Genomic DNA, 53,910 nt, shown 5'->3' with positions numbered 1-53,910 from the left:
GGCATGAGCATATACGACACGCATATCGTCAATGCCGGCTCGTCCCATCTCTATGGGTTCGAGATCGAGGCGACGCACAGCCCCAGCGGCGCTTTCGACTGGTACGCCTCGGTGGGCTACTCGCGCACGAGGTTCGATGAATTTGCCACGACGGTCGGCAGCGTGACGGACTATGACGGCCTTGAATTCGCTCATGCTCCGCGCTGGACGCTCGCCGGCGGCGTCAACATTCGTCCCGTCGATCGAGTGGCCATTAACTTGAACGCCAGCCATCGTTCAGCGGTTTTTACCGAGGTTCGCCTACCACAAAGCGCATCGCGGGCCAGCGGACGCACGCTGGTGAACGCGCGGGTCGCCTATGAGACAGGGCACTGGACGATGTCCGCTTTTGCCAGCAACCTTTTCGACGATCGATATTATCACTATCGCCTCGACGGGCTACCGCGTGCGGTCCTTGGAAACCCGCGCGTGCTGGGGATCGCGCTCGAGGCGCGGTGGTGATTTTGCGGCATGAGTAATGCCATAGATCGACAACCGGTCGTGGTACACGGCAGACGTACCGTTTGCTCTAGGCCGAACATCTGGATCCCCGCGCGCTGCCTCATCATCCCCTGCGCTCTGACGGCGGAATCGACGTTCAGCGCCTCGATGCTGACGGGGCCGGACATGTGCAGATAAGGCTTTACGCGAGCGGCGCGGGCAGCGTTGATCTGCTGCGCCGCCAGTTCCGGCTTCCAAACGGTCTTATTGCCAACGGAGTGGCCGAAATACGTCCCCTTGCCATCAAGGAGGTTTTCATAGCTCTGCGCGTGGCGAAGCTGTCTGACGTCGCGCGCCTCAAGCCTTGCGGTAACTTCCTCAGCGGTGAAGCGTCCATTTGATGCCTTGACCGATAATTCAATCTGGGCGGCGCGATTTTATATAGGGCATCGCGCTGGTAGCTGCACCGATCGTCGTCACTTCAAGGCCCCCGGCGAAAATAGTCTACCCGTGAACAATGCGACCGCGCGGGGCGATACTTAAGGTCCGGTCTCTCGCCGGCTCAAATCCCACGCCGTTTCACCTGAAATTAACCATGTCCTGCAATCGTCCGCGATTGGCTTGGCGGAAAGGGCGTTCTCGTGCGAATTGAAACAGCGAACAACTATCTGGCCGCGAGTCAGCGTCCATCATCGGCCGATCGCACCAGCTCGTCCTCATTCTCGGCGGCTCTCTCCACCGCGCCGGCAAGCACCGCTCAAACCGGGCCAGGCAGCGCCGCGCCGCCTGATTTCACCAGCATGACGCGCCAGGAGCTGTTCGACTGGATGAACGGCAAGATCAAAAGAGGCGAAATGTCGCTGGATGACAGCTCGGCGTTTCTCGGAATGACGGTGAAGATACCCGTTGGGACAGGGCAGGGCGCACCGATCGCGCTCGATGATTGGGAACGGGTCAACTTCGTGCAGCTCGCGCGGGACGGCATTGCAGGCGCCCAATCCCGAAACGACGCCATGACCCTGGCGATGCTACAGAGCGCCATGCAGATGATGCAAGGCGACCACGGCGCGAATATCAGCCGCCACGCCTGATCCTGCCGGCTCAAATCAACACCCGCTCCACTTCGTCCAGCGTCACGTCATCGGATCGCCGGTGGTAGAGCTGCGTCGTGCGGGTGGAGCTGTGGTTCGCCATAGTCGCGGCCGTCTCCAAGGTGCCGCCGTTCTTCAAATAGGTCGTGATGCCGGTCGCGCGGAACGAGTGGTTGCCGATCGCGGTGCCGATGCCCGCCGCGGTCGCGCGGCGGCGCACCATCAAGAAAGCATTGGCTTGGGCGAGGGGGGCATCGCTTAGGCGCTTAGTGCCGCGCGCGATCGTGCGGAACAGCGGCCCCCTGGCGCGCTCGCGCAAGCCGCAGCCGTCGATATAGGCGAGCAGATATTCCTCAAGGTTGTGGTGGCACGGCATTTCGTGCCGCTTGCCGCCCTTTTCGTGCAGGCGGACCCATAGGCGGCGGTTCTGGACGAAAGCATCGTCAACGGTCATGGCGACGGCCGCGCCGATCCGCGCGAAGCTATAGACCATGAGGCCGATAAGCGCGCGGTCGCGCAAGCCGGCATGGGTGGCAACGTCTATGGTGTCGAGTATCTGGCGCGCCTCGTCGGGGGCGAGAACGGGCGTCTTGCCGCGCCGCGCGCTGTGCGCCGGCCCGCGCACCGACGCGGCGGGGTTCACCGGCACGGCCTGGCCTGTCACCAGCCAGTCGAACAGGCGGCGCACGCCGGCGAGCTGCTGCTTGACGCTGGGCGGGGCCAGCTCGCCGCCTAGCGCCTCGATCCAGTCCGCGAAGTGGAGCGGCTGCACCTGGGCGAGCGAGGCGACACCGCGCGCCTCACACCAGGCCAGGAACTCGCCCGCCGCGCGCATATAGGCGCGGCGCGTGTGGGGATTGCGGATCGCAACGGCGAAGAACTCAAGGAATCGAAGCTGCGCGCGCTCGTCGGCCGCCGCGATCAACGCCGGCAGCGCCAGCGCAGCGACGATGCAGGCGAGGCCAGGGGGGCGAGCTGATTCATCGCGCGCGCTCCTGGCGGGCCGCGTCGATCGCCCGCTCGATCGCGCCGCGCGCCATCGGACTGTTCGACCAGCAGCTTGCGCCCAGCATCGCCGCGATGCGCCGGCACACCTCGTCCGCGCCCTGGCACGCCAGGGCTTCCATGCTGGCGATGCCAAGCGTTTCCAGGCGCTCAAGAACCGTGGGGCCGACGCCTTTCACGGCCAGCAGCACGGCGCGGTCCTCGGCGCTGAACCGGGCAGGGGAGGGCGCGGTCATTGCGCCGCCCTCTGCCACCGCGCCGGTTCGGGACGCGGCTTGGCGATCCATTGCTCTATTTTGGCGCAGACTTCTTCGTGCGGAATCCCCGGCCGCGGATCATCTATCGCGGCCTGAATACGACGCCGCAGCAACTCGTCGCGTAGATCGCCGTGCGGCTCCATTTCGATGAAGTTCTGGACGGTCAGGAACACCGCCTCGGAAGGATCGGCAAACCTGCCCCGTTCGATCTGCTCCAACAGCCAGTCGGCCTGATCTTTGGTAAGATACGCCTCGAAGCGCAAGCCCCCGGCGCGGGCCTGGTCGCGCAGCGCCGCCGCTTGGGCGCGCTCGGCCGCGTTGTCGTCCAGAAGCTCGTCGTCGGTCATATCGCCTCCCATTGATGGCGGTGGATCTCCGGCACGTTTAAACGGCCTCGGCCGGGTCGCCACGATAGCGCACCCAAAGGTCGCCCATCGCGTCGCGGTAGCCCCAGGCATCGGCGTAGGTCGTCGACTCCTGCGCCAGATAGGCCATGATCGTAAGCATATCCTCGGCAATAACGGCATCGACGTTGCACAAGTGGATGATCGGGAAATGCCCGCACTCGTCGCCGTTCCACCAGGCCAGGAGAAAATCCGCGACCTTCCATGATGCGCCGGTCTCGGCCGCGCGCGTCGGCGGCATGGCGATGGCGAGCAAGCGGCCGATCGCCGCGCCGGCCTCATCGAAGCTGACGTGCAGAATGACTGGGCGGCGCTGCGGGGGTGTCGTGGCCGAAGTGCCGGGGATCATTTCGGTAACCCGTTTTCGTCGTAGAGCAATTCGGCATGGTCAACATAGGGACGCTTCACATGCGCCGCGGCGCGGTCGGCGATAGTCAGCAGCTCGGCGCTGCGCCCACGCCGGGATGGCCTCATGCCAGCCATGAACGCTTCGTCCATCGGCGGATTGTCGGGTAGTTCATCGGTCATAGGGCCTCCATATCGGCGGCAAGCCATCTGCCTACAGATCGAGCTGCGAATGGGAGCCGAGACGGGCGAGGATCAGCCGGTCATCGTCAATGAGCCGGTAGATCAACACCAGGTCGGGCTTTACATGGCAGTCCCGATAGTCCTTCCAGTTGCCGGTCAAGGCATGATCCCGGTGCCGCGCTTCCAGCGGCGCATCCGTAGCCAGCGCCTCGATAATCCGCCGCAAATCGGTATCCAGCACATTGCGGCGCGGCCCTTTCGCCTCGCGCTTGAAGTCCCGGCGAAACGCCGTGGTGCGCTCAATCGTCCGCATGAAGATCGGCGAACAGCGCATCCACGGACGCAAACCGCTCGAGGCCGCCGCGCTCGACCTCGGCGAAGGCGGCCAGCGTTTCCGCGTTGGGCTGGAACAGCGCCGCCGGAATCTCCTTGTCCTGCGCGATCCGGGTCATCAACACGCGCACCACGTCGCTGACCGTCAGGCCCGAAGCCCGAATAACCTGACTGGCCGCATCCTGAATGTCGCCAGGAACGCGAGCCTGCACCATACGGCTTGCCGCCATGATAAACTCCTGCATCTGAAATCTGTATTTCAGTGTAATACACTTTGGGTGAAATTGCTAGAGGTGAATCCGGTTGCTGCATCGCACCCTGACATTGAGAGGCGTCCTCGCCGGCTTCGAGCTTCGCCAACCAGGCATCGGCTTCCTCAAGCGTCAGATGCAGGCCCGTCTGCTGATATTCGTCCCACACCCGTATGGCGTCCTGGCGGAATGCCTCGCGCTTTTCCTCACGTTCGACATACTGTGCGATGGCTTCGCGCATGATCCAATGCGAGCTGCGTCGACGCACTTCGGCCAGGTGCTGGACGCGCCCCTTAAGGGCGTCATCGAGTATGATTGATGTTGGCGCCACCATAGCGCGACCTCCGTAGCACCAGGCATACCTTGCGCTAAGCTACCTTATCTGGGCTGCGCCGACCAATTCTAGCGTCGACCGCGACGGCGAGTTCGATGTGTCCGCGTCAGTCTGGCTATGTCCGCTGTCAGGCTTCGTCAGGATGTTAGGGCCGGGGATTTCGGATGCTTTTCGGACCACATTCCCAGAAGGCGAGCACGTTTGCGGAATTCGTGCCCACCGAGGGTGATAGCTTTGCGCCACTCTCCGCGCCCCTTCCCTAAGCTGCCGACGCCCGCCAACCCTCAAGGTGCAGCTCGCAAGGGCAGAGGCGTTCTGCGCCAGATCACATAGCCGAATATTTCGCGCCGGTGGGCGCGCAGCTTGGGCCAAGGCCATCTCGTCTCGTGCCACCAGGCAATTCCGTGGCGATGGTCGTGCGCCTCGAGCCAGTCGCGGATCGCGGCGGGCGGCTCCGGCAGCTCCTGACCAGATTTCTCTTCGATGCGGTAGGACAGGAAAAAGGCGAGCCAGATGGCTATGGCCGCAACAGGAGCCGCGGTCCAAAGCGGAACCTCTAGGATGAAGCCCAAATAGGGCGCGAGCGCGGTCGGCTCGAGCCATAGCATCCCATGAAACACGGCGATCGTTTCAGCGATCAGCATGAGCAGCATGCCGAGGTGCCGCACGAGCTGTCCGTGGTTGCCGGGCCGGCATCGGGCACGCTGATAGGCGATGATGGTGGCATCGATCTGGCGGGCGCCGTCGCCAGGATCGTCGGGATTGAGGTGAGCGGCGAGCGCCGCATAATCGGCGGACCGGTCCTGCACAGCGTTATCCTCCAGACAGAATGCCATGAACGGGCGATGAGAAAGCGGCAGGCGCCATCGGTCCGAGGCCGCTCTCTCGAAACGGAACGAGAGGGGCCGGTCACAAGCCGAACGCCTTCCGCACGAGCGGCGCGATCCGCGCCTCTTCCACGTCGTCCGGAGAGACGCACAGAACCGGGGCGATCTGCTGCATGCGGGGGTGGGTCACGGCTTTCGCGGCGAGATAGGTTTCATCGGTGGATCCCATTGCCTCGACGATGATCTCCCGCGTTTCGCCGGTGCTGCGCGAGCGCGCTTCCAACAGAAAATCCGGGCGGCATGATCCGATTGGCGTGAGCGTGTCGAACACGGGCTTTTCGAGGAGAAGGTCGAGCCCTGCGCGATCGAAGGACCAGCGCAGCCGCAGCAGGTCACGCAGCACCGCGCGCTCGAACTCGGAATCGACAGGGATGAAGCGCTTTCCCGAGTAGATCGGCTGGGCATAGCCGCGAAGCGGCGCATAGCCATGCGCTTCGGGATATTGGCCCGCCACGACGATCGTCAGATAGGGGCCCTTGATCGTGTTCCCGCGGATCGAGGGGGACTGGACGCGGTTCGCCAGCACGACAGGATCGCTCCCGGCGACATGGATCGTCGAACCTTCGAACTTCTGCGTGAAGAGCGCGAGGAAGCCCTGGGGCGCATGCCCGGGCGGCCAGACTCGGGAGAGCTCGCGCAAGCGGGCATAGATGCGCTTGCTGTGGAGCGCCTGTGCATGCGTCCAGAGGGCACGGCCGAGCTCGATGCCCGGTGCGATTTCGACGCGCTGCGCCGCGATGGCCAGCGTCTTGAACTCGTCGCTGATCGAATGTTCCGGGTTCTCGTCGGAGAGGCAGAGCGTACGATTGAGACCGGAGAGGTTGATAAGACGCCAGAGCAATCGGGCGAGCCTTGGCACCGAGGCCTGGCGCGTTCTGTCGTCGCTGCTTTCCTCTTCGGGACGCTGCGCCAGCTTCTCGGGCGCCGGGCGCAGCACCTCGAAATAGCCGGTCGGCGGATCGGCCGGGCTCTCCTGCGTTCGCACTTCGCTCAGCCGGTTGGTGGCCTGATCGCGGAAGAACGGGCAGTCCGCCCTGTGTTCGGGACGGTTAACGCTGGTGAGACGGCGCAGATAGTAGGTTTCTGCTTCCGACAGGAACGCCGGCGTCAGGATCGGGGGCGGAGCGTCGGCCGACAAACAGTCGCAGGCGATCCACCTCTCGCCGATGCGCGCCTGCTGGACAAGCATGATCCCCGCTTCCTCGTCGGCGCGCGAACCCTGTCCGACATACCAGCGGACGAGAGCCTCTCGGACGGGCGCGGGAAGCGCAATTCTCCCTGCGCGGGTCCCGTCCGTATTGCGCGGGATCAGCCACATCGGCGCCTCCTGATCTTGATTTTTGAGGCTGACACTGCTCGGGCACGCGGATTGACAACCCGGCGGCCGCTGATCTTCCCTTGGCCTGTTTCGGTAGCAGGGAGGGTGCAATGAGGGCGTTGGGGATCGGTTTCGGCATTGTGGCGCTGGTCGTGTCGGGGGGCGCGGCAGCCCAGGGGAAAGAGGCCAAGCCCGCGCGCAGAGTGCAGCTCATCACGATGACCGCGCCCGGGCCGGAGAGCCGGCCGGATGCAGCCGCCGAACCCCCGAGCGTGCCCAACCCGGTGTCGACCGGTGCCCGTCCGCCGGACTTTCGGGTGCATGACCTCAGCCGCCGGTGGGTGGAATTCCAGATGGCGAACAGCTTCACGAACAGCGGCGTTGCGCTCGAGCAGGCAGCAAGCGGAAGCGCCGGGAGTGAAGGCTCGGCCGCCTCCGCCGAATGGTTGCCGCCGGCGCCTGCCATCCCCGTTCCTGCGTGGATGCGCGGCGGCGCGAGCTTCGATTTCGCGGCCAATCGCTTCGAGCCAGGCTGCGGCGTCCTTCCCTATCGGCCGACAGGATTCTTGAGGGCGGACGCTGAGAGCAGGCGCGCCAGCTATTATCAGCTGATGAGCGGGATCGCGTGCGAATACGGCATTCCGGTCGGGTTGTTCGATGCGATGATCATTCGCGAAAGCCGCTATCGCACCGATGCGCTGTCGCCCAAGAACGCCTTCGGCCTGACCCAGCTGATGCCCGGGACGGCTGCCTCGCTGGGAGTGAACCGCTATAGCGTCGAGGATAATCTGCGCGGCGGAGCGAGATATCTTCGCCAGCAACTCGACAGGTTCGGCCATTATCATCTGGCGCTTGCCGCATACAATGCCGGGCCTGGCCGCGTCCGTGGCGGGCTCGTGCCGCGCATCGCCGAGACGCAGGCCTATGTCGACAATGTCCTCATGAACTGGGCGCGCTTGAGCGGCGTCTACCGGCAAGCAACCGTGCTGCCGCGCCAGACCGCAAGCGTCTTCCCGCCTCGGTCGGTGCCGCCCGCGCGCGTCGCGAGCGTCTCGCTCTTCTAGGAGCGCGGCGGGGAAGGGCCCGGCGCCGAATCCGGTCGGGCTAGATCCGGAAGTCATCGCTCTCGGCCAGGCGTGCACGGCGGGCCAGCTTGGCGCTCACCTCGTCCAGCAGTTTCCGGACGACGGCTCGCCTGACCGGCACCGCCCATTCCGGGCGGACTTCCGAGCCATCGATGCCTTCGAGTTCTTCGAGCAGAACGATCAGGCCTTCCGGCATGTCGACGAATGCGTCGCAGATCATTGTGAAGAGCACGTCATGGCGCTCGATCAGGGGCTGCGGGATCGTCCCGCTTGCCTTGATGCGCACATAGGCCGCGACGATGTCGGTTCCGAGCGCGTGCAGGATGATCTGAAGCTCGTCCACAGTCATGGGCGACCGCTTCGTGGGGTCGCTGTGCAGCAGCAGTCCCAGGCGCGTCTTGCTGATGCCGGTGAGGGCGGCGAGCTTGCGTTGCGGGATGTCCTTTCGGTCCATCATGCACCGAATGAGCGGTACGAAATCGCGCAGGATCGTTTCGTCATCCGGCTCGAGCACGAACTATGATCCAGCTGTGGCGCGAGACGACATTAGCCCCCGAACCTCCCCGTTAGGGGACAAGGCAAACACGGTGAATCCCGCTTTGCAAGCGTCGTTGGAGCCAGAGTGAGCGCAATATTCCAGCGCAGATACCGCGATATAGCTCGCGAAGATCGGGCGATTTCCTAGTTTAGCCGCGTGCTCGTGCGCCCCGGTTCGCCCCCGTCAAGGCGCTGCTCAAGCGACAACCGGTCCAGTATCTGCGAGGTCTTGAGCTCGACGACATAGTCGAACAGCAGCGCCGAAAGCGCGTCGCCGATCGTCAGTGTGGTGTCGAGGCGGCGGCCGAGAGCCTGCCGCATTTCCTCAAGCGCCTGGGCATTCGCATCAGAGAGCGGAAGCCGGATTTTCACGTCGCCATGGGTCGGAATCGCCGCGAAATGCTCGCGCATCGTGCGCACTTCATGCCTGCCCGCGGCACCCGGTTCGGCGAGCCGCGCCGCGACCAGCGATACGAGCGTCTGATGCTCGTTCGTCTCATTGGAGAATAGGCGCAGGCACTCGGTGGTCAGCCGAAAGAGATATCCGGAGACATCGAGCACAAAGCCTTCGTGTTCGGCGGCCGTCGTCCCCACGTCGAGATGAATCCTTCTTCCTGAAAGGCAGCATGGCGCTGACTACTGCGACGGAGCCTGGAGTCTCGATGGTTAATATCTGCTGAGTCGTAGCCCCGAGTCTACCGGGACGCCACCAGCGCCGCAATTTCCGGGGCAAGTTGTCCCGCATTCCGGGCCAGTCTGCCCCGTAATCCGGGGCGCCATGCCCCGAATGAGCGGGCAGGCCGCCCGGCGTTCGGGGGCAGGGCCTCGATCGGCGAAAGATTCTTCCCCCGTCACCCCGGCTGCCCGTGACGACCCGGCCGCGGGTTGGTCAGCTTTCCCTGGGCGCGGTTCTCGTCGCGTCTCCAATTGAAGGGAACCCAACATGCAGTCAGTCCTGAAAGAGACCGGGCGCGCAGAGTTGGCGATCGTCGTGATCGCCGCCCTCCTGTTCGCCTCCTTCTGGTTCGCCGGTCCGGCATTCGCCGGCGCCGACACGACCTTCGACACGGCGCTCAACAAGTTCACCGATTTCCTCGAGGGCTCGGGCGGCAAGATCATCACGGTGCTTTCGCTCGCGGGCGGCATCGTCGCGCTCGCCTCCGGTCGCTTCTCCATGGGCCAGATCGCCATCCCGGTCGGTGTCGGCGTCGGCGCCGGCACGGGCATTCCCATCGTCACGTCGACGGTCACCGCGACGATCTGATCATTCCTGCGGTCGGGCGAAGTAGCAGCTTTGACCGACCCAAGGAGAGGGTGGTGCAATGGCGGCGGATAAGTACGTCATCCCGACTCATCTGGATGATCCCGAGCTGATCGGGCTGTGGACCCTGGATGAGTTCCTGGCGATGGTCATCCCCTTCGTCTGGGGGATTCTGTCTCAGCACATCCTCATCGGCATGTTGCTTTCGGGTGCGGGCTGGTGGGGTCTCAGAAAAGCGAAGGCAGGCCGGGCGACGTCATGGCTTCTCCATCTGGCCTACTGGTTTCTTCCGGCCGGCTTCACCGGTCTGAGAGCCACGCCACCCTCGTACCTTCGATTGATGGCGGGGTGATATGGAACTTTCCTACAGCCATTCGCACAGCCAGCGGGTCTTGCGGCAGCGGAATCTGCTCGCGATCGTCGCCGTCGGCCTCTGCGCACTGACGATCCTGCTGCTTATCTTCACGGTGTCGCGGGACCGCGAAATCGTGCTGCAGCCGATCCTGCGATCGCCGGTCACGGTAAGCTCCGCCGGGGTCAGCCGCGAATATCTCGAGATGATCACGCGCGACACGGTGGTGCTCACCCTCAATCGCAGCCCGCAGAACCTCGAATACTGGATGAACGCGGTGCTCGATATCACGGCGCCGGCCTCCCAGGGCAAGGTCAAGGCGGACCTGCTCAAGATCGTGAACGAACAGCGTGGATCTTCGATTTCGCAGTTCTTCACGATCGAAAAGATGGAGCTCGACACGAAGGGGCTGCGCTCGGAGGTGACGGGCAGTCTGCATACGATCGTCGGCAATCGGGTCATCTCGAACGAGCGGCGGACCTTTCGGTACGACTGGGAATATTCCGGCCTGTCCCTGAAGCTGATCGGCTTCGGCATGGTGACGGCCGAGCAGGGGAAGGATCAATGATGTCCGTCTATGTCGTCGGCAGTGCCGCTGCGGGCACCGCCTTCCTCTCGCGCGTCAACTGTCATCTGAGCCGTTGCACGGGCGCTGCGCTGATAGGCATTGCCGTTCTGCTGAGCGCGCAGCCCGCCTGGGCCGATCAGACCATCATGGCGGCGGACAGCAGCCAGGTCGACTGCCAGGCGTCCGCCAAGGACCTGACGCGTATCAGCCTGGTCGAAGACGAGTTCGCGTCGGTCTCCAAGATCTCCACCGGCAATCCGACCGATGACTTCTCGGTCGTCAACGAGCCGGTCCGCGGCGACATCTACCTGTCCGTTCCCGACGGATTTGCCCGCCCGGCGCTCTCCTTCTTCGCCACGAGCAAGCGCGGCTATGTCTACAAGTTCGTCTGCCGGATCGGCGGCGACCAGGCCGCCCAGGTCTTCGTCTCCAATCCGGCGATCGCAAACGAACGCGCAGCGGAGAACGGTCCGGCCGAGAGGCTCGGGACCCACGATGCCGCGGTCGAGCTGGTGCAGGCGATGTATTCGAATGCGGTCGCCGACGGCTACGAGATGCGCCAGCGCGCCTTGCGGCCGGTCTATGTTGGCACCCTCAAGGTGCAGATGATCGCGGAATATCGCGGTTCGGAGCTCAGCGGCAAGGTCCTGCGCATCGAGAACAAGGGTCCGTCAGAGGTCGAGCTGACCGAAGCGATGGTCGCTCCAGCGAGCGCCCTGGCCGTGTCGATCGCCGAGAGCAAGCTCGCTCCGGGCAAGGTCACCACCGCCTACCTCGTGTCCCAGAACGGAAGGTGAGGACATGGCATTATTCGATTTCCTGAATCGCAAGCGTCCCGCTCTTGATGGGGCTTCGGACGAGGGCGTATCTCCTGTCGCCAGCGATCTCACCGCGAACGAAGCCGTTCGCCGCAAGCAGCGCCTGCTGCTGGCCGGGGTGGCGGGCGCCGGCCTGATCCTCTCCTCGTTCTGGATCTTCAGCGGCGATGAGAAGGGCGACAAGCTCGCCGACGACGGCACGAGCGAGGTCACCGTTTCGACCAAGGACCTGGTGAACCGCAATCTCTCGCAGCAGGAGTGGATGGCGCTCTCGGAGAACCGCTTCCAGTCCACCGAAAATCAGTTGAAGTCGATCGACGGCCAGAACCGCCGGCTGGAGATGCTGACCGCCCAGGTGGAGGCGCTCAAGGGCCAGAACCAGGCAATGCAGGCCGACGGCCAGCGCGTGCTGTCGGCCTATCAAGCCGAGAACGAGCAGCTGCGGCGGCAGATCAATGCGCGCCCGGCCGCCACGCCGCCCGCGCCCGGCCCGGCGGCGCTCTACGGCCCGAACGGACCGCAGGCTTACCAGCGTCCCGACGGTGCCCCAGGCGCCGCGGCGCGCGGACCGGTGGGCACCGCAAGCGAGGTGAAGCTTGTCAGCTTCAACACGGCGGAGACGGGGAACGCCACGCGGGTCGCCAAAGGCAACACCACCTACACGGACAGCGTCAATTATTTGCCGCCGAACAGCTTCGCGAGGGCGAAGGTGATCGTCGGCGTCGACGCGAGCGCCGGCGTGAACAGCCAGACCGACCCGCTTCCGGTGGTGCTCCGCGTTACGGGGCCCGCGCGTTCGGTCTATCAGAACGGCCGGCTGCTTACGACCAAGATCGAAGGCTGTCTCATCAACGGCGCGGCGCGCGGCGATCTTTCGAGCGAGAAAGTCTACGTCAAGCTGCAAAAGATGACCTGCCCGCAGCCGGGCGGCCGCTACGCCGTGTCGGAGGTGAAGGGATTCATTGCCTTCGGCGGCAAGACCGGCGTGCGGGGAAGGGTGGTGTCCCGCGAGGGCTCGCTCGTCACCCAGGCGTTCCTGGCCGGGCTCGCCGGCGGCTTCGGCCGCGGCTTCTCCGCGAATGCCAACAGCGTGTTCCAGGGAACGAACATCACCACGAACGGGCAGCGCGACAAGCTTTCGACGGGCGAAATCCTCGAAGGCGGCTTTGGCGAAGGCGTCGCGCAGTCGGGCGACATGGTGTCGAAATATCTGATCGAGCGCGCCGAGCAATATCAGCCGGTGATCGAAATGCCGACCGGGATCGATGTCGAAATTGTTTTCTTGGAGGGTGTCTATGTCCGCAATTGATCGTGTCCGCTCGCTCACTCGGCGATCGCGCCTTCTGGTTGCGACCGGCGCGGCCCTGAGCGTCGCGGGCATCGCGCTGGCCGCAGATGTGGGCAGCGCCGAAAGCCAGGTGCAGGCGCTCCTGAAGGCGCGGTTACCCAAGACTGCCGTGAGTGCGATCGACTGCGGCAAAATTGCGGGCCTGTGCGAGATCACCGCGGGCGAGAACCTATTCTATGTCGACACCAGCGCCCGCTATCTGGTGATCGGGCGCGTCTATGACATGCAGACCCGTCAGGACATAACGGCGGCGCGCCTGCTCGAGATGAACCCCGACATGCTGGTCGGCTCCTCCGCGCGGGCAAACGCGCTTGCCGCCGGCGGCGAGGAGGAGGCGGGCCAGCAGCTGGCGGCAGCACCTGCACGGCTCGAGCGGCCGGCAAGTCCCGCCAAGGCGCGAACGCTTTCGCTCTCGAGCCTGCCGAAGGATGGCGCGATCGTCTGGGGGAATCCGGCGGGCCCGACCGTCACGGTCTTTTCGGATTTTCGCTGCGGCTATTGCCGGGCGCTGACTGGCGTTCTCAAGGACATGAACGTGCGCGTGGTCGAGCGGCCGATCTCGGTGCTGGGAAGCCGGGATCTCGCCGACCGGGTTTACTGCGCCAAGAACCGCGAGGCTGCGCTCCATGCCGCCTATGCCGGGCAGCCGATAAAGGGCGAGGCTTCGTGCAACACGGCCGGCCTCGATGCGAACGAGGCCTTCGCGCAGCGGAACGGCCTCAATGGCACTCCCGTCATCGTGCGTAGCGATGGCGCGATGATCGAAGGATATCGCCCCCGGGCTTTCCTTGAAGCATGGCTTCGGGAGGCGCGGTCATGAGAAACGCTGCGTTGCATAGCCCCTGGCGCCGTCTCGGCGCGCCGCTGCTGCTTTCGACCGCTCTTGCGCTTGGAGGTTGCGCAGCGCTCGGCGGAAATGTGCGCGGCGACTTTTCCTGCGCTGCTCCTGATGGCGTCTGCGCGCCGAGCGCAACGATCGATGACCGCGCGCTTGCCATGATTACGGCAGATGCAGCTGAAGGGGTCGCGCTTCCGGCTGACGCTGCCCCGCGTTCCACCAGGGATCGGAGCCGTCTTGGCTCATCGAGGCGGACCGCCGCCACTGTCCCCGCCGATCCAGCCCGGACGCGCGAGAAGGTGCTCAGGATCGTCTTCCAGCCCTACATCGACGAGCGCGGCCGCCTGCATGAGAAAAGCGCCATACATGCGGTCGTCGCGAGCGGTGAATGGCAGCAGAGCCTTGCGCAGACCGTCCCATCCAATGCGCGTCTGGACTACGCGCTAGGGGTCCCGGAGAGTCTGGCCGATGCCGTCGACCGCGTCGACCCGCCGGGTGGGTCGCCTGGTGTTGGGGATCCTGCTGCGCCGGATCCCGATGCCGTCGCTGCCGCGCGTGCGAGGAGAGGCGACCCGCTCGAGACAATCAAGGCGGATGTCGCCGCGCGGCTCGCGCAAAAGCAAAAAAGCCCAGCAGCCGCAGCCCCCGCGGATGGTGTTGCCCACGCACCATCCGTAACCGCCTCGCCGGCGCCCTTGTCCCCCTCTGGGGCGCCGGCGGGCGGCCATGCGAGGGAGCCGGCGGCTTCTGCGGCGCCGCCGACGACGATCTCTGCGGCGGGCGAAAAGGCCGTCGAACGGGTGAAAAGCGATCCCGCCTATCGGCAGATTGCCGGGTCCGCTGCGAAGGATGCGCGTGATGCCGCCGCTGATGGCACTCCCGTCGCCTCGAAGCCGAACCTATCTGCGCCGACCGTTCGCGCCGCGGACTTCCCCGCCTCAGTGCCGGAGGATCATTGAGATGGCGGGGAAGGGCGGCTTCTTCGAGAGCCTTCTTTCAGGGATCCTCGGCGACAGCCAGCGTCCCGATGCGGATCGGCCGGAGCTTGGCGTGCCCATGCTGGCCGACTGGCTCCCTTATCGCAGCTTCGACGCAAAGACGGGCGTGTTCTACAACAGCGCGTCGCGGGGCTTTGTGATCGAGGCAGCTCCCTTGATCGGTGCAGACGAACGGACAGGGGAGATCCTCACCCAGTTCCTTTCCGAAGCGATCCCCGCGCCGGGATGCCTGCAATTCCACCAGTGGATGAGTCCGCGCGTGTCCGAGCGTCTCTCGCGCTGGTATCTTCCGCGCTACTCGGCTCGCGGCGTCTACGAGCGCATGGCGAAGCACCGCATCGACTTCCTGACCGACGGGGTGTGGCGCTCGCTCTCCGCGGATGCGCCATTCTCGCTGCGGAACCACCGTGTGGCGATCTCCTACTCGACCCCGGAATCCTCGAGCGTGTCTGTCGAGGAAATCGTGGCGGTGATGGACGGTCTGATCTCGGCCCTCGCATCGATCAATGTGCCGGCCCGCAAGATGGATCCGACCGACCTCATCGGGTGGATCGACGACATAACCTCGCCGACCACTGCGGCGGGGGAGGACGTCGTCAACTACAATCCGCTCGATCCGATTGCGGACCAGGCGGTGCGCCGGGATGTGGAGCTTCACATCGAGCCCGATCGCATGCTGCTCAGAACCGAGCGATTTCGGCCAACCGGGGCGACGGTGGACGAGGCGCCCGAGATCGGTGAGATTCTGCCGGACGTCTTCGACGTTCGCTCATTCTCGGTCCGGAACCTGCCGAGCCGCTGGGCGCCGTGGGATGTCGCCCGGCTCATTGGCGACATGTTCACCGACAAGCTCAGGATGCCATGTCCGGTCGCGACAAATCTGTGCGTCGAGTTCCCCGATCCGCTGGCATCGTCGAACAAGGCGAGCTTCAAGTTCATGCGCACCACGAGCCTTGCGGACTCCAAGTCGGCGCGCTTCCTGCCGCAGCTGCGCGAGCAAAGCCAGGAATGGCGTTACGTCAACGACGAGCTGCGCCAGGGGCGCAAGCTGGTGCGTGTCTTCTTCAGCGTGACCTCCTTCTCGCCGAAGGGCAGGGGGGACGCCAACGAACGCGTGCTCAAATCGGTTTATCGCGCAGCGGGCTGGGACCTGCTCGACGATCGGTACCTGCAGGTGATGGGCCTTTTGTGCGCCATGCCCATGACAATGGCGAACGGGCTTGCACGCGACCTCGAGCGCATGAAGCGGATGCGCACATTGCTCACGACAACGGCGGCGAACCTGGCCCCGATCCAGGGCGAGTATCTCGGCGGCCAGGTGCCGCATCTCATGCTCATCGGTCGGCGTGGACAACCCTTCTTCTGGAGTCCGTTCGAGAATGCGGCGGGCAACCACAATGTCGCCGTCTTCGGCAAATCGGGGTCGGGCAAATCCGTGACGCTGCAGGAGCTCTGTGCCTCCCTTTGCGGTGCCGGCGCGCGCGTCGTCGTGATCGACGACGGTCGCTCCTTCGAGCACTCCGCCAAGCTCCAGGGCGGCGCGTTCGTCGAATTTACGATGTCGTCCGGCTTCTGCCTCAACCCCTTCAGCATGATCGATGAGGAGCTGGCCCGCAGCGACGAGGATTACCTGCTCGACTGCATGGCGATGCTCAAAGCCATCGTGAACCAGATGTCGCGCCACATCGACCGGCTGAACGATACCGAGCGTGGCCTCATCGACGGGGCCGTTAACAGCGTCTGGAGCGAAAAGGGACGCCAGGGCTCGATCGACGACGTGATCGCTGCGCTCGAAGCCACCGGAAATGGCCTTGCCATGGATCTTGGCATCGCCATGCGCCCCTTTTCGTCGGCAGGGACGTACGGGCGATTTTTCCAGGGCGAGGTATCGTTCGAACTGTCGGCGCAGCTCACGGTGTTCGAGCTCTCCGACCTTTCATCCCGCGAGGAACTGCGCAGCGTCGTGCTGACCGCGATCATGTTCATGTCGCAGCAGATGATGCGCAAAGTCGATCGTTCGGTCCCGAAGGCGCTGCTTCTGGATGAAGCGTGGCAGATGCTGCGCGGCGGTGCGATGGCCGATTTCATCGAGACCTATGCTCGCACCTGCCGGAAATATGGCGCGGCGCTGGTGACGGCGACGCAGTCCCTGAACGATTACTATAAGTCGGCCGGGTCCGTCGCGGCGCTGGAGAACTCCGACTGGTTCGTCATTCTCCAGCAGAAGCCCGAGACAATCGCGGACTTCAAGAAGCACGACCGCTTTGAGATGGACGACTATACCGACGCGCTGCTGCGGTCCTTGAAGATCAACGGCCGCGAATATTCCGACATCCTTATCAAGGGCCCCGAGACCCTGGCCGTCGGCAGGCTGGTGCTCGATCCGTTCTCGGCCACCGTCTATTCGTCGAGCCCGGCTATCTACGCGGCGATCGAGGCGCTGGTCGCGCGAGGGCTAAGCATGGATGAGGCGATCGAACGGGTCGCCTTCCCCGGCAATCCGGAAAAGTGGGCGTCGCACGAGCAAGTCGACGTTGCCGAGGCGGCGGAGTAGGCCATGGATGCCGCAGCGCACAGGAGGAATGGCGCGGACATCGCGGTCGGGCGACAGCCCGCCCTGCGGAGCTTGCTCCATTTCTATCTGCACTTGATCGGCTTCACGGCATCGACGCTCTTGCTGACCTGGGGGCTGTTCGCGCTCTTCTTCGTGGCGCTCGGGGGTTTCTCGCTCGATGGGCTCATGCACCAGCTCAACAATTTGACGGCCCGCTACGTCGCCGCGTCTCCTGACCGCATCGCGTCATTCAAGAACATCTTCATCGCCGCACATCTCCTGATTGCCGCCGGACTGATCGTTCTGCGCCGCGAGAAGATCGTGCCTGCGGCCCTGCCCGAAGGAAAAGCTGATCATGGCTGAACAGACCGAGCTCGACCTGCCGTCCCCTGCGCCCCAACCGGCGGCCGCAGCGAAGCGCGCAATTTTCGCGGGCTTCTCGTCCGTTCAGATCGTCGCGGGCCTTCTGGTCATTGGTGTCCTGATATGGGGGATGTGGGTCACAAAGGCGCTGATCACGCCCAAGCAGGAGCGGATCGTTTCCGCGCGGCTGTCCTCGATCGTCGGCGAGTATGTCCAGGCACAAGCGCGCTCCACCTCTCCGCCGGCGCAAGTCGAGGCGGAGATGCGCAAGTTCATGGCATCGCTGGACAAGGAGCTCGAGCGGCGAAGCTCGGGCGGTGAGATCGTGCTCGTCGGGGAAGCCGTTCTCACGAAGAATGTCCCCGACATCACCGACAAGCTGAAGGAGGCGGTCTATGCATCCGGCGTTGCTCGGCCGAAGCAAGCATCGGCTCTGGAGCTTCAGCAGCTCGAGCAGCAGGCCATGCTCGCGGCACAGCCGCAGCAGCCCATGACGGCGCAGCCCGCGGCGCCGGTCGGATACCCGGATCCCATGGCACCGGCGCCTATGATGCCCGGGGCGCCGGCCGCGTCAGCGCCCCAGTACGAGCCGCCGGCTGCCACCGTTTCAACCTTTGGAGGTCCCGATGGCAGCGGCGGTCAATGACGCGGCGAAGCGGGGCTGGCGACCGAACCCGAAGCTTTGGCTTCTGCTTGGCGCCTTCGTCGGCGGAAGCGTTGCCCTGACAGGGCTGGCAGATTGGAGCGACGACCACCTTTTCCTCGTCAATACGACGGACTCCCTGCCGAACTGGGCCTTCCTCATCGAGCGGGGCCGCCTGCCTGCCAAGGGAGAGTTCATATTTTTCGATCCGCCGGCGAGCGCGCTGTTGCGCCGCCATTTTGGCGCCAGGCCAAGGATGTTTGGAAAGAAGGTCTATGCTGTCGCGGGAGACGTGATCGCGCATGACGGCATGACGGTAACGATCAACGGCGTTCCGACTGTTCGCATGAAGCCCTTCACCAAGGCGGGCGAACGCCTTGTGCCCGGTGCGACGGGGGTCGTGCCCCCAGGCTGCTATTTCGCGGCGACGCCGCACAAGGACGGCTTCGACAGTCGCTATGCCGAGATCGGCTTTGTTTGCGGCCGGCAAGTCATCGGAACCGGGGAGCCGATCCTGTGAAAGCTGTTCTGACAAGCGGTGCCGGCATCGCTTCATTCGCGGCGGCCATGCTCCTCATCGGCCCTATCCCTGGCGAAGCCAGGGATTATGGCCATGTCGGCCAGGTCTTTCCCATCATCGAGCCGGATCTGCTGGCGACGATCGAGGCGCGGCTGCGGCGGGCGGAGGGCAGCGGCGAGCTTGCCCGCATGAACGAGCAGTTTGCCAGAAGGGTCGAACAGAGAGTTCGCCGGCCCAAGCCTGTCGACGGGATCACTCCGGCGCGCATGGCGCGAAGCTGGGATTATGATCCGACCATCGCGATCGAGCGCGACATTCGGGACCAGAAGGGTAATCTGATTGCGGGTGCCGGTCATCGCATCAATCCGCTCGATTTCGTCGAGATAAAGCAGGACCTCGTCTTCGTCGACGGCGACGATGCGACGCAACTCGCGTGGGCGACCTCGCGCTATACGGATCTCAAGGCCAAGATCATCTTCGTCAACGGTTCGCCGATCGATGCGATGACGGCGAAGAAGCGGCGCTTCTATTTCGACCAGGAAGGCAAGCTCACTGCAACGTTCGGGATCGAGCATACGCCTGCGGTGGTCAGCCAAAACGGCAGGACGATGCGCGTTTCCGAGATCGTGCTGAAGCCAGGGAAGTCCGGCTGATGGCGCTGTGGCTCGACATGCTCCGAACGCCGATGGCGGCGCCCGAGACGGCGAGGCTAAGGACCATGCGCCTGTCCTGGCTCGCTCTCTGCGTCACCCTGGCCGGCGCAGTGACTCTTCTCGACCAGCTGCGCGGTCGCATCGGCCGAGCCGCGCCCTGTTTGATCGCCGTGCTGCTCGCCACAGCGCTCGTGGTCACGGTCCTTTACCTTCGGGCGAAGCGGCGCGCCGACGCGGCGTATCTCGATCAACTGGCGGAGAGAGAATGATGCGCGGACTTCGACCGATTTTCGGCACGTTTCTCGTCGTCCTGTTCGCCATCATGCTGGCGCCACGCGCCGAGGCTGCCGGTCCCACCTGCAATGGGAAGTTCGTCAACCCGATTACCGACGTCTGCTGGTCATGCCTGTTTCCGCTGTCGGTGGGCGGATTGAAGATCTGGCCGAGCGGCCGACCCGACACGAAGAACCCGGCGTCTCCCATATGCGCCTGTGCAGATCCTCTACCGCGCATCGGCATTTCCGTGGGCTTCTGGGAGCCTGCCCGCCTGGCGGACGTCACCATGAAGCCCTGGTGTTTTCCCAATCTTGGCGGAGTGCGCATCGCTCCGGGCTTCGATATCGGTCAGGGCTATCTGGCCGGCCCTTCGATGGTCGGCGGCAGGTCGCAGAGCACGGCCAAATGGCATGTGCATTGGTATGTCTATCCGCTGCTCTACTGGATGGAGATCCTTACGGATTTCGTCTGCTTCGAGCAGGCGAGCTTCGACATCGCCTATATGACCGAGGTCGATCCGCTCTGGCAGGATGACTCGCTTGCGGCGCTCATCAACCCCGAAGCGATCATTTTCGCAAATCCGCTCGCCAAGGCAGCCTGTGCGGGCGACTGCGTCGCCGGCACGGTGAACCTGCCGCTCGACCAGCTATTCTGGTGCGCAGGTTGTCAGGGGTCCATGTATCCCCTGAACGGGAACATCCCGGCGTCGATCGGCCATGTCCAGTCCTCGCGGCTCGCATTGTCGCGCTTTGCCTACAAGATGCACCGGCAGGCGCTCGCCTGGGGCACGATGGGCTCGGAAGGGCTGTGCAAGAAGTACCTCATGCCAGTCATGCGCAAACAGCAGTACCGGTTTCAGATGACCAATCCGATTCCGACGGTGAGCGGGCGCTTCGCCTGCTCGGCGATCGGAGCTTCGACAATGCCGCCGGATGCCGGTCGTGCCTATCCCGCGGGGGGCGAGGACATGGGCTATCTGGTCTGGCGCAAGCGCAACTGCTGCGTGCTGTGAAGGAGGGAGCGATGCGACTTCTCATCTTGGGCGCCGTTGGCCTCGTCGCAGCCGCCAGCATGACCGCTCTCCTGGCCCAGACCGTCGATGGCATCGATGTTCAGGCCATCAAGAAGCGATCGGCGGACCTTCAGGCGGATGCCGAGGCGTTCGTCGATCAGATCAAGGACCGCGGTGACGCGTTTCGGGAAGAGGCGGTTACCGTTCGTGACAGCGGCATGGAAAACATGCGGCGCGTCGCGGCGACGGATCTGCCGAAAGGACCTGCAGGGGCTGTCGACTTCGATGAAATCGTGCAGGGTGCTGCGACGAACGCCAAAGTCGGCGGCGGGGAGGCGCCGCAGCTCATCGCGTTCGCCAGCCTCTCGATGCCCCCCAAGGCGCTTCGCCAGCTTATCGAGGACACGGCGAGGGCAGGGGGCGTCGTCGTTTTCCGCGGCTTTCCGAACAATTCGATGAAGGAGTTCTCGCAGGCTCTGGGCAAGATCGTCGACCGGGAGGACGATTTCGCCAACATCGGCATCGACCCGAGACTGTTCCGCGCCTTCGACGTACAGGCGGTGCCGACCTACGTCGCGGTCTCATCGGATTTCGACCTTTGCGCCGGCTTTTCATGCCGAACCAAGGTCCCGCCTCACGACCGGATGATCGGCAATGTGACCGTCGAATATGCGCTGTCGTCGTTCGCCGAGGGCAACGGTCCGGGCGCGCGCGTGGCGGCGGTGGGTCTCTCCAATCTAAGGAGAGCGTTGCCGTGAGCGTCCGCTTCTCGCTGATGCTGCTTATCGCGGGTCTTGCCGCCGCCTCCCCCGCTTCTGCCCAGATGTCGGTCGAGGAGGCCCGCCAGGAAGGGCGCTCGCTCGCCAATGAGAAACGGCAGGATACGACGCTGGTGCCGACCGACAATGCCCGCGCGGAAGCGGTGCCGGGCTATGGCGGCACGGCGCTGCCGCAAGGCGCCTATTTCGACGATCCGGAAAGAATGGAAGCGGAAGCCGCGGCGACAAAGGCGTCGAACGAGCAGTATCGCATCACCACGGACGCGGACCGGACACGGCCGACGTTCAGCAATTCCGAGATCCTCGAGACAACCGCTCGCGCCACGACCGTCGAGAATGATCCATCGGCCTACCTCGCCGGGGAGAGCATGGGGGGCAGCTCCGGCTCGTGCGTCCCGCTCCCGCCGGGCTCAGGATCTGAGGGCTATTACGAGGCGACCTGCAACAGCGGCACCAAGGTCGAGGACAGGCCCGAGACCTGCACCATCCGCATGGTGCCCGAGGTGCAAACCGTCGATAGCTACAAATACTATGTGGTGCCCGACAGCGCATATGGAACCCCGTTCGCGCGCTATGCCGCCATTGCCCCTCATATTTCCTCAGGAGTCTGCAAGCCGACAGGCGTTCGGAAACAGGCCTGCGCTGCCCATCGCGACTATGGCTGGCCCTGGCCTGACAACAAATATTGCGATGATTATTATGCGACGGAATATGAATGCACGGCGGATTTGCCGGTCGCGCTCAGCGTCAGCCCGCTCACCGGGGCGTCGTGGCATGCAAAGGGCAGCACGAGCACTGTCGTAACAAGAAGGGTCGACAGCTGCGGCAGTCTTGCCGGCGATGAGATGTGTTCGTTGCAGCCTGGCGGGGATGTTTGCACGGAAGGACCTGAAACGCGGATCATCGACGGCGTTCCGGTGACGCAAGCCTGCTGGGCGTGGAAACGCGACTATGTGTGTCATCGCTTCACGCCGGCAAACGATTGCGGCGATCTAGAAGCGAACGGAAGCTGCTCCTTTCTGCGCACCGAATGCCTCGACGAGGAGCGGGATGGCGCCTGCAAGGTTGAGGAGCGGGTCTACCGCTGCCCGACACCCGGCAGCGCGGTGACCGATGCACCGCAATATATCTGCGGAGACGACGTCTATTGCATCAATGGCGACTGCGAGCCGATCGTGCGCGAGGCGTCGACCGAGTTCAAGGATGCGCTGGTCGCTCTTCACTCCATCGACCAGGCCGGCAAGGAGTTCGACGAGAACAACTTCACGGTTTTCCAGGGCACGCGAGAGACCTGCCACAAGCCGGTATTCGGGCTGATCAACTGCTGTGCCGGCAAGGTGTCCGGCTTGTTGAGCGTGGGCGCGGGCGCAGCCGCGCTTGCCGGCGGCCCAGGCGCGATCGCGGCCCTCGCCACGCCGTTCCTCGCGCTCTTCGCATGCTCTCAGGACGAGATGAAGCTCGACATCAAGGATCGTATGGGCTTCTGCCACAAGGTCGGCACTTACTGTTCGTCGAGCTTTCTCGGAATCTGCAAGACCCGGCGAACGGCCTATTGCTGCTTTGAAAGCAAGCTCAGCCGCATCCTGCAGGAGCAGGGACGAATTCAGCTCAGCAAGCCCTGGGGCGCTCCCAAGAAGGAGCAGTGCCTTGGCTTTACGATCGAGGAATTCGCCAGGCTCGACCTTTCCCTCATGGATTTCACCGAGGTCTATGCCGAGTTCGTCGATGCCGCGCGGCTTCCGGACGAAGTCGAGACGATGACCCAGATCCAGCTGAAAATTCAGGGGTACTATGACCTGCACGGCAAATAGCATGGTCAAGGACGCGATGCGCAGCGTTTCGGTGGAATCGACCGGCGCGGCGCCTACGGACGTCTCCGCCGCGGCCGACCTTTCCCGTTCCCTCCCGCGCATGAGGCTCGTGGGTGAGAGCATCTATCAGAAAGGAAGTTTGTCCATGCATCCAATCATGGCGGCGCCGCTTCTGGCGCTTTCGCTCGCTGGCCTGGCTGTTCCCGCGGCGGCCCAGCCGCGCGATGGAGCGTCGGATGGCGTCGAGCGGGCCGATGCCGGCGATGACTTTTACTGTGCAGAACGCAGGCTCGGTCAATGGTTCTATTGCAGCAAGCCGCGAGCGACGGAGCCGGAGAAGCAAGCCGTCCCGGTCCCGTCGAGCGCGGTCGAGCGCATGTCCGCCATCACCCGCCAGCTCGACGAGCTCAAGGCACGGGCGATCCTCGATCCGACCGAGGAAAATGTCATCGCTTACGTCCGATTTCAGCGCGAGCAGCTCGACCGTGCTTCGACCTTCTCAGACACCTGGCAGCGCGCGCTGTGGCAGAACCCCGATCTCGACTACACGCTGCAGCGGCCTGTTTCGACGGTGGGCAAGCGAGCCTGGCTCGATAACCGGCGCGCCGATCGCGATGCGGTTATGGCGAACCTTAGCCAACGCTACGGGCTCTTCTACTTTTATGCGCAGAGCTGCGGCGCATGCGACCTGTTTTCACCGATCCTGCGATCGGTGGCCGACAGTCACGGCATGGCGGTGATGGCGGTTTCGATGGACGGCGGGCCGAGCCGCGATTTTCCAAATTATGTCGTCGATGCGGGCCAGCGCGCGCGCATGGGCGTCCCGGGTAACGAGACGCCGGCGCTCGTACTGTTCGACACCGTCACCAAACGCACGATTCCGGTGGGATATGGGATTCTCAGCGCCGACGAGATCATGGATCGCATTTTCGCGCTGACGAACACCAAGGTGGGGAGCGACTTCTGATGGAACAGGTTCGCCGTCGCGGCTTGATCGGCCGTGTGCTTCGCTCGTCCGCTGCCTGGGCGGGAATATTGGCTATGGCCAATCTCGCGTGCACCGGGACCGCCCGGGCCGACGTCGCCTCCGAGATGAACAGCTTCTTTTCGGACGTGGGCGGCGCGGCGAACGTCACCGGCCCATCGGCGTTTCAGGGTCAATCGGCGGGCTATTACTCGCTGGGTAATGTCTGGACCCGCTTCCCGCAGAAAAGCGTCCAGCCGTTCAATCTTCAGCTTCCGAGCGCGCGTGCGGGATGTGGAGGTATCGACCTCTTCAGTGGGAGCTTCTCCTTCATCAATGCCAGCGAGATCATCGCGATGCTGAAGGCGACCGCCAACAATGCGCTCGGCTTTGCCTTCAAGCTCGCCATCGATTCTGTTTCGCCGGAGATCGGCAAGGTGATGGACGAGTTCAGCCAGAAGGCGCAGCTCCTCAATCAGATGAACATCTCGAGCTGCGAGACGGCGCAGGCGCTGGTCGGCGGAATCTGGCCGCAGATGGAGACCACGCGCGCGACGATCTGCGAAGCCGTCGGCAACAGCCAGGGCGTATTCTCGGACTGGGCGGCAGCCCGCCAGGGTTGCAACAACGGCAACAGGCGGGATTCGACCATCGCGGGAAACACAGACGCGTCGATGAAAGACCAGCTGGTCGGAGAACCGCATAACTACACATGGGAGGCCCTTAAGAAATCGGCGAAGTTCGGCGCATTCGACAAGACATTCTCCGAATATATCATGACGCTGGTGGGAACGGTCGTGACCACGCCGTCGACCGATCCGAGCGTGGGCGGGAAGGTCGTGATGTTCGGACCTGCCGAAGAAGCGGTCGTCACTGCGTTGCTCGATGGCACGGCCGACGCGCCGCCCGTCAAGATACTGAAGTGCAACGACGAGAATTGCTACGATGTGGGGGAGCAGACGCTCTCCGTCCCCGCTTCGTCCGCGCTGCGGCCGCGGATCGCCACGATGATCAGGTCGATGAGCGACAAGATCCGCTCCGATACTCCGCTGGACGCCGCCGAGAAGCAGCTCCTCAACCTCGCCACGGTTCCGATCTATAAGATCCTGGGAGTTCAGGCCTATGCGCATTATGCGTTGACGGAAGGCGAGATCGAGACGCTGTCCGAGATCGTCGCCGTCGACCTGCTTTCGGCGATGCTCGACAATATGCTCGACCGGGTCGAGCAGGCGAAGGTTCATTATCAGACCTTCGATCAAGAGACCGCGACGCAGTGGAAACAGCAAATCGCGTCTACCCGGGCGAAATTCAGCCAACGGGACGTCCGGCTGAACAACAAGCTCCAGGTGACGATGCAGATCATCAACCGAAGCATTATGCTGGAATCGACGCTCCAGAATTCCATGACGCCCGGTATGGCGGCCGCGCTGAACTTTTCGCGCGGCCTCAACGCACAGGGTCTGAACTAGGCGCGGGGGCAGACCGATGCTTGAGGTCTTCACGGTTGGTGGCGGCGAGTATCTCGTAAACATCTTCAACGCAGTCGCGGCGTGGTCGGGAGGCGGTGGCTATCGCTCGCTCATCCGCGTCGTCATGGTCATGGGCCTCATCTATTCGCTGCTCGTGGTGGCCTTCACGCTCAACTATAAGGCGTGGCTGAACTGGTTCCTGCAAGCGACGGCCATTTATCTTTGCCTGATGGTCCCGACGGTGGACATCAAGGTAACGGATCGCATCAACCCGGGCCTGACGCCATCGACGGTCGACAATGTACCGATGGGATTGGGGGTGCTTGCGAGCTTCACGACACAGGTGGGCGATTGGCTGACGCGGACGGCCGAGACCGTCTTCGTCATGCCGAGCGAGCTCAACTACTCGACGAACGGCATGGTGTATGGCGCGCGACTGTTCGATGCGACGCGCAACTTCATCATTCGCGATGCGGAGTTCTCGACCAACCTCGAAAACCATTTCAAGAACTGCCTGTTCGGCGATGTGATGCTTTATCAGAAGTCGCTGACCAATCTTGCGAAGGCGCCCGATCTCTGGGCTGCGGTCGGGCCGGGCTCGGAAGCCCGATCGCAGCAATGGCTTGAGCGACAAGGTGACGGAACGGTTAACAGCTTCATCATCACTTGCCGGCAGGCGTACCAGGCGCTCGACGCGCAATGGGGTCCAATGATCGAGGCCAACGCGCCTCTTTGGGGCAAGGAGGTCTATCCCAAGCTCAGCAACGCTCTGGCGGCGGACAAGCTCAAACACGACGTTCCCATCGTCAGTGCGGCCTTCACGGGCACGAGCAACAACTTTGCTGAGGTGATGCGCCAGAACACAGCAATCAATGCTTTCATGCAGGCCCGAAATTCGATGTCCGGCGGGACGGGCGCCGCAGAGATCGACACCTTCGCGCAGACCCGTGCCGACATTCAGGCGCGCAACACCTATAATTCGATCGCTCAGCAGGCGATGGCATGGGTTCCGATTTTGAACATCGTGCTGACGGTGGTCTTCTTCGCCATGTTCCCGGTCGTTTTCCCGCTCTTCCTGATGCCTCAGACGGGCGTCTCGACGCTGAAGGGCTATGTGACAGGGTTCTTCTATCTCGCCGCATGGGGGCCGCTTTACGTCATCCTTCACATGATCTGCATGACGCGGGCGACGTCGGCAGCGACAGGCGTCGCGGAAGGCGGCGTTACGCTCGCAAGCTATGCGGGGATCGGGGCGGTGAATGGCGAGACCGCCACGATCGCTGGCTTCATGCTTATGAGCGTGCCCTTTCTCGCGGCAGGCCTCGCGCGCGGCGCGATGTCGATTGCCGGGCATTCCATGTCCATGCTCGCGCCGGCGCAGAACGCTGCGGAAGCGGCGGCGCTGGAACAGACGACCGGCAACTATTCGTATGGCAACGTGAGCTGGGCGAATGCCACGTCGAACATGCGGCAGGCCGATCAATGGTCGACGGCGCCCACCTATATGGGCGGCGGCGCCAGCTTCGGGTGGCGTCAGGACAATGGCGCCATGGTGACGGGGTTCGGCAACGGCCAGGAGGTATATGATACATCCGCGGCCATCTCGCGCCTTGGGTTCACGCCGACGATGACATCGGGATCGGTCGCTGAATGGCGCGAAATGGCCAGCGAGGCGCATCGCCAGGCGCGTGCCTATGAGAATGCCGCCAACGAGATTCTGACCGCGACCCATGCGAACCGCAGCACGTTCGGAAGCTCAACCGAGCATACGCGGGGTTGGGAATCGAGCAGCGGCAATCAGGCGAATGCCTCTGTAGAGCAGTTCGATCGGCGCACGGGCAGCAGTACCCAGGGCCTGGAAGAGCGATCGACGATTTCGCAAAGCGAGCGCGTTTCGGGGCGGCACGATCGCCAAGCGCAGATATCCGATCAGATCGGTGGAGCACTTTCGGCCGGCCTTGGCGGCCGCCGCGGTGGCGGCAACGGAGGCTCGGGTGGGCGCGGGCTGCCGGGGCTCGGAATCAATGTGTCCAAGTCGGGTAGCCAGATGGACACCATGAATTGGACGACGGACGATTCTCGGAGCAGTGAGAGCGGCAACACCTCGTCAAGCGGGGTTCGTGACGAGCATGCGAACGGTAGCGGCGCTTCGACGTCGGAAGGCACCTATGCTCGGAGCGGTGTCTTCGCCCGTGGCTCAAGGACGGATTCGTCGTCGGTCAGCACCGAAGATTCCCTGGCTCTGGCGAAATCCTATTCGGAAACCGCGCGACGGCTCGATGAGCTGTCGCAGCAGCTCTCGCGCGACGCGAGCTATGCGGAGACGCATGGAATGCAATTGAGCGAGAACCTGAGTCAGGATCTCGCCCAATGGTATCGCCACCAGCAGGTCGCAAATCCGGGGCTCGACGCGCCGGAGCTCTGGGCGACCGACTTGACCGATCAGCAGCGAGCGGTTCGGCAGGAGATGATCACGCGCTGGATGGACGAAAAGCAGGCGTCGATCCGGTCCGAGATCGAGGGCAGGCTCCATGCGCCCGATCTCGTCGATGTGCACCATCCCTCCGTCGATAGCGCTGCCGACGTTCGGGCGGCCTACCAGCCTCGCGGGCTAGCCGGAGTGCCGGCCGGTCCCGGAGGCGGCCAGTCATCGACGGCAGCGGACATAATCGAAGAGGGCAGGGCGGATATCGACCTGACGCGTGAGGCTGCCCAATCCATGCGCGGTCAACGCATCCAAGGCGCGGTCGATGTTCAAAGCGAGGTAAACCGGGGCAGGGACCATGGCTTCTTCCATGATCCCAAGCTGCGAGAATGAGGAGCTTTAGACGAACAGGACGAAATAGCCGACGCAGCCAGCCATGAGCAGATAGGCCAATGCATAGCCGATGCGACCGCCGAGCGTAGGATTGCCATCGTGATCGACAGCCGTCCCTATTTCGCAATATTCCTCGTCAACATGCGTGCAGACCGGCGTGCCCGAAGCCTTGGTCCTATTATAGGTTTCGATGTCGAATTTCACGGTTCGCATGGTGAACTCCCAGGAAGTTCACTAGCATGTTCAATCTTTGTTCACAAGGGGCGGCACTGTCCGAACGGCCATACGGCGCGCCGCTTTGCCCGATTAGGAATGGTCAAACGCAAGGTTGCGCGGAGGGGGTTCGAGATGAAATGGATGGCAGTTGTCATTGCCGGTAGCGCCCTCCTGGCCCAAGGTGGCCTTGCGACGGCAAAGGAGAGTGCGCTGCCACCACGGGAGTGCGCCGCCAAGGCACAGGCGGCGGCGATGAAACTCCGGGATATGGCCTCTGCGATCGAAGCGGAGGCTGCTTATGCCGAGCGGCACGGCGGGGCGTTTTCGCCCGAGCTCACCCAGGAATTCGTTCAATGGTATCGCGCGCAGAGCGCGAAAGCCGGAAGCGAATTGCCGGATCTGGGAAAGACGGATCTCACAGTTGATGAGGCTCGGGCGCGGCAAGCGGCGGTTGACCGCTTTCAGCGGGAGAGAAGCGACCGCCAAAATGCCATGGTTGCCGCGATCCATCGCGAGGCTGCGAGGGGATGTCCGGTGCTTGATCGCCCCGCGTCAAGATAGCAGGGATCGTGGACCAAGCGGCCGATCTCAGTGCTGCAGCTCGTGTTCAGGCCCCGCTTTGCGTCTTCGCAGGGTCAACCCAGGCGAGTGCCTCGGCGCGCTGATCGGGCTCGAACACGCGGTAGCTGATGAACGGGAGAATTGCGCTTTCAAGGCGGCTGGCCAAGCGAATCCAGGCCTGATCTGCAACGATGGCAACGCGTCCGAAGCGGTTGAGCTTCCCGAAGAGGGGCATTGCCCGGGCGGTGTAAGCGGGCAAGCCCGACAATTCGATGCCGTCGATCGTCCGCGTCTCAACGAACATATGCACCTTTTCGTGTCGCGCCATCGCGCTGTCCAATCGGGTCATGATCGCGTCAAGATCCGAGCCGGTGATCTTGCCTGAGACTGCGAGGGCGAGCACGTCGTCCGAACTGTCGATAAACTCGTGCATTCTGATCTCCTGCCAGCACCATCCTACGAAATTTCTCGACCGAAGCTACCCTGATTCCGGTCCGGTCAGAAATGGGAGATAGTCGATGTAGCAGGCCCGCTTGCATTCGAGAGATGTGCGAGCAAGGGCGGGAAGGCCATGCCCTCCCGCCCAGGAGGTCAGTAATCCATCGCCGGCATCGGCGCGGCCTTATCTTCCTTTGGAAGCTCGGCCACGAGCGCCTCGGTAGTGATGAGCAGCGAGGCGACCGAGGCGGCGTCCTGGAGGGCGGTACGCACGACCTTGGCCGGATCGATGACGCCCGACTTCACCAGGTCTTCATATTCGCCGGTGGCGGCGTTGAAGCCCCAGTTGTAGTCGCTGCTTTCCAGAAGCTTGCCCACGATGAAGGCGCCGTCCTCGCCCGCATTGTCGGCGATCTGCCGCGCCGGCGAGCGCAGAGCCCGCCTGACGATGTCGATGCCGGACTGCTGGTCGTCGTTGGCCGCCTTGAGACCGTCGAGTGCCTTCAGCGCGCGGAGCAGAGCGATGCCGCCGCCCGGCAGGATGCCTTCCTCGACCGCGGCGCGAGTGGCGTGGAGCGCGTCATCGACACGATCCTTCTTTTCCTTGACCTCGACTTCGGTCGCACCGCCGACGCGAATGACCGCGACGCCGCCTGCTAGCTTGGCTACGCGCTCCTGCAGCTTTTCGCGGTCATAGTCGCTGGTCGTGGTCTCGATCTGAGCACGGATCTGCGCGACCCGGGCATCGATGTCCGAGCGTGCGCCTGCGCCATCGACGACGGTGGTGTTGTCCTTGTCGATGATGATCTTCTTGGCGCGGCCGAGCATCCCCAGCGTTACGTTTTCCAGCTTCGTGCCGAGTTCCTCGCTGACCACATTGCCGGCGGTGAGGATTGCGATATCCTCGAGCATCGCTTTGCGGCGATCGCCGAAGCCAGGCGCCTTGACGGCCGCGACCTTGAGCCCACCGCGGAGCTTGTTGACGACGAGCGTGGCCAGCGCCTCGCCTTCGACGTCCTCGGCGATAATGAGAAGCGGCCGGCCCGACTGAACCACCTGCTCCAGCAGCGGAATGAGGGCCTGCAGGTTGGACAGCTTCTTCTCGTGGATGAGAATATAGGGGTCCTCGAGCTCGACCTTGAGCTTCTCGGCGTTGGTCACGAAATAGGGCGAGAGATAGCCGCGATCGAACTGCATGCCCTCGACCGTTTCGAGCTCGGTCGCGAGGCTCTTCGCCTCCTCGACTGTGATGACGCCCTCATTGCCGACCTTCTCCATGGCTTCAGCGAGAATGCGGCCGACTTCAGCATCGCCATTGGCCGATATGGTGGCGACCTGGGCGATCTCGCTGTTGGCGCTGACCTTCTTGGCATGCGCAGCGAGATCCTGGACCACGGCGCCGACCGCCAGATCGATGCCGCGCTTCAGGTCCATCGGGTTCATGCCGGCGGCCACCGCCTTCGAGCCCTCGCGCACGATCGACTGGGCGAGCACAGTGGCCGTGGTGGTTCCGTCACCCGCCTTGTCGTTCTGCTTCGAGGCCACTTCGCGCAGCATCTGCGCGCCCATGTTCTCGAACTTGTCCTTGAGCTCGATCTCCTTGGCGACGGTGACGCCGTCCTTGGTAATGCGCGGAGCGCCGAAGCTCTTCTCGATCACGACATTGCGGCCCTTGGGACCGAGCGTGACCTTTACTGCATTCGCAAGCGTATCCACGCCGCGCAGCATGCGATCACGCGCGTCCGACGCAAATTTCACTTCCTTGGCAGCCATCTTGGCTTAACTCCTTTCCTTGTTCCTTCCTGAATGCTTGAGGAATGGCGGTCCTGCTAGGCCGCCTGCTTGAGCGGGACGACATTGTCGATCACGCCGAGGATGTCGCTTTCCTTCATGATGAGCAGGTCCTCGCCGTCGATCTTGACCTCGGTCCCCGACCATTTGCCGAAAAGGACCCGGTCGCCGGCTTTCACGGCGAGTTCGATGAGATTGCCGTTGTCATCGCGCGCGCCGAGACCGACGGCGACGACTTCGCCTTCCTGCGGCTTTTCCTTGGCGGTGTCGGGGATGATGATGCCGCCCGAGGTTTTTTCCTCGGCTTCAATGCGGCGGACGACCACACGGTCGTGCAAGGGGCGGAAATGCATGCATAACCTCCGGATGCAAAACAATATGTGATGGCCCTCTCGTTCATCTGAACGACAGGCTTTCCGAAGCTAGGAAAGGAGATTTTTCCGTTCAAGGGGTGCAACGAAAAATATTGGCACTCTGCGCGAGTGAGTGCCAATTGCCCTGATTTCAGTGCCTTGGTCATCGCGAATGCCCTCTTGACGCGACTCACGCGCGCACCAAGATTTGCAGCGGTGGACGTGGCGCCACGAACAACAATGGAGCGACGAGAAGGAAAGGAGGCACAGCAATGTCGCAACCATTTTCCCGTTTTCTTCATCCCTTTGAAGTTGCCCGGCATCCGAGCCTGGAACCGGAAGTGAAGCGCGCAATTCTGGCGTCCTGGGCGTCCGACAGGTCCGCGGTCAGAAACCAGCCTGGCTTGCGCAAGCCCCCTGGAGCAAGGCGTCCCATCCCAGTCGACGAAATTCTTGCGGCGATGCACACGCTTGATCAGGGCCATGAGCGGCCGCAGCCGTCGCCGTGATCGACCGGGGATTTATTGCGCAGCTGCGCGGCTATGGCCTGACGACTGCGGAAATCCACTATTATCGTCCGGACGCGCCTTCGCTTCTCCAGCTATTCGTCTGGCAGGAATATGATCTCGCTCCAGACTTTCCCGTGCTGTTCGATTTTCTCGACCACTGGCGTCGCGAGATCGAGGCGGCGCTCCATTCTGTGCGCATAGCCCATGAAGGGCTGATACGCCCTACGGAATGGAACGCCGTCGACGGCGTGATTTCGATTCAGTGAATCAAGGGGTGTTCAAGCGGATGCGACGCGGCCGCAAGGATGGTGCGCGCGTGCGCCTGCCGTTCGACGATATCATGGAGTTCGCGATCGCGTTGCTATCCATCAGTCCGCAGGAGCTCGAGGCGCTGCGCTGGACTTTTGCCGATCGTAAGCGGCTGCTCGATCATCTGCTTGCATCGGGCCGAGCCGCACAGGGTGTCGATCCCGAACGGTTGGGCATGCTACCGATCGAGATTAGCATTCCCAGAGACGATCTGACGAAGATGCAGCAATTCGCCGTTCGCGAACTTCCAAAGGCCGCGAGCAAAGCAGCAGTGATCGACCGTGTTCTCACCGCCCTCGACCTGGCAGCGCACCGCCAGGACCGTGAAGCCAGGTGACGGTCTGGTAACCAGACCCGTTTCCGCCCGCTAATCGAGAAATTGGCTCATGGTGCTTCCTGAAATTCCGGGGCAGGAGCTTCGGAGCGCCGGTGGCCGGGAGCAGAGCGCCCCCGGCCTATCTCATGACGCCGCACCGCCATTGATCGGAATTCGGCGCACACTCTCGTCGGGCTTATCGGAGCGTGGCACTGTCACAGTCAGGACGCCGTTCTTGAACGTTGCGCTCGCCCTGTCGTGTTCGACACCGTTCGGAAGGCTGATCCGACGTTCGAAGCGGCCATAGCTTCGTTCAGAATAGCCGCGGTCCTTGTCCTCGACCTCGGCCTTCTTCTCGCCGCGAAGAGTGAGCGCGCCGTCCTCGACCAGCACCTCCACATTCTTCTCATCCAGGCCGGGAAGTTCGGCCGTTACACGGATTTCCTTGTCCGTCTCGCCGAGCTCTAGGTGAGGCCAGCCGGCGCGCCGATCAAACCCGGCAAAGGCGGGCATGTTGAAGCCACGCAAGACGTCGTCGAAGAGACGGTTCACCTCGCGGTGAAGCGATTGCAGCGGATGAGTGTCCCGGTCCTGTTCGGCGCTGACCGAGACAGGCAGCCGGTTTTCCTGCCGGCTCCAGGGAATGAGATCACGAAAAGCCATGATAAGCATCTCCTTTCTGGCTGGATCCTGTCGATACCTGCCGGCACCTGCCGGCCGCCGCTGGCGGGAGGGACGAAAGCGGCGCCGGCAGGCCGGCGGCGGGATCAGGCAACTTCGCTCGCCTTCTCCTTCGCCTCGCCGATTTGGCGACCGTCCGGGGCTCCGCCGCCGATTTCGATTCGGCGCGGCTTCATTGCTTCAGGAACGACACGCCGGAGTTCGATCGAGAGCAGTCCATGTTCGAAGCTCGCCGCTCCGACCTCGATGAAGTCGGCAAGCTGGAAGCGTCGCTCGAACGATCGAGACGCGATGCCTCGGTGGAGATACTCTCCCTTGTCCGCATCATCGGCGCGCTTGCCGGTCACGGTGAGCTGGTTCTGCTGCGCCACGATCTCGATGTCGTCGGGTCTGAACCCTGCGATCGCCAAGGTGATGCGGAAGCTGTCATCGCCAAGCTTCACAATATCGAAGAGCGGATAGCCGTCGTCCTCGCGTGCTCCCGCCTCAAGCAGGTTGAAAAGACGGTCAAAGCCGACCGTTGATCGCCTGTACGGCGTAAAGTCGAAGTTGGTTCTCATTTCCAAATCCTCCAACGAAGCAATTTGGGCATGAGAAGCGTCGGTATGCGAGAGCCGACGCCCTCTATGTCCATCCGGACCCGGATGGCGTCCGGTATTGCAGAGCTAGTGAGGCCAAAGTTCGATTCAAGAGCCTGATCGCACGTTGGCGGTACCTCTGATCGAACCGCGCTGGCTTCCACGAAAAAGCGGATATTGAACCCGCTGCAGGCGGAGACGGAACCGCATCGCGATGGGGTAGCGAGGATAGTGACGCGAGCCTGCCTCTCGCGATGGGCCTGGTTATGCAATTGCGGGGATTGTTCGACCGTCAGCTATTACCGTTTGCGCGAGCCAAGCGATGAAGCTGCCGTCCCTCCAGTTCCGGTGCGTTACCACGAACCCGGGAGATGTACGCTCGGCCTGGCACCGCGTGGCCTCACGCGTCGCATCGATCGCCAGCCGCATGCGCCGGCCACCTACCGCGTTCGAGATGACCAATTCAATCAGGGTTCGTTCGTCGTCTGCACCCGGTCGGACGCGGTGGATCGCACATTCGACGCCGTGGGCATCCAGCGCCGCTTGAAGATGCTCGAGAGCGCGGAGCACATCCCGATCGAGTTCCGAACGAACGAGGATGAACCGTCGAGCATGGAAGATCGGGGCTGCGTACGCTTCGATCGCTGCGGCGCGACCGTCCGGCTCGCCTTCGAAGGCAACGAGCGCGAGGTAAGGACCCTCGATGTCGCTTTCGGTGCCGATCGTTCCTGTCACACGCAGCGGCGACATATTGGGGCCATAGAGCAATGGCGGCCGGACATCGGTGGCATAGAGGACGGCGAAACCGTGTATGGAATGCCCGTTGCGTGCGGTGCGCAGAAGGGAGGCGGCGGCCTCGCCATTATGTAGAGCGACCGGGTGCGTCCAGAAGTGTTCGGCAAGGCCCACGCCGGGAGCCACTTCGAAGCCGGCAGCGGCCGTCTTCAACGCTCCGAACAGGTCAACGATAGAGGGCTGATCGGGTGCGCGGGCGGGGGCTGGAATTTCATTGCAGCCCGCAGCGTCGATGAGTTCCTCCAGCAGGTTCGCCATGGAGTGGCGCGAGGATGCGGCCGCATGCCCGGGCAGCGGCGGCAGGTCGAGATCCGTTGTGAGCCGGAACAATGGGCGAGCGACCGGCGCGGCTATGGAGGCAGCGGAGGAGCGAAACTGGTCCAGATCCATCGCCACGCTCTAGCACAGCTTCATCCGCGCGTGAGAGAGGGAAGCGCCGAACAATGACAACTACGTCACTTTACCTTGCCCAGCGGTAAAGTGACACTGGTGGCAAAATCGCCAAATGACCGTCTTTGTGAGTAATTGGGGGATTCACATGAGTCTAACTTTGTGCTTGATTCGTTCCATGTTTCAGCAGGACCTTTTCGCACCTCCGCCCGCCCGCCGGACAATCGGAATACCCGATATCGTCCGCACGATCGCCGAACATTCAGCGCGTCCGCGCTACACCTTCATGGTGCTCGACCTTATTTCGCGGGTCGCCCGGGCGAATGGGCAGGCCGGGCCGCTCGTGCGCGATGGCGAGGCTCTGGTACCGATCCGTGAATGGCTGGCGACCGCGATCGCGCCGAGCGGGGCGCGGTACCATCAGCGTCGCGCGACCGCCGGCAAGGTGCGGGCGGCGCTCGCCGCGAAGGGCGAGCTGCCGGCCGACACGGCTGAAGCTGAACGGATCGTGGAAGCGCAAGTCAGCGAGCGCATTCGGGATACGGGCATGACGGCGATCAGCCGGGCCGTGTCCGAGCTGGTGCGGGCGGGTCTTATCGAACGCCACTATCAGGGTTTCCTGGTGGATCATGAGAACCGCGGGGCGCAGCGACATGCGGTCTATACGATAACGCCCGCCGTCCGGGCCGCGCTGCATCCCAACGTCGCCACGAGTGAGCATCAGCGAGACTTCTACATTCGCGGAATGCACGGCCAGCCTCGCGCGGCGGTGTCATGATAGCGCTGGAGGTTTGCCGCTCAAGCGTGACCAGAAGTCGACGTCAGTTTTTCCAGTTTGGCGAGGAAAAAGCGCTCACTCCACAGATCAAGCGACCTGAGTTCGGCCGGCCGCAGGAAACGCCGCACGTCGTCAGCGGCGGCCTTCCAGTCGATCTTCGCAATCGTGCTGCCCAGCGCTTCGTTCAGCCAGGGCATGTCGACGGCGATGTGATTATCTCCCGCCCAGGGACCGGCCTGGATGAGGGCATTGCGCAGGAGGGCCAGATTGAGCGTTACTCCCTTGGCGACATACCAGGAGAAATCGAACCAGTCCCGACCCTTGAGGAAACCCCGGCATAGCAAGGCATGAATCTTGAGAGCGAAATTGGACGGCAGATCCTGGTGCCGAACTTCGTGGTCCGCTGGAAAATCGAGATAGCTGGACGCCTCGCCCGAACCCGCAGGTGGGTTGACGTCGATCTCTAGCTTGATCCGGATCGTCTTTGGCTTACCAGCGCCCGCAAAAGACAGGTCGAGTTGGCTCGCGATGGAATCGTTCTTGATCAGCGCCTGGCGGATAGCCGTGTCCATCTTCGCCCTGGGCAGAGCATCGAGCTTCAGCCCGAACTGGCCGAACACCTCGATCAGGGTCTTGAGATAAGGCGTCCAGTCGAAGTCTGGGTCGGCCTGGCGCAGCAGGAAGTCGAGATCTTCCGAGAAGCGCGGTAGGCTGTTCAGGATGCGCAGGGACGTGCCGCCCTGGAATAGCGCGACGTCGAAGAAGTCGCCGCGCCAAAGGGCATAGAGCGCGATTTCCTGGAGGATTTCCTTGACCGCATTCTCTTCCTCTAGCGCATTGGCGGGATCGTAGCGGCGCAGTTTCTCCTGGATGATGTCAATCATGTGCTGAGCGGACCTTCCTGGCCATGACAGTGCTTTCGAGCGCGGCGAGGAAGCTGTTCACGGCCTTGTGCTTGTAGACCGGTTTCAGCTTGGCGAAATCCTTCCGTCGGAGCCCGAGGAGCATGTCCTCGTCGATCCGCATGCCATGGGTCAGCCACTCGATGCCCGCCCACTGCTGCTTGCGCAGGGCAACGAGGTCCAACAAGGCCCGCAGCGGCTGTGCGACGAAGGCGATGAGCTTGCCCATCTGCACGCGATCGACGCCGGCCAGGAACTGATAATCCGCGATAGCGAGCGGATGAAAGCTGAACGTGCCGAAGTCTGTCGTTTCAAAGCGGAGCGTTTTGCGGCCAGGCGTCACTCCCGCGGTCACAAAGACCGCTTCGGGGATCCAGCCATGATGGGCGAGCGCGCTTTCGAAAGAGACATAGCTACCCGGCATCAGACCTTGCGCAATGGCGAAGGGATGGATGGTTTCGGCCCGATAGCGCTTAGCCAGCAGGTAGGTGCCGCGCTTCACGCGGAGCAGGGAACCATCCTTGAGCGCCCGATTGACCAGGCCGTAGCGCCGGGCGTCTCCGCCGCCCAGCAGATTGCCGAGCTGGCGTTCGCTGAGGATATGATCGGCCAGACCCGCTGCCGTGATCTGTTGCGCCAGGGAGGACATGAAATTCCCGATACTTCCAATGTATGAAAGTTTCCAGAATTTTCTGACGAAGGGCGGGAAGCAGCGGAGGCACCCAGCATTGCTTAGTCTGCCCTTGATCCTGTCCAGAATATCAAACAGGAGGTTATCGCCATGAGCAAGCCTGTTACGCTCAATGTTCGGATCAGGGGCGCACTAGGCGATTTCGTCATGGCACATGTCGGCGCCGAAGGCTCCTACGAAAATGTCAGCGAATATGTCCGCGACCTCATCCGCCGGGACAAGGAACGGCTCAAGCCGAGCAGTTTGGTCGCCTCAAGGCAGAGCTTACGCAGGCATTCAATGCGCCGGAGGGCGGCTGGGCGAAATTTATGCCTGTACGCGACCGCTGGGGCGAGGCCCAAGGCGGATGCCTACATTCGCGGCCTCTTCGACTGCTTCGATCGGATCGCTAGGCGCGAAACGCGATGGCGCGCCATTCCGGCAGAATTCGGGGTCGAGGGCTTTTTCGGCCGCCATGAGCATCACTATGTCTTTTGGCGTTTCTGTCGGATGGATCCGTCGGGCATCGTGACCGTCCTGCACGCGCGTCGATATCGCGCTCTGATCAGCATTATCGGAAAAGCTTGTAAAACAGCCCCAAAAACCGCCCTCCCCGCGCGATCTGTCACTTACCATAATTGATCGTTATGGTAAGAACAAGTGCGCGGAAACAGCAGGGAAGGGCCAAAATGACGATCGCGAAAATGGCAGCGAAATCACGCGGCACAAATGTGCCGCGCCTTGTGCCGCATGAGCACAATGCCCGGCGCAAGGGCGCGTAGCAACGATGGCCGAAAAACCCGCCAGCCGTTCCGACGCCGAAATCGTGGTGGTCCGGACCAACGATGCCGCGCTGCCGACGCGATCGCCAAACGCGGATCCCGAGACCGTCGACATGCGGCTGCTGCGCACGATCGCCAGCATCGTTCCAGCGGATCTGCCGCCGATCAGCCAACTCGGACTCGAGACGACGCTGGCGGCCATGGCCGACGCGACAAAGGCGGCGATCGCCGCCGATCTCGACTGCTGGAGCGGCTGGTGCGGTGAGGAAGGCCGCTCACCGCTGCCCGCCGATCCCGAAGATCTGGTTCGCTATGTGAATGCGCTCGATGGCAGGGGCAAGAAGCCCGCGACGCTCGCGCGCCGGATCGCTAGCCTCGGCACGGTCCACCGCATGATGGGATTGGCGGGCGAAGCCGCGCCTACCGACGCACCGATGGTGCGCGCGGCGCTCAAGGCCGTCCGCAGGCGCAGAGGAGCCTTGCAGCGCCAGGCAGCGCCATTGCGGCTCGGCAAGGCACTGGACAGCCATGTCACCAAGGGATTCACCCTCGCTGCGCTTCTCGATGCCTGCGGCGGCGACCTGCAGGGGCTGCGCGACGCTGCCCTGCTATCGCTCGGATATGACGCGGGGCTGCGCGTAAGCGAACTCACGGTGGTCGAAGCTGTGCATATCGATCCCCAGCAGGATGGTTCGGCGACGCTGTTCATCCCCTTCTCCAAGACCGACCAGGAAGGCGAAGGCGCCTGGGCATGGCTGTCGGCCGAGACCATGCGGCGGGTCGGCGCCTGGCTGGAAGCGAGCGGTATCGAGGAAGGCCCCCTGTTCCGCAGGGTCGGAGTCGATCGGCGGCGCGTACGCGCCAGCGATTCTGAAACGGCGCTCGCCCGAACGACCTATTCCATCGGAACGGCGCCGCTGACACGCCAGGGCGTCAACGGCATCTACCGACGCGTCGCGCTTGCAGCATTCGAACTGGGATTGGTGAGTCTCCCCGCCAGCGAGTTGACCGCCGCGGTGCAGGCATTGTCCACTCACTCCCTTCGCGTCGGCCTGACCCAGGACCTTTTTGCTGCCGGAGAGGACGGCGCGGGAATAGCCCAGGCGCTGCGCTGGAGCTCGCCCGCTACGGCATTACGCTATGGCCGCAAGCTCGCGGTTCGCAGCAATGTCGCCGCCCGGGTCCTATCGCGCGTGCGCCGCTGACCACACTTACGCGTCCGGAATCACAGAGCTTCGGGGCGCGACAACATCATACGCGTTTTGAGATTGCCATCGGGCCTCCGATGAAGGTCAATGATGTGGCCGGCCCGAGGTGCAAAGATCATGAGTTCAGCGGCTGTCTCGTAGGATGTATTCGACCCGAAATAGCGCACCGGTCCGTGCCACTTCTGACCTTCGATGAGCCGGAGCCGGAATGTGCCCTGCGGCACCGGCACGCGAATCCGGTCATTTTTCGAGACATAGATCGAAATGGCGTGTCGGCCGGTGGTCGGGTCGATGAGCTGCACGACGGCATTGCTGTCCGCCGTCTCGACGGTGAGGAAGCTGCTAACGGGTTCGTGCATCGCCCAACTCGCCACAGTTACCGACCCTGATTCCGGAAATGGCATCGCCGCCTCGCGATCCGGCAGCCAGCCCGCCCGTTGAGCTTCGCCGTAGAGGGGGATCAGAATGAGGAGGAGGCTCAGGGCAAAGGGAATATATCGAACAGGGCTGGAACGCCTGGAGCCCCGCCAGCGTCCGCGTTGATAGTCGAAGCTTCGAATGGCCGGGTCGAACCAGGCGCCCTCCACGCGCCCGGCTCGGTCATTCCAGCGCGTGCTTCCGCTCCGCGCGCGCTGCCGCTCGCGCATATAGTCTCGATCGTCGATGCCCATGCGCGGTTATCCTCCGATTGCCCGAGGGGGCGCGTCGCCGCGGCGCTGAGTGAATTCCATGACCGCCTCCTTCAGCCCCACCCATCCCGCCGGCCTTCGCCATTGTCGCGCAGGTTGCGCCCGTCGAGCGCCGATCGGCGGATGCTGAGCTCCACTTCCCCGCCTTTGCGGGTGATCTGCACATCGCGCGGATCGAGATTGTTGCGCCTGGCATAATCGTCAGCCGCCTTCTCGCTGCCGAACTTGCCGGCCTGCTCAAATTCCCATGCCATCGTTTCGTCTCCTTCCTTTCGCCCCCGGCGCCGCGCCGGCGGCTTCATGCTACAAATCGAGGCCGAGGCTGCGCTCGGGCAGCGGCGGCAATTGTTCCGCCCGGTCGGGCTTCGGTTCGGGCTTCGCTGCCTGGTCCTTTCCGACCGGCGCTGCGGCGCCGGCGTCAGGGAGCGGGGGCAGGTCGTCAGGCAGCGGCGGGAGATCGGACAGGTCGACGCCGTCGATCGGGCCGGGATTGAAATCCTCGCGCGCCTTCGCGCCCTTGGCCATGTTCCCATCTATGTCGAGGCGGCCGACGGTTTCGAGCGAAGAGGTCTTGTTGCCCGGGTTCATGTCGAGCTGCCGTGCCAGCTTCTCCTTGTCGTCAACGATCATCGTCAGGCCGTCGCGCACGCGCGTCACGAGGACATTGAACAGGCGCTGGTTGGACAGGAAACGCTCGAATGAGGACATGACGCCGATCGCCCTGTCGGTTGTGATGCCTTGCGCCATATGCATGTTCAGCGAGTAGGCGAGGTCGAGGCGCGAGAGCATCGGATCGCCCATCGGCAGGGTCAGTTGCTCCTTGCCCGCCGTCTCTACCGTGACGCCGGAGCCGTCGACGCTCACCACCCGGGCGAGGGTGGCGTTGTGAAGCCCGCGGCCCTTGTCGTTCGCGGTCCAGCGGATGCGGTCGCCCTCGTGGATATCGAGCGGCTTTTTCTCGGAGAGCTGGAGCCGGTCCCGCTGCTCTGCCGGCGACAGCTTCTGCGGATCGAAGCGGATCCTGCGCCGTCCGTCTGCGAGGTCGACCTTGCCACTGGCATGGACCTTGAGGACATCGTATCGCCCGGCCTGGATGCCGACATCCTGCGCCCCGCCCCGACCCACCTCGAGGGTCTGGCCGGGGCGATAGGTCGACGCATAGCGCAATTCCTCGCGCGTCGTATTCACTCGATCATAGACTGTGAGCTGGAGCGCCTCGCCCTTGACGCTTCCTTCGGCGATCAATCCGGCTTGAATGCGCTTGTTGATAGTCTCGCGCGCGTCTCTGCCTGATGCGAATACGGCGGTCGCCTCACGCTCTTCCGGTGAAAGGCCGAGCCAACTATCGGCCGCGGCGGCGGCCGGATCCTTCTCTTCCACGATATGCTCGCCGAGCACCTTCATGGCGGCGCCCGCCTTTCCCACGTTCGCGAGTTCGGCGACAACCTTCAGCTTCTGCTGCTCTTCGGTTAGCGGCTGGCCCGGCTTCCCGATGCGGATATTCTGGGTCATCCGCACCATCGTCGCGCCGGCAGCCTGGATCATGGCGAAGGCCTTGCCCCAGTCGATCGAGGAGAGCTGCTGCCTGTCGCCGACGAGGACGAGCTTGTCGACGCCCATCGCCGCGCTGATCTGGTGAAGCTTCAGCATATCGCTTGCCGAGACCATCGAGGTCTCGTCCACGAGGAGCATGGTGCCGGCGAGCCTTTCCCGCGCCGCTTCATAGCGCGGCGTGTTCCGTTCGGCGATGAAGCGCTCGTGGGCGAGGACAAAGGAGGCGATCGTCTGGGCCTGGATGCCGGCGCCCTCGGCGAGATCGCCGACCATTTTGTTCTGGAACGCGAGACCCCGGATCGTACGGCCTTCGGCCTCCGCGACGCGCGAGACCGCCTGCAGCATCGTGGACTTGCCCGTGCCCGCCTTTCCCTGGATCGTGATCGTGCGATCGTCAGAGGAGAGGATCAGGGTCGCGGCGGCAAGCTGCCCGGGATTGAGTGGATGCTCCGCGACTGCCTGAAGGCGCGCGGGCGCGTCGGCAGCAGACAGGACGGGATTTGCGGCGCCATTGCCTTCCTTCACCAGGTCGAGGATCTTCTCCTCGATGCGCAGCGCCTCCTGGGTCGTCACCATCTTGCCGTCGCGGTCCGTGGCATGGGCAGTTCCCATCACGATCTGCCGATTCTGGACGAGCTGATCGATCCGGCGCTCGACGCTTTCGACGGTGACGCCTTTGAGACCGAGATCGAGCGCAGTCTTCGACACCATATGAAGCGGCCAGGCCGCCTCGCGTTCGGACAGGATGCGGACGGCCGATGCGACCGCGAGTTGCGTGCGGGCCTCTTCGGGTGACTTGACCGCGCGCGCGAGCGCATGGTCGACTAACGGGTCGTGTGGGCGAAGGAAATCGCCGAGCCGGCTGCGCGCGAGATCGATGGCATCGACGATCGCGCGATAGCCGCGCTCGAGCGGCCCGACCGCGGTCATCATGCCAGCACGCGCTTCCGCGGCCGCGCGCAGGTCCTTTCCGTCGAAACCGAGCGCAGCGGCCCGCTCGATCCAGCTTTGCCTGAGCGCGCCGCGATCCTCGACGTCGAGCTTGGGATCGCGGGTATTGATCGTGATCTGGTCGCGGCCCTTGTGGGATGTTATGCCGGTTTCGGCCGCCTTGTTGAGAATGTCCTCGCGCCGTTGGCTGAACTCCTCACGCGCGGCCTTTGGCACGCCGACGATCTCGAAGGTTCCGTGCTTGCCGCGAAGCTCTACAGTGTAGCCGATCTTCTCGAGCGCCGTCCGCAGGTAGCTGTGGTAAATCGCGCCGATGATGCTGTTGTGGCTCCAGATCTTGTCGGCGTGAAGGGCTTGCCACTTGCCATCGGGCATCTGCGTCATGTTGCCGATCACAGCGTGAATATGGCCCTGCGGATCGAGCGCCCGGCTGGTATCGTGCTGGAAGAGCGCATAGACGAGATTGCCGGTCTGGACCGGAACCTTGCGGCCGTCGACGTCGCGCCGGCCTTCGGCAAGGTTCTTTTCGACCCAGGCCATCGTCTGCTTGACGGCCGCCATGTTGGCGGAGAGCACGCGCTTGTCGCCGGCGACATAGGCCATCACCGACGCGGACTTCGGCATCGAAAAGGTAAGGTCGAGGCCGTGCCGGCGGTTCTCGACCTGGGCGACCCCTTCCCCGCTCGGCAGGAACCCGTTTAGAATCCCTTCGAAGGCGTCCTTCGACACCTCGCCAGAGAGACCAGCGATGTCGGCCCCTTCCCCTGCCCAGGCGCTGACCTCGGACGAATCCTCGACGGTGTAATAGTCGTCCTTCGCGAAATAATTCGCGGACCCGGCGGCCGAGCGGATCGGGGCGACGGAGAGCATCAGATGCCCATATCGAGATCGTTGTCGTCACGGCCGGCCGAGAAGTCCTGACGCAGTTCGGCGAGCGTCTGATCCTCGACCTGGGGCGTCCCCTGACCCTGCCGATGGCCATCGCTCCGATCGTCGCGATCCCGCGCCGCAACAGCCTGCTCGTCTGATCGGGCCGGTGCCGCGGGCGCCTTTTCGGCGCTTTCACCCTTTACCGATCCCTGATCACCGCGGTCGTCCGTGCCCTGCGCCGCCCGTGCCGCCGCGTTCCCCTCTTCTTCTGCTTCCGCCGACAATATCCCGGCGGCCAAATCCCGCGCGAGATTGGGAGATTCCAGAATCTCGTCGATCACCAGCAACGAGCCGTCCCGCCCGCCGGCTTCCCCTGCCCCATCCTCCTCGAACGCCCCTTCTCCGCGCCTTGATCGAACGGGTTGAACATTGGCGCGAGGCATGAAGCCCTCGGCGACAACGGGGTATCGTTTCCATTCGAGCTTGATCCGTCCTGCGGGGAATCCGTCCGGATATTTGACATATCCGTGAAGCGCCGGAAGGTTGGTGATGTCGTCGGGAAGGACAAGCGGTTCGACCTGCTTTCGCGGAGTCAGCGTCGAAGCGTCGCGCGTGTTGTTATAGCCGTAAGAATAGGCCTCATCCATCTGGCGAACCTCACGGTTTCCGATGTAGAGGGAGCATTCTTCGGCGGTCTTATATTCGCCGGTGGCGAGGATCAGCTTGGTGCGTGCTAGCGAAGCAAGATTTCGAGCGCCTTCTTCGCCGTAGACCTCGACGAGCTTCGGAAAGCTGTGGAGGCCGAGGAGCATTGCTCCGCCAAAATTGCGTGCGGTCTGAAGTCCCTTCTCGATGGCCGGCAGACGGTGGAGCGCGGCGAGTTCGTCGAACACGAACCAGGTGCGCAGACTGTTCGTCCGCGGCATCGACATGAGGCTCGTGATGGACAGGTTCGTCCAGAGCGTCAGGAGCGGACGGTTCAGCTCCAGGTCCTCATAATCGGAGGTGATGAAGAGGATGGCGCCGGGCCTTTTGTCGGCCGTCATCCACCTGCGAATGGAGTAAGGCTCGCCCTCGTCGGGGAGGAACCGCAGGACCTGCGCATTGGTATTGAAGACAGCCCGGATCGATTCCGCCATCCGTGCAGCTTCCGGGGCGGTCAGCGGGTCCGCGATTGTGTTGGCCAGATAGCGGTGCACGCGCTTCAGGTCGGCCGTCATCAGATTGTCGGAGAGAGCGAGATTGGTCGTTTGGCCGCGCTCGCGGAGCTTGATGCACATTTCGATGAAGAGAGTGCGCGCGGCGAGCGCCCAGAAGGGCTCGGACGATCCGCCGTCGGACGGAACGAGAGAGGCAGCCGCTGCCGTGAAATGACTGTAGCTCGTGCAGTCGTTGAAGATGGTCCAGGCGGGACAGCGCTGGTCCATCGGGTTGAGGATCGTGTCGCGTTCCGGGTCGTAGAACGCTTCGACGTAGGCGCCCGTGAGGTCGAAAACGACGGCGTTGTCCTGGCGCTGGCGCATCTGCACAATCAGATCGCGAAGCTGTGTCGTTTTCCCGGCGCCGGTCGTTCCGAATAGCATCGCATGCGACTGCTCGAGCCGATGGGGGAAAGGGATGTCGGCGAGCTTGTAGGGATGGTGGATTCCGGCTGCCTTGCGCACGGCGAAGGGAAGCGCGAGGACGTCCCGCGGCGACTTCCCGGGAAAGAGTTCGACCGCCTCGGTTTCGAACTTCTCGCGATTATATTCATTGATCTCGTTGAGAAGGATATCGTGGTCGACAAGCATGGCGCCGCGTTCATGCCGTTCCTGAAGGATCGCGCGGCCGCGTCGATGCGAGATGTCGATGAACCAAATGGTCAACGGAATGGTGATGAAGGCCGAGATGAGGAACGCGCCCAACAGTCCTCTCATGGCGACGGTCCATGCCCTGATCACCTCGGGGATGTAGGGGACTGCCGGCATCACGGTGCGAAGGACGTCTCCGCTGGGAAGCGTGACGTTGACGCGCTTGTTCGGATCGAGGTCGATCCAGTTCCACAAGGCCGAATAGAGCTTCATTCCGATGAGCTGGACGCCGTGCTCGTCGAGCTTCACGGCGAGGATGAGGCAGAAGGCTATGAGGAAGACAAAAAACCATAGCAGGAAGGGCAGCTTCGCGCCCGAGAACCACATCAGCATCTCGTGCGTGAGGAGCTGGCTTCCGCGCGTGAAATTGCCTGAGTTGCGCTGCACATTTCCGCGCGCGCTGTGATGAATGAGGGGGATGTTGCGCCCGTTCGATCGAATGTCCTTACGCGCCATGGTAGGTCTCCAGACGCTTGTCGGTTTCAGCGAGGATGCGATCGCGATATTCGGGGAATTGCTCGCGGATGATGATGTCGAGAGCGAGGTGCTGAAACTCGTTGATCCGCGCGAGCCGCCGCTGGCTTCCAGCGAGAATCTGGCCGGCTCCAAGGAAGGCGTCGACCGCGTGCCGGATGAGGTCTGAGGCGGTGCATTCGCGCTCGGCCGCGATCGCGACTAGACGGTCATATTTGCTGCGGTCGAGCCTGACCGTGCAATGCTTGTTGGGGGTCATCAAAACCAGGCCTCCTAGCAGGGAGGCTGGTGGGGTCTCAGAAACCTGCCCGTCTTATAGTTCAGCCATGCCCGCATGGCAAGAATTCTCGATCTGGCGAGCGGCCCGTGTTCTCGCGTAACACACTGAAATGCCCGCAAAATAGCGGTTTGCGTGTGGGCGCCACATGCGTCCCACAGGCGAACACGCGCGGTTTTCGCCTCATCTTCTTGAAAACGCGAAGAAAGCTCCTGCACCCTGGTGCGTAGGGTGTGCTGCTCTGTACCAGGGCAGATCTCCACCCTCGGGTCGTCATGTGACACAGATGGTCTGGGATGAAAAATGCCTTCGGCGGGGCGCCTCGCCGTCCTTTGGACGGAACGGCGTGCAAGGCGTGATTACGCGAAGCGAGACTGCCAGTCTGCGCGTCTTAGCGTTGTGAACGACGCTGATGGGATTTGTTTGCACGAGGAAAAGTGCACCGAAAAACATCGGCGACGTTCCGCTTTCGAGGCCGGTCGCGAGAGGCTATAGTGTCGCGGTTCATAGCCCGATCAGCGTGAACCAAGAGGCCCTTCATGGCACGCACATTGGAACAGGAAAGAGCCGCGATCGAAAAGGATGTCCGCAAGCTCGAAGAGCGGCGGCAAAGACTGGAAGAGAAGGAACGCGAGGCAGCCATTCAGGCCATCGAGAAGACCGGTCTTCTCAAACTCGAGACAAAGCGGCTGGGGAACCTTCTCGGCCGGATTCGGAGCCTCGGGATAGACGAAGTGGAAAAGCGCCTGACGGCGTGAACAGCCCCCGCCGCGAGCATGCTCGCGGCACGGACATGGAGGGCTCGATGCCCTCCATGTCCGTTCTGACCCCACAGCAAAAAAAGGGAGAGGCGCAGACGCGCCCCTCCCCATCTGTCTCAGAATTCGTCAAGCCGTCCGCCCGGCACGCTGTGGACGATCCGGTCTATGATCGTCATCGGCAGCGCGCCGTAATCGCCCTCGTCGATGGTGATGTAGCCGGCCTCCTCGTCCGCCACGACATGCTGGTCGAAGTAGCTGTGAAGCGCGCGGCGTTCGGCATTCGCGATGGCGGCGAAGAAGGCGGCGTTGTCGGCGGCGGCGCTGGTCGAGATGATCTGCATGATAGGCTCCTGTCGGTCTTGAATGACAGGAGCGGCGCGTCGGGCGGCCGAGGCCGGGTCAAGGATCGCGAAGCGACCGCGTGAGCGGCGGTGGGGGTCACGATTTTCTTCGGCGGCCGCCAACGCCGAAGGAGAAGCGCCGCGCTCGATCCGCCGAAGAAAATGGTGGGGCCCCACCGTCCTTGAGGCGGTCTCGGCCGTCCGACATAATGGGAAGTCTGTGAGAGATGTTTCCCCTCGTCGGGACGCTGCGGCAAGGCGTAGCGGCGTGCGGACCGACGGGTCCGCGCGGCACGCGAGCGAGCCGGAACGAGTTCGGCGATGGATGAGAAGAAGGGGCCGAGCGGATACCCGGCCCCGATGTCGTCAGGGATGCCGGCCGCAATGGCAAAAATGCTCATCGATGCCGCTGATCGAGCATAGGCCTGGACCGAAGCCGGCCGCCATGACCTCGGTATCGGCGATATAGCCAAGCTCGCTGGCGATCGTGATTGCCTGGGGCCGGAGCACCGGATCGAGCTTGTCGATGGCAGGCCCGAGCGCTTCTGTGAACCAGCGTTCGTACATTTGGTAGCTTCCTCCGGCGGTCTGGCGCATCATGGCTTTCGAAACGCGGCCCGCCTCGTCCCGAAACTGGGCCAGACTATCTGATTGGGCGGCTGCCGACAGCGGGTCATCTTGCGGAATGTGCGGCTGTGGTGGGCGGTGTTCGGCCGCGACCTGGTATGCCCTGCAGCAGTTCGAACAGCGGGCGCATTCATCGACCTCGTCATATTGCTCAGGATCGTAGAGCGTCGCGCAGTACGGGCAGATCGGAGCGTTGAACAGCGCCCGGAGATCGTCGGAAAGGTTGTCCATAAGAGCCTCCATCAGAATGATGCCGTGCTCCCCATCTCTCATCGATGAGGATGGGCTCAGCGGGACGCGGTGTTGAGGCGGTCAGGGACGGCATGGCCGCCGCGAAGCGGGCAGCGGGGGAACCGATTTTGTTGCCGGGTAGCGCAGCGGAGCGGCGGCAAAATCGGGGGGACCGCTGATCCTTGACGGCCGAGGAACACCCAGCGTCATGCTATGGCGATGAAGCCCCGTCTGATGCCGAGATGTGCGAACGCGTGCTTGCCTCCTGCCCGGCAAGTCGAGCGGGTAACCCGGCAGTAAATCCCCGGCGCTACTCCGGCGAACGGGGTGCCGCTTGGTTGGTCCTCGTCGCTGTGCTAGGCGCTTCGGCGTGCTGCAAAAACGGCAGCGCCGGGGCTTAAGAACCCTGTCGAGAACGGCACACGGTGTGATTTCACGCCGGGGTGCCTGCGCATATGTCCAGGAGCCTCGGCTCTAAAAGCGTAGGCGCATGTCTCGACGTGTTCTTAAGCCCCGGCTCCCGCGCCTTCGCGCGGGAGCGTTGGGCGGGAATGGCTCTCTCGTTTCCGCCTCGGCGGAGGCGAGGGGAAGTCGGATGATCAAGCCGGAAGATTTGGAGGCATCGGATCGACATTTCGTGGAGCAGGTCATGCTATCGATCCGAATGCTGCGCGGCGAAATTGGGCAAGGCGATGGTGGCGATGCGAGGATGCAGCGCGCTTATGCGCTGGTCTTGATGCGCGAGGCTCTGGGCGTGCTCGATTCGATCCGGGACACCAATTGCACCCCGCATTTGCAGATGGCGATCGACCGATTGCTGGGCGGCCCTCGCAATGATCTGTCGCGGGAAATTCATTGAAATCAGGCCCAGGCGAGGCGGGCGTCGTCCGTTCCATCGGCGCTATCCGCCAGACGCTTCAGCCGGGGCAGATACTGTTCGACGCCAAAGCGCATCGCGCGCCGTGACGTAGCCGGGTCGGCAATGCGCTCCCTGAGCTGGGAAAGGGCGATCTCTCCTACGCTCTCGGCGTCCACGCCCAAGGCTTCGAGAAGCGCATAGGCGTTGCCATAGGCAAGATCGAGTTCAAGCCCGCTATCGGATGTAAGCGCGACCCTCATGGTTATTTCGGCCGAGTTGGCGCAGTGGTGAACGCAGACCCGGCGGGCACGAAACTGCGCTTCCTCGACCACGCTGATCACCGCCGGATCATGGTCGAAGATGGCCGTCACCGTGGCCAGCGCGAGCGGGCAGACCCGGACCTCGAAACTGTCGCCGATGATGTCGTCGGGTTCGATGAGCGCGGTGCCGATTCGGTCGCCTTCGGCGCGAAGGATGCGGCGCAGCGCGGCGAGTTGGCGGGCAGTGATGACGGCAACCGGCGCGAGGGTGTCGTCGGCAGGAACGGCGATGCGAAAGAGGATGGACATGACTTTGTCTCCTTGGGCAAACCGCCACCCTTTCATCCCCCTTTTCTCTGGACGCGGCTTGATGCCGCATGGCGTTCGCCCCGGCGGAGCGCGGGGGTTCGATGCCCCCGCGCTCCGCATGTCGCGCGCAAAAGGAAGAGAGAGGCCCCGGCGGATGCCGGAGCCTCTCTCGGGCGCGGGCTCAGGCCCAGCGCTGCTGACGCTGCGGTGCCGGGCGCGGGGCCTGCTGGTCCAGCTTCACGACATGGAGCGGAACGCCGGCCTGCCGCAGCTTCTGCGCGAGGTTCATCTGGATGCCCGACCCCTCGCAGATGACCGCTTCGACCGGCTTGAGCGCCAGCAGGCGATCGTTGCGGACGAAGGCGGCCTTGGCGCCGAGACGGCGATCCAGCCGGAACAGGATGACCTTCACGCCGCGCGCTGCCGCCCAGGCCTGGGCGATCGCGTCGCAGCCTTTGGTCTGCGCGGTGGTCGCGAGGATCATTTCCGGCACGCGGGCCTTGATGGAGTCGAGACCGCGCCAGAGCATCTCGTGATCGTCCCAGACCTGACCGCCGGAGAAGGCGACGACGGGACCTTCGGGCGCGAACTGTTCGCGGCGCTCGCGGGCGCGCTCGGCGAGATAGTTGCGGGCATCGATCATCGAGGCGGTGACCCCGCTCGACACCCGGCTGCCGCGGGTCGGCGAGTAGGGACGGCCAGTCTCGACGCGATAGACTTCGGCGGCATGGTCGCGCATGCATTCCATCGCATCGCGGCACCCCTGCAGTGTCTGGCACAGCAGCTGCGCCTCCTCGAGCTGCGAGGCGTAGATCTCGCTCGGATCGAAGCTGCGGGCGAGATCTCCGAGCTCCTTGGCCGCGTCGTCCTCGCGGTCGCTGAGACGCTTGGCGACGACATGGAAGCTGTTGACGAAGCCCCAGGCGAGGTCGCTCGCGAAAGGCTCGAGCCGCGTGTCGCGAAACACGTCGAACAGCGTCGCCATCACCATTTCCACCGCTGCGCGGGCTTGCTCGGGATCGGGCATCTCGCGTTGCTCGGTCTCGTCGACGGGCGACAGCTTGGCGCGTTCGTCGTGCTCGATGAAAGCACCCTCGTAGATCGAACTCTGGCCGTGATGGCCGGTTTCGCCGGCGATGAAGCTGGCGAGGTCGGCGAAGTTCGTGAAAGACTTGGTCATGTGAGCCTCCATGGCGTTTTTGCTGTCTCATCCCCTCGGATGAGACCTGACTCAGGGCATGCGGTGGTCAGGGAGGTCAGGCACGTTAACCGGGAAGCCGGCCACAGGCCGGACCCCGGTTAACGCCGCGCCAGCGGGGAGTGGGGGAACCGATTTTGTCGGGGTTGCCGGGACGCGTCAGCGGCGCGGCGGCGCCGTCAAAATTGGGGGGGACCGCTCATGCTCGACGGACCGCCAACCCCGCATGCCACACTAGGCAGACACAAGAGAGGAATAGGGGTGTAAAACCTCACCGGCGAGAACAACCGCAAGCGGGATCGTAACCCGGACGGGCGGAGACGAGGCTCAGGCCTCGGCTCCGTGAGGTTAGCCGGGGACCGCGCGCATGCGCGGGCGGCGGCTTAGCGAATAGAGCCCCGGTCCCGTCCTTCTGCCCTGGCGAAGGACGGGATGCGCCAACCATCCATGCAACCGCCCCATCCCCATGTTGCGCCATGCCGCAATCGGGAGCGCAGCGCCCCGAGATCAGGCATATGGGCAATATCCTGCGAGCCAATGCGCTCATGCCGGCAGGAACTTCGGCATCGCGGCTTCCGCCGTGCGAGGGGTGGTCACGCCGGCGCCCGGGACATGGCTGGCACCCGTCCCGGACATTCGACGTCGGCAGCGATCAGACGGGGCCGATCCAGTCCGCGGCCTCACGCCACCCAAGGATGTCGCTGCCACTGTCGGAGACGGCGTCGTTCGAAATGTCGCGCCACGGCGAGCGCGGCCGATAGGTCGGCATGTATCGAGCGGTCATCAGCTCAAAGGTGGCGCAGCTATAGCCGCTGAGGCGAATGGCAAGCACCGGCTGATTCTCCGAAGGAAGATCGAAGAAGACCGAGGTGAAGCCGGACGGAAGCGGCCGGATCGTCGCATCGATCATCGTGCGCGCCAACCGAAGCTCGAGTTCGCCGGCATCGCTGCCCCAGGGATGCGCGTCGATGTCATACAGATCGACGCTCCCGGCGGCGCGCACACAGGAGAATTCGCCCGACCAGCAACGGCTGTCCGGGTGCAGGGCCGTGACCTCGGCGGGAAGACCGGCATCGCCGGTCTCCGAGCGAAGCCAGTCGGCGAGGGCCGGCGTGAGCCGGCCCGAGAGCTTGCGCGCGCGAACCGGCGCCGCGTCGAGTTCGGGAAACTCGACGAGCCACCAGGCGAGGCGGTGATGGAGAAGGACGCCGTAGCAATGCTGTACGGCGGGTCTGGGGGCGGGCTGTGTGGCCATGAGCGGAATCCTTGCTTGAGCGGAAGGACGGGTCAGTGAACTGACCCGTCATGCGCGAAGATGGCATCGGGGCTGATCAGCTGGTGCTCGCCGGCGACCAGCGACCAGGCCGCGGCGAGGTCGTCGTAATATTCGCTGTCGACGATCGCATCGGCACTCGCTTCGCCGAACTGGGCTTGTTCGAACGCGCGGACGTGGGCCGCGTCGGCGGCTTCGGCAATCGCCTGGGCGAGGCGTGCGGCGATCTCGTAGCGGTTGAGGCGGTCTGCCGCACGCCGGATGCGGTCGACCATGGCGGGGTTCGTGGTCTCGATGCCGTGGGCAATGCCGGCGATCTCATCGAAGGTGGCGAGATGGAACATTGTGCTCTCCGTGGAAATGAGGAGGGCGGCCGCTGACGGCCGCCCGTCAGGGATCAGAGGAACTCGATTTCCTCGGCGACGATGTCGGTGTTGTAGTAGGTGCGCCCATCGCGCTCGTTGCGGCTGTAGCGGATCTCGCCGACGACCATCAGCTTGTCGCCTTTCTTCTTGTGGTTGGCGACCGACTTGCCGAGGCCGTTGAAGGCCTTCACCGTGTGGAACTCGTCGTAGGTCTCGGTGTAGCCGTTGTCGTCCTTCTGGACCTGGCCGTCCTTGATCACCGGCTTGGAGGTGACGAGGCTGAAGCTGACGCCGCCCTTGCTGTCGGTGCCGAAGCGGCTGATGTCAGAGGTGATGCGGCCTGAGAGAAAAACCTTGTTCATGGTCGTGTACCTTTCGCGTGTCCGTCAGCGGGCCGACCCCGCTGGGATGAACAGTCGCGAAAGCCCGTGAACGAGGGAGCGCCGCACCGGAGCGCCAGCGACGGGGAACCTGCGATTTTTCGGGTGGTGCGGGCAGAGGCCGCCAGGCCTCAACACGGCCGCAAAATCGGGGGTTGCGACGGTCCCGCACGGGCGTAGCGTTCATCCCGACAAGCGGGTGGCCGGATGGCGGACAGGAGACGGGGACGCACCGACTGTGGAAGGCTCGATCCCGGCCGCTTGCCCTCAACCAGCGCGGCCGATGGCCGGGCGATGGGCCTCCTGCTTTGCCCGGTCGCGGGCTCCGGTCAAGGCGGCCGCCAGTGGGCGCGGTGTGCGCCGACCGCCTCGATGATCCCGCGGGCCGCCTGCAGCCGGAGGCCGGGCCACATTCCAGAGACGATGAGATTGGCCGGCGGGTCCGTCCCGGGCGAGCGCGCCGGATCCCGCGCTTCGGCAGGAAGGGCGCCGCTGATCGCAGCCGTCACGGCGGCAGGTGATCACCGGTGCTGCGGTGGGGACTGTCACGGCCGCCGGATGGGAACCGGGAAGGTTCGGCTGTAACGGGGCGGATATCGAAGCCGAGCCAGGTGAAATGATTATACTGGTCGATGACCACTGACGTGCCGTGCGCGAGCCGGCGGGATCGCCAACGGCGTCGGGAATGGCCAGCTCCTGGCCCGCCTTGTCGCTCTTCGTGGCGATCGCGGCCGTGAAAGCGCGCTGACTCTGCACAGGGCTCTGTTGCAAAAATCGTGAAGCTTGAGCATGCTTGGCGGAGATTGGAC

At 63.6% G+C, this 53,910-nt stretch carries 63 protein-coding genes and 2 pseudogenes (1 of these 65 only partly in view); 32 read left to right on the top strand and 33 right to left on the bottom strand.

From position 1 onward, the window contains the following. The 3 genes from L286_RS28055 to L286_RS0124215 form a co-directional block, all read left to right on the top strand. Nucleotides 1–501, top strand: partial view of a TonB-dependent receptor gene (locus L286_RS28055; protein WP_235181798.1) — the end only. Its footprint begins 1,791 nt before the window's first position; the window shows 501 of its 2,292 coding nt (coding positions 1,792–2,292); its start codon lies off the left edge, out of view; the stop codon is at nt 499–501. Nucleotides 502–668: 167 nt separating this feature from the next. Further along, nucleotides 669–881: a hypothetical protein gene (locus tag L286_RS28050; protein ID WP_020818524.1), complete on the top strand. Its 213-nt coding sequence runs from the start codon at nt 669–671 to the stop codon at nt 879–881. Between the two features lie 240 nt (nt 882–1,121). Further along, complete coding sequence (locus tag L286_RS0124215; protein ID WP_021224259.1) at nt 1,122–1,571, top strand: hypothetical protein; 450 nt, start codon at nt 1,122–1,124, stop codon at nt 1,569–1,571. A gap of 10 nt (nt 1,572–1,581) precedes the next feature. On the opposite strand, the pseudogene L286_RS28045 reads toward L286_RS0124215, so the two are convergent. The 10 genes and pseudogenes from L286_RS28045 to L286_RS28000 form a co-directional block, all read right to left on the bottom strand. Then, nucleotides 1,582–2,555 (bottom strand): annotated as a pseudogene (locus tag L286_RS28045) (tyrosine-type recombinase/integrase). Then, nucleotides 2,552–2,812 (bottom strand): hypothetical protein, encoded by a 261-nt coding sequence (locus tag L286_RS28040; RefSeq protein WP_020818521.1) that lies wholly within the window; start codon nt 2,810–2,812, stop codon nt 2,552–2,554. Before L286_RS28040 ends, L286_RS28045 begins: the two are co-directional and overlap by 4 nt. Further along, entirely contained in the window at nt 2,809–3,180 is a 372-nt protein-coding gene (locus L286_RS28035; RefSeq protein ID WP_020818520.1) for an antitoxin PaaA2 family protein, read from the bottom strand. Before L286_RS28035 ends, L286_RS28040 begins: the two co-directional genes overlap by 4 nt. 37 nt (nt 3,181–3,217) lie before the next feature. Then, nucleotides 3,218–3,586, bottom strand: coding sequence for a DUF7673 family protein (locus tag L286_RS28030; RefSeq protein ID WP_020818519.1), 369 nt, complete (start codon nt 3,584–3,586; stop codon nt 3,218–3,220). Next, on the bottom strand, nt 3,583–3,765 hold the full coding sequence (locus L286_RS49190; RefSeq protein ID WP_020818518.1) for a hypothetical protein: 183 nt from the start codon (nt 3,763–3,765) through the stop codon (nt 3,583–3,585). The genes L286_RS28030 and L286_RS49190 overlap by 4 nt, the downstream gene beginning before the upstream one ends. 31 nt (nt 3,766–3,796) lie before the next feature. Beyond that, nucleotides 3,797–4,078, bottom strand: coding sequence for a type II toxin-antitoxin system YafQ family toxin (locus L286_RS28020; protein WP_020818517.1), 282 nt, complete (start codon nt 4,076–4,078; stop codon nt 3,797–3,799). Next, entirely contained in the window at nt 4,065–4,328 is a 264-nt protein-coding gene (locus L286_RS28015; RefSeq protein ID WP_021224639.1) for a type II toxin-antitoxin system RelB/DinJ family antitoxin, read from the bottom strand. Before L286_RS28015 ends, L286_RS28020 begins: the two co-directional genes overlap by 14 nt. Nucleotides 4,329–4,611: 283 nt before the next feature. Beyond that, a pseudogene (locus L286_RS49185) lies at nt 4,612–4,683 on the bottom strand (hypothetical protein); the annotation flags it as partial. Between the two features lie 284 nt (nt 4,684–4,967). Then, a complete protein-coding gene (locus L286_RS28005; protein WP_037485683.1) occupies nt 4,968–5,492 on the bottom strand; it encodes a hypothetical protein in 525 nt (174 codons plus the stop codon). Nucleotides 5,493–5,592: 100 nt separating this feature from the next. Beyond that, the gene (locus L286_RS28000) at nt 5,593–6,888 is read right to left on the bottom strand and encodes a hypothetical protein (RefSeq protein ID WP_020818513.1); all 1,296 of its coding nucleotides are present in this window, start codon (nt 6,886–6,888) and stop codon (nt 5,593–5,595) included. A gap of 110 nt (nt 6,889–6,998) precedes the next feature. Between L286_RS28000 and L286_RS27995 the strand changes: the two genes are divergently transcribed. Further along, nucleotides 6,999–7,952, top strand: coding sequence for a lytic transglycosylase domain-containing protein (locus L286_RS27995; protein WP_021223069.1), 954 nt, complete (start codon nt 6,999–7,001; stop codon nt 7,950–7,952). Between the two features lie 40 nt (nt 7,953–7,992). On the opposite strand, the gene L286_RS27990 is transcribed toward L286_RS27995, so the two are convergent. Both L286_RS27990 and L286_RS27985 read right to left on the bottom strand, forming a co-directional pair. Then, nucleotides 7,993–8,487 (bottom strand): helix-turn-helix domain-containing protein, encoded by a 495-nt coding sequence (locus tag L286_RS27990; protein ID WP_020818511.1) that lies wholly within the window; start codon nt 8,485–8,487, stop codon nt 7,993–7,995. Between the two features lie 167 nt (nt 8,488–8,654). Further along, on the bottom strand, nt 8,655–9,104 hold the full coding sequence (locus L286_RS27985) for a hypothetical protein (protein WP_020818510.1): 450 nt from the start codon (nt 9,102–9,104) through the stop codon (nt 8,655–8,657). 349 nt (nt 9,105–9,453) lie between these two features. On the opposite strand from L286_RS27985, the gene L286_RS27980 reads away from it, so the two are divergent. From L286_RS27980 to L286_RS27890, 19 genes are all read left to right on the top strand, one after another. Further along, the gene (locus tag L286_RS27980; protein ID WP_020818509.1) at nt 9,454–9,774 is read left to right on the top strand and encodes a hypothetical protein; all 321 of its coding nucleotides are present in this window, start codon (nt 9,454–9,456) and stop codon (nt 9,772–9,774) included. Nucleotides 9,775–9,832: 58 nt separating this feature from the next. Further along, nucleotides 9,833–10,123 (top strand): type IV conjugative transfer system protein TraL, encoded by a 291-nt coding sequence (gene traL / locus L286_RS27975; protein ID WP_020818508.1) that lies wholly within the window; start codon nt 9,833–9,835, stop codon nt 10,121–10,123. A 1-nt stretch (nt 10,124) separates the two neighbouring features. Then, nucleotides 10,125–10,691 carry a type IV conjugative transfer system protein TraE gene (locus L286_RS27970; protein ID WP_020818507.1) on the top strand — a complete coding sequence of 189 codons (567 nt, stop codon included), beginning with the start codon at nt 10,125–10,127 and terminating at the stop codon, nt 10,689–10,691. Further along, nucleotides 10,688–11,488 (top strand): type-F conjugative transfer system secretin TraK, encoded by an 801-nt coding sequence (locus L286_RS27965; RefSeq protein WP_021223067.1) that lies wholly within the window; start codon nt 10,688–10,690, stop codon nt 11,486–11,488. The genes L286_RS27970 and L286_RS27965 overlap by 4 nt, the downstream gene beginning before the upstream one ends. A gap of 4 nt (nt 11,489–11,492) precedes the next feature. Further along, complete coding sequence (locus L286_RS27960) at nt 11,493–12,818, top strand: TraB/VirB10 family protein (RefSeq protein WP_020818505.1); 1,326 nt, start codon at nt 11,493–11,495, stop codon at nt 12,816–12,818. Then, on the top strand, nt 12,805–13,677 hold the full coding sequence (locus L286_RS27955) for a DsbC family protein (RefSeq protein WP_020818504.1): 873 nt from the start codon (nt 12,805–12,807) through the stop codon (nt 13,675–13,677). Before L286_RS27960 ends, L286_RS27955 begins: the two co-directional genes overlap by 14 nt. Continuing rightward, nucleotides 13,674–14,654, top strand: a complete 981-nt coding sequence (locus L286_RS27950; RefSeq protein ID WP_048574957.1) for a TraV family lipoprotein — start codon at nt 13,674–13,676, stop codon at nt 14,652–14,654. Before L286_RS27955 ends, L286_RS27950 begins: the two co-directional genes overlap by 4 nt. Nucleotide 14,655: 1 nt before the next feature. Beyond that, nucleotides 14,656–17,247 carry a type IV secretion system protein TraC gene (gene traC, locus L286_RS27945; RefSeq protein ID WP_020818502.1) on the top strand — a complete coding sequence of 864 codons (2,592 nt, stop codon included), beginning with the start codon at nt 14,656–14,658 and terminating at the stop codon, nt 17,245–17,247. 3 nt (nt 17,248–17,250) lie between these two features. Next, nucleotides 17,251–17,610 carry a hypothetical protein gene (locus L286_RS27940; RefSeq protein WP_020818501.1) on the top strand — a complete coding sequence of 120 codons (360 nt, stop codon included), beginning with the start codon at nt 17,251–17,253 and terminating at the stop codon, nt 17,608–17,610. After that, complete coding sequence (locus L286_RS27935; protein ID WP_020818500.1) at nt 17,603–18,256, top strand: type-F conjugative transfer system protein TrbI; 654 nt, start codon at nt 17,603–17,605, stop codon at nt 18,254–18,256. Before L286_RS27940 ends, L286_RS27935 begins: the two co-directional genes overlap by 8 nt. Continuing rightward, entirely contained in the window at nt 18,237–18,773 is a 537-nt protein-coding gene (locus L286_RS27930) for a S26 family signal peptidase (protein ID WP_020818499.1), read from the top strand. The genes L286_RS27935 and L286_RS27930 overlap by 20 nt, the downstream gene beginning before the upstream one ends. Before the next feature lie 47 nt (nt 18,774–18,820). Continuing rightward, nucleotides 18,821–19,426 (top strand): type-F conjugative transfer system protein TraW, encoded by a 606-nt coding sequence (gene traW / locus L286_RS27925; protein ID WP_021223066.1) that lies wholly within the window; start codon nt 18,821–18,823, stop codon nt 19,424–19,426. Next, nucleotides 19,426–19,695 carry a hypothetical protein gene (locus L286_RS27920; RefSeq protein WP_020818497.1) on the top strand — a complete coding sequence of 90 codons (270 nt, stop codon included), beginning with the start codon at nt 19,426–19,428 and terminating at the stop codon, nt 19,693–19,695. The genes traW and L286_RS27920 overlap by 1 nt, the downstream gene beginning before the upstream one ends. Continuing rightward, entirely contained in the window at nt 19,692–20,714 is a 1,023-nt protein-coding gene (gene traU / locus L286_RS27915) for a conjugal transfer pilus assembly protein TraU (protein ID WP_020818496.1), read from the top strand. Before L286_RS27920 ends, traU begins: the two co-directional genes overlap by 4 nt. An 11-nt stretch (nt 20,715–20,725) precedes the next feature. Next, a complete protein-coding gene (trbC, locus tag L286_RS27910; protein WP_020818495.1) occupies nt 20,726–21,472 on the top strand; it encodes a type-F conjugative transfer system pilin assembly protein TrbC in 747 nt (248 codons plus the stop codon). A 17-nt stretch (nt 21,473–21,489) separates the two neighbouring features. Further along, a complete protein-coding gene (locus L286_RS27905) occupies nt 21,490–23,304 on the top strand; it encodes a conjugal transfer protein TraN (protein ID WP_029986356.1) in 1,815 nt (604 codons plus the stop codon). Nucleotides 23,305–23,449: 145 nt separating this feature from the next. Then, the gene (locus L286_RS27900; RefSeq protein ID WP_025160430.1) at nt 23,450–24,271 is read left to right on the top strand and encodes a conjugal transfer protein TraF; all 822 of its coding nucleotides are present in this window, start codon (nt 23,450–23,452) and stop codon (nt 24,269–24,271) included. 74 nt (nt 24,272–24,345) lie between these two features. Beyond that, a complete protein-coding gene (locus L286_RS27895) occupies nt 24,346–25,737 on the top strand; it encodes a conjugal transfer protein TraH (RefSeq protein ID WP_021223064.1) in 1,392 nt (463 codons plus the stop codon). Nucleotides 25,738–25,753: 16 nt separating this feature from the next. Next, nucleotides 25,754–28,555, top strand: a complete 2,802-nt coding sequence (locus L286_RS27890; RefSeq protein WP_020818491.1) for a conjugal transfer protein TraG N-terminal domain-containing protein — start codon at nt 25,754–25,756, stop codon at nt 28,553–28,555. 6 nt (nt 28,556–28,561) lie between these two features. On the opposite strand, the gene L286_RS27885 is transcribed toward L286_RS27890, so the two are convergent. Then, nucleotides 28,562–28,768: a hypothetical protein gene (locus L286_RS27885; protein ID WP_020818490.1), complete on the bottom strand. Its 207-nt coding sequence runs from the start codon at nt 28,766–28,768 to the stop codon at nt 28,562–28,564. A gap of 135 nt (nt 28,769–28,903) precedes the next feature. Between L286_RS27885 and L286_RS27880 the strand changes: the two genes are divergently transcribed. Then, a complete protein-coding gene (locus tag L286_RS27880) occupies nt 28,904–29,332 on the top strand; it encodes a hypothetical protein (protein ID WP_125445839.1) in 429 nt (142 codons plus the stop codon). 46 nt (nt 29,333–29,378) lie between these two features. Here L286_RS27880 and L286_RS27875 read toward each other — a convergent pair whose 3' ends face one another. The 3 genes from L286_RS27875 to groES form a co-directional block, all read right to left on the bottom strand. Beyond that, nucleotides 29,379–29,765, bottom strand: coding sequence for an STAS/SEC14 domain-containing protein (locus L286_RS27875; protein WP_020818488.1), 387 nt, complete (start codon nt 29,763–29,765; stop codon nt 29,379–29,381). Between the two features lie 158 nt (nt 29,766–29,923). Beyond that, the gene (groL, locus tag L286_RS27870; protein ID WP_020818487.1) at nt 29,924–31,543 is read right to left on the bottom strand and encodes a chaperonin GroEL; all 1,620 of its coding nucleotides are present in this window, start codon (nt 31,541–31,543) and stop codon (nt 29,924–29,926) included. Nucleotides 31,544–31,599: 56 nt separating this feature from the next. Then, the gene (gene groES, locus L286_RS27865; protein ID WP_020818486.1) at nt 31,600–31,914 is read right to left on the bottom strand and encodes a co-chaperone GroES; all 315 of its coding nucleotides are present in this window, start codon (nt 31,912–31,914) and stop codon (nt 31,600–31,602) included. A gap of 272 nt (nt 31,915–32,186) precedes the next feature. Here groES and L286_RS47720 point away from each other — a divergent pair, with 272 nt between their 5' ends. Genes L286_RS47720 through L286_RS27855 form a run of 3 tightly spaced genes read left to right on the top strand, consistent with a single transcriptional unit; the run spans nt 32,187 to nt 33,069 of the window. After that, nucleotides 32,187–32,423, top strand: a complete 237-nt coding sequence (locus tag L286_RS47720; RefSeq protein WP_021224284.1) for a hypothetical protein — start codon at nt 32,187–32,189, stop codon at nt 32,421–32,423. After that, nucleotides 32,420–32,689 (top strand): usg protein, encoded by a 270-nt coding sequence (locus tag L286_RS27860; RefSeq protein ID WP_020818485.1) that lies wholly within the window; start codon nt 32,420–32,422, stop codon nt 32,687–32,689. The genes L286_RS47720 and L286_RS27860 overlap by 4 nt, the downstream gene beginning before the upstream one ends. 8 nt (nt 32,690–32,697) lie before the next feature. Continuing rightward, nucleotides 32,698–33,069 carry a hypothetical protein gene (locus tag L286_RS27855; RefSeq protein ID WP_223308157.1) on the top strand — a complete coding sequence of 124 codons (372 nt, stop codon included), beginning with the start codon at nt 32,698–32,700 and terminating at the stop codon, nt 33,067–33,069. Nucleotides 33,070–33,192: 123 nt separating this feature from the next. On the opposite strand, the gene L286_RS27850 is transcribed toward L286_RS27855, so the two are convergent. The 3 genes from L286_RS27850 to L286_RS27840 all read right to left on the bottom strand — a co-directional run bounded on the left by L286_RS27850 (nt 33,193) and on the right by L286_RS27840 (nt 35,492). Next, nucleotides 33,193–33,711 carry an Hsp20/alpha crystallin family protein gene (locus L286_RS27850; RefSeq protein ID WP_025160432.1) on the bottom strand — a complete coding sequence of 173 codons (519 nt, stop codon included), beginning with the start codon at nt 33,709–33,711 and terminating at the stop codon, nt 33,193–33,195. 104 nt (nt 33,712–33,815) lie between these two features. After that, nucleotides 33,816–34,289: an Hsp20 family protein gene (locus L286_RS27845; RefSeq protein ID WP_020818482.1), complete on the bottom strand. Its 474-nt coding sequence runs from the start codon at nt 34,287–34,289 to the stop codon at nt 33,816–33,818. A gap of 282 nt (nt 34,290–34,571) precedes the next feature. Continuing rightward, entirely contained in the window at nt 34,572–35,492 is a 921-nt protein-coding gene (locus tag L286_RS27840; protein ID WP_020818481.1) for a hypothetical protein, read from the bottom strand. Between the two features lie 178 nt (nt 35,493–35,670). On the opposite strand from L286_RS27840, the gene L286_RS27835 reads away from it, so the two are divergent. Continuing rightward, complete coding sequence (locus tag L286_RS27835) at nt 35,671–36,270, top strand: hypothetical protein (RefSeq protein WP_020818480.1); 600 nt, start codon at nt 35,671–35,673, stop codon at nt 36,268–36,270. A gap of 20 nt (nt 36,271–36,290) precedes the next feature. On the opposite strand, the gene L286_RS27830 is transcribed toward L286_RS27835, so the two are convergent. Further along, nucleotides 36,291–37,154 (bottom strand): nucleotidyl transferase AbiEii/AbiGii toxin family protein, encoded by an 864-nt coding sequence (locus L286_RS27830; RefSeq protein WP_020818479.1) that lies wholly within the window; start codon nt 37,152–37,154, stop codon nt 36,291–36,293. After that, nucleotides 37,147–37,821 (bottom strand): type IV toxin-antitoxin system AbiEi family antitoxin domain-containing protein, encoded by a 675-nt coding sequence (locus L286_RS27825; protein ID WP_020818478.1) that lies wholly within the window; start codon nt 37,819–37,821, stop codon nt 37,147–37,149. The genes L286_RS27830 and L286_RS27825 overlap by 8 nt, the downstream gene beginning before the upstream one ends. A 132-nt stretch (nt 37,822–37,953) precedes the next feature. Between L286_RS27825 and L286_RS49180 the strand changes: the two genes are divergently transcribed. Both L286_RS49180 and L286_RS27815 read left to right on the top strand, forming a co-directional pair. Further along, nucleotides 37,954–38,484: a ribbon-helix-helix domain-containing protein gene (locus L286_RS49180; RefSeq protein ID WP_063619123.1), complete on the top strand. Its 531-nt coding sequence runs from the start codon at nt 37,954–37,956 to the stop codon at nt 38,482–38,484. A gap of 145 nt (nt 38,485–38,629) precedes the next feature. Beyond that, nucleotides 38,630–39,829, top strand: coding sequence for a tyrosine-type recombinase/integrase (locus L286_RS27815; RefSeq protein WP_020818477.1), 1,200 nt, complete (start codon nt 38,630–38,632; stop codon nt 39,827–39,829). 20 nt (nt 39,830–39,849) lie between these two features. Here the strand turns inward: L286_RS27815 and L286_RS27810 are convergent, their stop codons facing one another. From L286_RS27810 to L286_RS27790, 5 genes are all read right to left on the bottom strand, one after another. After that, nucleotides 39,850–40,503, bottom strand: a complete 654-nt coding sequence (locus tag L286_RS27810) for a hypothetical protein (protein WP_020818476.1) — start codon at nt 40,501–40,503, stop codon at nt 39,850–39,852. 71 nt (nt 40,504–40,574) lie between these two features. Next, the gene (locus tag L286_RS27805; RefSeq protein WP_020818475.1) at nt 40,575–40,775 is read right to left on the bottom strand and encodes a hypothetical protein; all 201 of its coding nucleotides are present in this window, start codon (nt 40,773–40,775) and stop codon (nt 40,575–40,577) included. Nucleotides 40,776–40,824: 49 nt separating this feature from the next. Then, nucleotides 40,825–43,896, bottom strand: coding sequence for a MobF family relaxase (gene mobF / locus L286_RS27800; RefSeq protein ID WP_020818474.1), 3,072 nt, complete (start codon nt 43,894–43,896; stop codon nt 40,825–40,827). After that, entirely contained in the window at nt 43,896–46,202 is a 2,307-nt protein-coding gene (locus L286_RS27795) for a type IV secretion system DNA-binding domain-containing protein (RefSeq protein ID WP_020818473.1), read from the bottom strand. The genes mobF and L286_RS27795 overlap by 1 nt, the downstream gene beginning before the upstream one ends. Further along, entirely contained in the window at nt 46,192–46,482 is a 291-nt protein-coding gene (locus L286_RS27790) for a hypothetical protein (RefSeq protein ID WP_025160433.1), read from the bottom strand. The genes L286_RS27795 and L286_RS27790 overlap by 11 nt, the downstream gene beginning before the upstream one ends. Before the next feature lie 554 nt (nt 46,483–47,036). Between L286_RS27790 and L286_RS27785 the strand changes: the two genes are divergently transcribed. Then, nucleotides 47,037–47,255 (top strand): hypothetical protein, encoded by a 219-nt coding sequence (locus tag L286_RS27785; RefSeq protein ID WP_020818471.1) that lies wholly within the window; start codon nt 47,037–47,039, stop codon nt 47,253–47,255. A gap of 119 nt (nt 47,256–47,374) precedes the next feature. On the opposite strand, the gene L286_RS27780 is transcribed toward L286_RS27785, so the two are convergent. Further along, entirely contained in the window at nt 47,375–47,599 is a 225-nt protein-coding gene (locus tag L286_RS27780) for a hypothetical protein (protein WP_020818470.1), read from the bottom strand. 366 nt (nt 47,600–47,965) lie between these two features. Next, a complete protein-coding gene (locus tag L286_RS27775; protein WP_020818469.1) occupies nt 47,966–48,457 on the bottom strand; it encodes a hypothetical protein in 492 nt (163 codons plus the stop codon). Nucleotides 48,458–49,052: 595 nt separating this feature from the next. Between L286_RS27775 and L286_RS27770 the strand changes: the two genes are divergently transcribed. After that, nucleotides 49,053–49,316: a hypothetical protein gene (locus tag L286_RS27770; RefSeq protein WP_015460598.1), complete on the top strand. Its 264-nt coding sequence runs from the start codon at nt 49,053–49,055 to the stop codon at nt 49,314–49,316. Nucleotides 49,317–49,318: 2 nt separating this feature from the next. Here the strand turns inward: L286_RS27770 and L286_RS27765 are convergent, their stop codons facing one another. From L286_RS27765 to L286_RS27745, 5 genes are all read right to left on the bottom strand, one after another. Then, nucleotides 49,319–49,885 (bottom strand): hypothetical protein, encoded by a 567-nt coding sequence (locus L286_RS27765; protein WP_020818468.1) that lies wholly within the window; start codon nt 49,883–49,885, stop codon nt 49,319–49,321. Nucleotides 49,886–50,066: 181 nt separating this feature from the next. After that, nucleotides 50,067–51,065, bottom strand: coding sequence for a DUF2493 domain-containing protein (locus L286_RS27760; protein WP_020818467.1), 999 nt, complete (start codon nt 51,063–51,065; stop codon nt 50,067–50,069). Nucleotides 51,066–51,735: 670 nt separating this feature from the next. Then, a complete protein-coding gene (locus L286_RS27755; RefSeq protein ID WP_020818466.1) occupies nt 51,736–52,338 on the bottom strand; it encodes a hypothetical protein in 603 nt (200 codons plus the stop codon). A 32-nt stretch (nt 52,339–52,370) separates the two neighbouring features. Next, nucleotides 52,371–52,700 (bottom strand): hypothetical protein, encoded by a 330-nt coding sequence (locus L286_RS27750; RefSeq protein ID WP_020818465.1) that lies wholly within the window; start codon nt 52,698–52,700, stop codon nt 52,371–52,373. Nucleotides 52,701–52,753: 53 nt separating this feature from the next. Beyond that, nucleotides 52,754–53,083 carry a single-stranded DNA-binding protein gene (locus tag L286_RS27745; protein WP_007015553.1) on the bottom strand — a complete coding sequence of 110 codons (330 nt, stop codon included), beginning with the start codon at nt 53,081–53,083 and terminating at the stop codon, nt 52,754–52,756. Nucleotides 53,084–53,910: the final 827 nt, after the last annotated feature.

The organism is Sphingobium sp. HDIP04 (assembly GCF_000445085.1).
GTDB classification, from domain to species: domain Bacteria; phylum Pseudomonadota; class Alphaproteobacteria; order Sphingomonadales; family Sphingomonadaceae; genus Sphingobium; species Sphingobium indicum.
The sequence above is the reverse complement of the archived record's forward strand: the minus strand, read 5'-3'. Positions and strand labels throughout refer to the sequence as shown.

Bases quoted from the DNA above. Each gene is read 5' to 3' on its own strand.
- L286_RS28020 (WP_020818517.1), bottom strand. From the start codon at position 4,078: ATGCGGACGATTGAGCGCACCACGGCGTTTCGCCGGGACTTCAAGCGC.
- L286_RS27930 (WP_020818499.1), top strand. From the start codon at position 18,237: ATGGCAGCGGCGGTCAATGACGCGGCGAAGCGGGGCTGGCGACCGAAC.
- groL (WP_020818487.1), bottom strand. From the start codon at position 31,543: ATGGCTGCCAAGGAAGTGAAATTTGCGTCGGACGCGCGTGATCGCATG.
- L286_RS27765 (WP_020818468.1), bottom strand. From the start codon at position 49,885: ATGTCCATCCTCTTTCGCATCGCCGTTCCTGCCGACGACACCCTCGCG.
- L286_RS27955 (WP_020818504.1), top strand. From the start codon at position 12,805: ATGTCCGCAATTGATCGTGTCCGCTCGCTCACTCGGCGATCGCGCCTT.
- L286_RS49190 (WP_020818518.1), bottom strand. From the start codon at position 3,765: ATGACCGATGAACTACCCGACAATCCGCCGATGGACGAAGCGTTCATG.
- L286_RS27980 (WP_020818509.1), top strand. From the start codon at position 9,454: ATGCAGTCAGTCCTGAAAGAGACCGGGCGCGCAGAGTTGGCGATCGTC.
- L286_RS27875 (WP_020818488.1), bottom strand. From the start codon at position 29,765: ATGCACGAGTTTATCGACAGTTCGGACGACGTGCTCGCCCTCGCAGTC.
- L286_RS27750 (WP_020818465.1), bottom strand. From the start codon at position 52,700: ATGTTCCATCTCGCCACCTTCGATGAGATCGCCGGCATTGCCCACGGC.
- L286_RS27745 (WP_007015553.1), bottom strand. From the start codon at position 53,083: ATGAACAAGGTTTTTCTCTCAGGCCGCATCACCTCTGACATCAGCCGC.
- L286_RS27810 (WP_020818476.1), bottom strand. From the start codon at position 40,503: ATGGGCATCGACGATCGAGACTATATGCGCGAGCGGCAGCGCGCGCGG.
- L286_RS28035 (WP_020818520.1), bottom strand. From the start codon at position 3,180: ATGACCGACGACGAGCTTCTGGACGACAACGCGGCCGAGCGCGCCCAA.
- L286_RS27845 (WP_020818482.1), bottom strand. From the start codon at position 34,289: ATGAGAACCAACTTCGACTTTACGCCGTACAGGCGATCAACGGTCGGC.
- L286_RS27785 (WP_020818471.1), top strand. From the start codon at position 47,037: ATGGCACGCACATTGGAACAGGAAAGAGCCGCGATCGAAAAGGATGTC.
- L286_RS27940 (WP_020818501.1), top strand. From the start codon at position 17,251: ATGGATGCCGCAGCGCACAGGAGGAATGGCGCGGACATCGCGGTCGGG.
- L286_RS47720 (WP_021224284.1), top strand. From the start codon at position 32,187: ATGTCGCAACCATTTTCCCGTTTTCTTCATCCCTTTGAAGTTGCCCGG.
- traC (WP_020818502.1), top strand. From the start codon at position 14,656: ATGGCGGGGAAGGGCGGCTTCTTCGAGAGCCTTCTTTCAGGGATCCTC.
- L286_RS27885 (WP_020818490.1), bottom strand. From the start codon at position 28,768: ATGCGAACCGTGAAATTCGACATCGAAACCTATAATAGGACCAAGGCT.
- L286_RS27825 (WP_020818478.1), bottom strand. From the start codon at position 37,821: ATGTCCTCCCTGGCGCAACAGATCACGGCAGCGGGTCTGGCCGATCAT.
- L286_RS28030 (WP_020818519.1), bottom strand. From the start codon at position 3,586: ATGATCCCCGGCACTTCGGCCACGACACCCCCGCAGCGCCGCCCAGTC.
- L286_RS27840 (WP_020818481.1), bottom strand. From the start codon at position 35,492: ATGGATCTGGACCAGTTTCGCTCCTCCGCTGCCTCCATAGCCGCGCCG.
- L286_RS27805 (WP_020818475.1), bottom strand. From the start codon at position 40,775: ATGGCATGGGAATTTGAGCAGGCCGGCAAGTTCGGCAGCGAGAAGGCG.
- L286_RS27900 (WP_025160430.1), top strand. From the start codon at position 23,450: ATGCATCCAATCATGGCGGCGCCGCTTCTGGCGCTTTCGCTCGCTGGC.
- traU (WP_020818496.1), top strand. From the start codon at position 19,692: ATGATGCGCGGACTTCGACCGATTTTCGGCACGTTTCTCGTCGTCCTG.
- L286_RS27890 (WP_020818491.1), top strand. From the start codon at position 25,754: ATGCTTGAGGTCTTCACGGTTGGTGGCGGCGAGTATCTCGTAAACATC.
- traW (WP_021223066.1), top strand. From the start codon at position 18,821: ATGCTCCTCATCGGCCCTATCCCTGGCGAAGCCAGGGATTATGGCCAT.
- mobF (WP_020818474.1), bottom strand. From the start codon at position 43,896: ATGCTCTCCGTCGCCCCGATCCGCTCGGCCGCCGGGTCCGCGAATTAT.
- L286_RS27970 (WP_020818507.1), top strand. From the start codon at position 10,125: ATGGAACTTTCCTACAGCCATTCGCACAGCCAGCGGGTCTTGCGGCAG.
- L286_RS27760 (WP_020818467.1), bottom strand. From the start codon at position 51,065: ATGACCAAGTCTTTCACGAACTTCGCCGACCTCGCCAGCTTCATCGCC.
- L286_RS27920 (WP_020818497.1), top strand. From the start codon at position 19,426: ATGGCGCTGTGGCTCGACATGCTCCGAACGCCGATGGCGGCGCCCGAG.
- L286_RS27775 (WP_020818469.1), bottom strand. From the start codon at position 48,457: ATGGACAACCTTTCCGACGATCTCCGGGCGCTGTTCAACGCTCCGATC.
- L286_RS27880 (WP_125445839.1), top strand. From the start codon at position 28,904: ATGAAATGGATGGCAGTTGTCATTGCCGGTAGCGCCCTCCTGGCCCAA.
- L286_RS49180 (WP_063619123.1), top strand. From the start codon at position 37,954: ATGAGCAAGCCTGTTACGCTCAATGTTCGGATCAGGGGCGCACTAGGC.
- traL (WP_020818508.1), top strand. From the start codon at position 9,833: ATGGCGGCGGATAAGTACGTCATCCCGACTCATCTGGATGATCCCGAG.
- L286_RS28015 (WP_021224639.1), bottom strand. From the start codon at position 4,328: ATGGCGGCAAGCCGTATGGTGCAGGCTCGCGTTCCTGGCGACATTCAG.
- L286_RS27995 (WP_021223069.1), top strand. From the start codon at position 6,999: ATGAGGGCGTTGGGGATCGGTTTCGGCATTGTGGCGCTGGTCGTGTCG.
- L286_RS27905 (WP_029986356.1), top strand. From the start codon at position 21,490: ATGCTGCTTATCGCGGGTCTTGCCGCCGCCTCCCCCGCTTCTGCCCAG.
- L286_RS27950 (WP_048574957.1), top strand. From the start codon at position 13,674: ATGAGAAACGCTGCGTTGCATAGCCCCTGGCGCCGTCTCGGCGCGCCG.
- L286_RS27850 (WP_025160432.1), bottom strand. From the start codon at position 33,711: ATGGCTTTTCGTGATCTCATTCCCTGGAGCCGGCAGGAAAACCGGCTG.
- L286_RS27960 (WP_020818505.1), top strand. From the start codon at position 11,493: ATGGCATTATTCGATTTCCTGAATCGCAAGCGTCCCGCTCTTGATGGG.
- L286_RS27935 (WP_020818500.1), top strand. From the start codon at position 17,603: ATGGCTGAACAGACCGAGCTCGACCTGCCGTCCCCTGCGCCCCAACCG.
- L286_RS27895 (WP_021223064.1), top strand. From the start codon at position 24,346: ATGGCCAATCTCGCGTGCACCGGGACCGCCCGGGCCGACGTCGCCTCC.
- groES (WP_020818486.1), bottom strand. From the start codon at position 31,914: ATGCATTTCCGCCCCTTGCACGACCGTGTGGTCGTCCGCCGCATTGAA.
- trbC (WP_020818495.1), top strand. From the start codon at position 20,726: ATGCGACTTCTCATCTTGGGCGCCGTTGGCCTCGTCGCAGCCGCCAGC.
- L286_RS27815 (WP_020818477.1), top strand. From the start codon at position 38,630: ATGGCCGAAAAACCCGCCAGCCGTTCCGACGCCGAAATCGTGGTGGTC.
- L286_RS27835 (WP_020818480.1), top strand. From the start codon at position 35,671: ATGTTTCAGCAGGACCTTTTCGCACCTCCGCCCGCCCGCCGGACAATC.
- L286_RS27780 (WP_020818470.1), bottom strand. From the start codon at position 47,599: ATGCAGATCATCTCGACCAGCGCCGCCGCCGACAACGCCGCCTTCTTC.
- L286_RS28000 (WP_020818513.1), bottom strand. From the start codon at position 6,888: ATGTGGCTGATCCCGCGCAATACGGACGGGACCCGCGCAGGGAGAATT.
- L286_RS27770 (WP_015460598.1), top strand. From the start codon at position 49,053: ATGATCAAGCCGGAAGATTTGGAGGCATCGGATCGACATTTCGTGGAG.
- L286_RS27795 (WP_020818473.1), bottom strand. From the start codon at position 46,202: ATGGCGCGTAAGGACATTCGATCGAACGGGCGCAACATCCCCCTCATT.
- L286_RS27830 (WP_020818479.1), bottom strand. From the start codon at position 37,154: ATGATTGACATCATCCAGGAGAAACTGCGCCGCTACGATCCCGCCAAT.
- L286_RS27755 (WP_020818466.1), bottom strand. From the start codon at position 52,338: ATGGCCACACAGCCCGCCCCCAGACCCGCCGTACAGCATTGCTACGGC.
- L286_RS28040 (WP_020818521.1), bottom strand. From the start codon at position 2,812: ATGACCGCGCCCTCCCCTGCCCGGTTCAGCGCCGAGGACCGCGCCGTG.
- L286_RS27965 (WP_021223067.1), top strand. From the start codon at position 10,688: ATGATGTCCGTCTATGTCGTCGGCAGTGCCGCTGCGGGCACCGCCTTC.